Annotated in this window: 54 protein-coding genes; 30 read left to right on the forward strand and 24 right to left on the reverse strand. The window is 57.8% G+C overall.

Annotation, left to right across the window (positions count from 1 at the left end; all coding sequences use genetic code 11):
- A partial coding sequence (locus tag GHO42_RS07800) for an ATP-binding cassette domain-containing protein (protein WP_153384144.1) occupies positions 1–356 on the reverse strand: 356 nt, incomplete at its 3' end.
- A 10-nt stretch (positions 357–366) separates the two neighbouring features.
- On the opposite strand from GHO42_RS07800, the gene GHO42_RS07805 reads away from it, so the two are divergent.
- The 3 genes from GHO42_RS07805 (at position 367) to GHO42_RS07815 (ending at position 2,450) form a co-directional block, all read left to right on the forward strand.
- Entirely contained in the window at positions 367–972 is a 606-nt protein-coding gene (locus tag GHO42_RS07805; protein ID WP_153327492.1) for an arylesterase, read from the forward strand.
- Between the two features lie 58 nt (positions 973–1,030).
- Positions 1,031–1,324 carry a hypothetical protein gene (locus GHO42_RS07810; RefSeq protein ID WP_003446817.1) on the forward strand — a complete coding sequence of 98 codons (294 nt, stop codon included), beginning with the start codon at positions 1,031–1,033 and terminating at the stop codon, positions 1,322–1,324.
- 97 nt (positions 1,325–1,421) lie between these two features.
- The gene (locus tag GHO42_RS07815; protein ID WP_095002149.1) at positions 1,422–2,450 is read left to right on the forward strand and encodes a L,D-transpeptidase family protein; all 1,029 of its coding nucleotides are present in this window, start codon (positions 1,422–1,424) and stop codon (positions 2,448–2,450) included.
- A gap of 138 nt (positions 2,451–2,588) precedes the next feature.
- Here GHO42_RS07815 and oprI read toward each other — a convergent pair whose 3' ends face one another.
- Complete coding sequence (gene oprI, locus GHO42_RS07820) at positions 2,589–2,840, reverse strand: outer membrane lipoprotei OprI (RefSeq protein WP_003172710.1); 252 nt, start codon at positions 2,838–2,840, stop codon at positions 2,589–2,591.
- Positions 2,841–3,336: 496 nt separating this feature from the next.
- Between oprI and GHO42_RS07825 the strand changes: the two genes are divergently transcribed.
- The gene (locus GHO42_RS07825) at positions 3,337–3,618 is read left to right on the forward strand and encodes a GNAT family N-acetyltransferase (RefSeq protein ID WP_153327494.1); all 282 of its coding nucleotides are present in this window, start codon (positions 3,337–3,339) and stop codon (positions 3,616–3,618) included.
- Between the two features lie 115 nt (positions 3,619–3,733).
- Here the strand turns inward: GHO42_RS07825 and GHO42_RS07830 are convergent, their stop codons facing one another.
- Both GHO42_RS07830 and GHO42_RS07835 read right to left on the reverse strand, forming a co-directional pair.
- Positions 3,734–4,810 (reverse strand): 3-deoxy-7-phosphoheptulonate synthase, encoded by a 1,077-nt coding sequence (locus tag GHO42_RS07830; protein WP_095002271.1) that lies wholly within the window; start codon positions 4,808–4,810, stop codon positions 3,734–3,736.
- 131 nt (positions 4,811–4,941) lie between these two features.
- Entirely contained in the window at positions 4,942–5,388 is a 447-nt protein-coding gene (locus GHO42_RS07835) for a PilZ domain-containing protein (protein WP_153327496.1), read from the reverse strand.
- A 57-nt stretch (positions 5,389–5,445) separates the two neighbouring features.
- Here GHO42_RS07835 and GHO42_RS07840 point away from each other — a divergent pair, with 57 nt between their 5' ends.
- From GHO42_RS07840 to cysB, 4 genes are all read left to right on the forward strand, one after another.
- Positions 5,446–5,772: a thioredoxin gene (locus GHO42_RS07840; protein ID WP_095002146.1), complete on the forward strand. Its 327-nt coding sequence runs from the start codon at positions 5,446–5,448 to the stop codon at positions 5,770–5,772.
- A gap of 38 nt (positions 5,773–5,810) precedes the next feature.
- Positions 5,811–6,728: a 5'-nucleotidase gene (locus tag GHO42_RS07845; RefSeq protein ID WP_095002145.1), complete on the forward strand. Its 918-nt coding sequence runs from the start codon at positions 5,811–5,813 to the stop codon at positions 6,726–6,728.
- A 94-nt stretch (positions 6,729–6,822) separates the two neighbouring features.
- Positions 6,823–7,323: a universal stress protein gene (locus tag GHO42_RS07850; protein ID WP_095002144.1), complete on the forward strand. Its 501-nt coding sequence runs from the start codon at positions 6,823–6,825 to the stop codon at positions 7,321–7,323.
- 113 nt (positions 7,324–7,436) lie between these two features.
- Complete coding sequence (gene cysB, locus GHO42_RS07855; protein WP_016780131.1) at positions 7,437–8,411, forward strand: HTH-type transcriptional regulator CysB; 975 nt, start codon at positions 7,437–7,439, stop codon at positions 8,409–8,411.
- Between the two features lie 140 nt (positions 8,412–8,551).
- Here the strand turns inward: cysB and GHO42_RS07860 are convergent, their stop codons facing one another.
- Together GHO42_RS07860 and GHO42_RS07865 are read right to left on the reverse strand one after the other, a co-directional pair.
- Positions 8,552–9,691 carry a catalase family protein gene (locus tag GHO42_RS07860; protein ID WP_095002143.1) on the reverse strand — a complete coding sequence of 380 codons (1,140 nt, stop codon included), beginning with the start codon at positions 9,689–9,691 and terminating at the stop codon, positions 8,552–8,554.
- Between the two features lie 43 nt (positions 9,692–9,734).
- Complete coding sequence (locus GHO42_RS07865; RefSeq protein ID WP_095002142.1) at positions 9,735–11,549, reverse strand: di-heme-cytochrome C peroxidase; 1,815 nt, start codon at positions 11,547–11,549, stop codon at positions 9,735–9,737.
- Between the two features lie 247 nt (positions 11,550–11,796).
- On the opposite strand from GHO42_RS07865, the gene GHO42_RS07870 reads away from it, so the two are divergent.
- From GHO42_RS07870 to GHO42_RS07885, 4 genes are all read left to right on the forward strand, one after another.
- A complete protein-coding gene (locus GHO42_RS07870) occupies positions 11,797–12,516 on the forward strand; it encodes an FKBP-type peptidyl-prolyl cis-trans isomerase (protein WP_095002141.1) in 720 nt (239 codons plus the stop codon).
- Between the two features lie 415 nt (positions 12,517–12,931).
- A complete protein-coding gene (locus GHO42_RS07875) occupies positions 12,932–13,273 on the forward strand; it encodes a helix-turn-helix transcriptional regulator (RefSeq protein WP_095002140.1) in 342 nt (113 codons plus the stop codon).
- A complete protein-coding gene (locus GHO42_RS07880) occupies positions 13,270–13,638 on the forward strand; it encodes a hypothetical protein (protein WP_095002139.1) in 369 nt (122 codons plus the stop codon). Before GHO42_RS07875 ends, GHO42_RS07880 begins: the two co-directional genes overlap by 4 nt.
- Entirely contained in the window at positions 13,639–14,082 is a 444-nt protein-coding gene (locus GHO42_RS07885; protein WP_178126967.1) for an SEL1-like repeat protein, read from the forward strand. It abuts the gene before it with no gap.
- A 55-nt stretch (positions 14,083–14,137) separates the two neighbouring features.
- On the opposite strand, the gene GHO42_RS07890 is transcribed toward GHO42_RS07885, so the two are convergent.
- On the reverse strand, positions 14,138–16,219 hold the full coding sequence (locus GHO42_RS07890; protein ID WP_169916690.1) for a carboxy terminal-processing peptidase: 2,082 nt from the start codon (positions 16,217–16,219) through the stop codon (positions 14,138–14,140).
- 139 nt (positions 16,220–16,358) lie between these two features.
- On the opposite strand from GHO42_RS07890, the gene GHO42_RS07895 reads away from it, so the two are divergent.
- Entirely contained in the window at positions 16,359–17,321 is a 963-nt protein-coding gene (locus GHO42_RS07895; protein ID WP_095002136.1) for an NAD(P)H-quinone oxidoreductase, read from the forward strand.
- 399 nt (positions 17,322–17,720) lie between these two features.
- On the opposite strand, the gene GHO42_RS07900 is transcribed toward GHO42_RS07895, so the two are convergent.
- The 6 genes from GHO42_RS07900 to GHO42_RS07925 form a co-directional block, all read right to left on the reverse strand.
- On the reverse strand, positions 17,721–18,374 hold the full coding sequence (locus GHO42_RS07900; RefSeq protein ID WP_095002135.1) for an HAD family phosphatase: 654 nt from the start codon (positions 18,372–18,374) through the stop codon (positions 17,721–17,723).
- A gap of 34 nt (positions 18,375–18,408) precedes the next feature.
- Positions 18,409–19,398, reverse strand: a complete 990-nt coding sequence (locus GHO42_RS07905; RefSeq protein ID WP_095002134.1) for an ABC transporter ATP-binding protein — start codon at positions 19,396–19,398, stop codon at positions 18,409–18,411.
- Positions 19,395–20,195: an ABC transporter permease gene (locus GHO42_RS07910; protein ID WP_095002133.1), complete on the reverse strand. Its 801-nt coding sequence runs from the start codon at positions 20,193–20,195 to the stop codon at positions 19,395–19,397. The genes GHO42_RS07905 and GHO42_RS07910 overlap by 4 nt, the downstream gene beginning before the upstream one ends.
- The gene (locus GHO42_RS07915) at positions 20,182–21,018 is read right to left on the reverse strand and encodes an ABC transporter permease subunit (RefSeq protein ID WP_095019107.1); all 837 of its coding nucleotides are present in this window, start codon (positions 21,016–21,018) and stop codon (positions 20,182–20,184) included. The genes GHO42_RS07910 and GHO42_RS07915 overlap by 14 nt, the downstream gene beginning before the upstream one ends.
- The gene (locus tag GHO42_RS07920; protein WP_095019108.1) at positions 21,015–21,830 is read right to left on the reverse strand and encodes an alkaline phosphatase family protein; all 816 of its coding nucleotides are present in this window, start codon (positions 21,828–21,830) and stop codon (positions 21,015–21,017) included. The genes GHO42_RS07915 and GHO42_RS07920 overlap by 4 nt, the downstream gene beginning before the upstream one ends.
- 136 nt (positions 21,831–21,966) lie before the next feature.
- The gene (locus GHO42_RS07925) at positions 21,967–23,034 is read right to left on the reverse strand and encodes an ABC transporter substrate-binding protein (RefSeq protein ID WP_153327499.1); all 1,068 of its coding nucleotides are present in this window, start codon (positions 23,032–23,034) and stop codon (positions 21,967–21,969) included.
- 346 nt (positions 23,035–23,380) lie between these two features.
- Between GHO42_RS07925 and GHO42_RS07930 the strand changes: the two genes are divergently transcribed.
- Entirely contained in the window at positions 23,381–24,100 is a 720-nt protein-coding gene (locus tag GHO42_RS07930; RefSeq protein ID WP_095002129.1) for a UTRA domain-containing protein, read from the forward strand.
- Positions 24,101–24,210: 110 nt separating this feature from the next.
- Here the strand turns inward: GHO42_RS07930 and GHO42_RS07935 are convergent, their stop codons facing one another.
- The 7 genes from GHO42_RS07935 to minC form a co-directional block, all read right to left on the reverse strand.
- The gene (locus GHO42_RS07935; protein WP_095002270.1) at positions 24,211–26,370 is read right to left on the reverse strand and encodes a mechanosensitive ion channel domain-containing protein; all 2,160 of its coding nucleotides are present in this window, start codon (positions 26,368–26,370) and stop codon (positions 24,211–24,213) included.
- 116 nt (positions 26,371–26,486) lie between these two features.
- The gene (locus tag GHO42_RS07940; RefSeq protein WP_095002128.1) at positions 26,487–26,669 is read right to left on the reverse strand and encodes a hypothetical protein; all 183 of its coding nucleotides are present in this window, start codon (positions 26,667–26,669) and stop codon (positions 26,487–26,489) included.
- A 206-nt stretch (positions 26,670–26,875) separates the two neighbouring features.
- Positions 26,876–28,165, reverse strand: coding sequence for a M18 family aminopeptidase (locus tag GHO42_RS07945; protein WP_095002127.1), 1,290 nt, complete (start codon positions 28,163–28,165; stop codon positions 26,876–26,878).
- A 173-nt stretch (positions 28,166–28,338) separates the two neighbouring features.
- Positions 28,339–28,974: an RluA family pseudouridine synthase gene (locus tag GHO42_RS07950; RefSeq protein ID WP_095002126.1), complete on the reverse strand. Its 636-nt coding sequence runs from the start codon at positions 28,972–28,974 to the stop codon at positions 28,339–28,341.
- Between the two features lie 90 nt (positions 28,975–29,064).
- Positions 29,065–29,319, reverse strand: a complete 255-nt coding sequence (gene minE, locus GHO42_RS07955; RefSeq protein WP_016780154.1) for a cell division topological specificity factor MinE — start codon at positions 29,317–29,319, stop codon at positions 29,065–29,067.
- Between the two features lie 3 nt (positions 29,320–29,322).
- Positions 29,323–30,135 (reverse strand): septum site-determining protein MinD, encoded by an 813-nt coding sequence (gene minD, locus GHO42_RS07960; RefSeq protein WP_029611321.1) that lies wholly within the window; start codon positions 30,133–30,135, stop codon positions 29,323–29,325.
- 199 nt (positions 30,136–30,334) lie between these two features.
- A complete protein-coding gene (gene minC, locus GHO42_RS07965) occupies positions 30,335–31,075 on the reverse strand; it encodes a septum site-determining protein MinC (RefSeq protein WP_095002125.1) in 741 nt (246 codons plus the stop codon).
- A gap of 119 nt (positions 31,076–31,194) precedes the next feature.
- On the opposite strand from minC, the gene GHO42_RS07970 reads away from it, so the two are divergent.
- Positions 31,195–32,127, forward strand: a complete 933-nt coding sequence (locus tag GHO42_RS07970) for a lipid A biosynthesis lauroyl acyltransferase (protein WP_153327503.1) — start codon at positions 31,195–31,197, stop codon at positions 32,125–32,127.
- Between the two features lie 15 nt (positions 32,128–32,142).
- Entirely contained in the window at positions 32,143–33,288 is a 1,146-nt protein-coding gene (locus GHO42_RS07975; RefSeq protein WP_178126968.1) for a patatin-like phospholipase family protein, read from the forward strand.
- A gap of 104 nt (positions 33,289–33,392) precedes the next feature.
- Here the strand turns inward: GHO42_RS07975 and GHO42_RS07980 are convergent, their stop codons facing one another.
- On the reverse strand, positions 33,393–34,181 hold the full coding sequence (locus GHO42_RS07980; protein WP_095002122.1) for a VacJ family lipoprotein: 789 nt from the start codon (positions 34,179–34,181) through the stop codon (positions 33,393–33,395).
- Positions 34,174–35,472: a serine/threonine protein kinase gene (locus tag GHO42_RS07985; protein ID WP_095002121.1), complete on the reverse strand. Its 1,299-nt coding sequence runs from the start codon at positions 35,470–35,472 to the stop codon at positions 34,174–34,176. Before GHO42_RS07985 ends, GHO42_RS07980 begins: the two co-directional genes overlap by 8 nt.
- A 231-nt stretch (positions 35,473–35,703) precedes the next feature.
- Here GHO42_RS07985 and GHO42_RS07990 point away from each other — a divergent pair, with 231 nt between their 5' ends.
- A complete protein-coding gene (locus GHO42_RS07990) occupies positions 35,704–36,066 on the forward strand; it encodes a hypothetical protein (RefSeq protein WP_095002120.1) in 363 nt (120 codons plus the stop codon).
- Positions 36,067–36,164: 98 nt separating this feature from the next.
- Here the strand turns inward: GHO42_RS07990 and GHO42_RS07995 are convergent, their stop codons facing one another.
- Entirely contained in the window at positions 36,165–37,715 is a 1,551-nt protein-coding gene (locus GHO42_RS07995; RefSeq protein ID WP_153327505.1) for a glycosyl hydrolase family 17 protein, read from the reverse strand.
- A gap of 291 nt (positions 37,716–38,006) precedes the next feature.
- Between GHO42_RS07995 and GHO42_RS08000 the strand changes: the two genes are divergently transcribed.
- The 3 genes from GHO42_RS08000 to GHO42_RS08010 all read left to right on the forward strand — a co-directional run bounded on the left by GHO42_RS08000 (position 38,007) and on the right by GHO42_RS08010 (position 41,053).
- Positions 38,007–38,864, forward strand: coding sequence for a glycine betaine ABC transporter substrate-binding protein (locus GHO42_RS08000; protein ID WP_095019110.1), 858 nt, complete (start codon positions 38,007–38,009; stop codon positions 38,862–38,864).
- Between the two features lie 222 nt (positions 38,865–39,086).
- Entirely contained in the window at positions 39,087–39,398 is a 312-nt protein-coding gene (locus GHO42_RS08005) for a DUF485 domain-containing protein (protein ID WP_095002117.1), read from the forward strand.
- Positions 39,395–41,053 carry a cation acetate symporter gene (locus tag GHO42_RS08010; RefSeq protein ID WP_095002116.1) on the forward strand — a complete coding sequence of 553 codons (1,659 nt, stop codon included), beginning with the start codon at positions 39,395–39,397 and terminating at the stop codon, positions 41,051–41,053. Before GHO42_RS08005 ends, GHO42_RS08010 begins: the two co-directional genes overlap by 4 nt.
- 187 nt (positions 41,054–41,240) lie before the next feature.
- Here the strand turns inward: GHO42_RS08010 and gltA are convergent, their stop codons facing one another.
- On the reverse strand, positions 41,241–42,530 hold the full coding sequence (gltA, locus tag GHO42_RS08015) for a citrate synthase (RefSeq protein ID WP_095002115.1): 1,290 nt from the start codon (positions 42,528–42,530) through the stop codon (positions 41,241–41,243).
- A 351-nt stretch (positions 42,531–42,881) separates the two neighbouring features.
- On the opposite strand from gltA, the gene sdhC reads away from it, so the two are divergent.
- From sdhC to brnQ, 10 genes are all read left to right on the forward strand, one after another.
- Complete coding sequence (sdhC, locus tag GHO42_RS08020) at positions 42,882–43,268, forward strand: succinate dehydrogenase, cytochrome b556 subunit (RefSeq protein ID WP_178126969.1); 387 nt, start codon at positions 42,882–42,884, stop codon at positions 43,266–43,268.
- Complete coding sequence (gene sdhD, locus GHO42_RS08025; protein WP_003446906.1) at positions 43,262–43,630, forward strand: succinate dehydrogenase, hydrophobic membrane anchor protein; 369 nt, start codon at positions 43,262–43,264, stop codon at positions 43,628–43,630. Before sdhC ends, sdhD begins: the two co-directional genes overlap by 7 nt.
- Positions 43,631–43,633: 3 nt before the next feature.
- Positions 43,634–45,409: a succinate dehydrogenase flavoprotein subunit gene (sdhA, locus tag GHO42_RS08030; protein ID WP_016780168.1), complete on the forward strand. Its 1,776-nt coding sequence runs from the start codon at positions 43,634–43,636 to the stop codon at positions 45,407–45,409.
- Between the two features lie 11 nt (positions 45,410–45,420).
- Positions 45,421–46,125 (forward strand): succinate dehydrogenase iron-sulfur subunit, encoded by a 705-nt coding sequence (locus GHO42_RS08035; RefSeq protein ID WP_016780169.1) that lies wholly within the window; start codon positions 45,421–45,423, stop codon positions 46,123–46,125.
- 260 nt (positions 46,126–46,385) lie between these two features.
- A complete protein-coding gene (locus GHO42_RS08040; RefSeq protein WP_153327508.1) occupies positions 46,386–49,217 on the forward strand; it encodes a 2-oxoglutarate dehydrogenase E1 component in 2,832 nt (943 codons plus the stop codon).
- A gap of 41 nt (positions 49,218–49,258) precedes the next feature.
- Positions 49,259–50,479 (forward strand): 2-oxoglutarate dehydrogenase complex dihydrolipoyllysine-residue succinyltransferase, encoded by a 1,221-nt coding sequence (gene odhB / locus GHO42_RS08045; RefSeq protein ID WP_083369842.1) that lies wholly within the window; start codon positions 49,259–49,261, stop codon positions 50,477–50,479.
- A gap of 105 nt (positions 50,480–50,584) precedes the next feature.
- A complete protein-coding gene (gene lpdA / locus GHO42_RS08050; RefSeq protein ID WP_016780172.1) occupies positions 50,585–52,021 on the forward strand; it encodes a dihydrolipoyl dehydrogenase in 1,437 nt (478 codons plus the stop codon).
- Between the two features lie 226 nt (positions 52,022–52,247).
- Positions 52,248–53,414 carry an ADP-forming succinate--CoA ligase subunit beta gene (sucC, locus tag GHO42_RS08055; RefSeq protein WP_016780173.1) on the forward strand — a complete coding sequence of 389 codons (1,167 nt, stop codon included), beginning with the start codon at positions 52,248–52,250 and terminating at the stop codon, positions 53,412–53,414.
- On the forward strand, positions 53,414–54,295 hold the full coding sequence (gene sucD / locus GHO42_RS08060) for a succinate--CoA ligase subunit alpha (RefSeq protein ID WP_095002114.1): 882 nt from the start codon (positions 53,414–53,416) through the stop codon (positions 54,293–54,295). The genes sucC and sucD overlap by 1 nt, the downstream gene beginning before the upstream one ends.
- 449 nt (positions 54,296–54,744) lie before the next feature.
- Positions 54,745–56,058, forward strand: a complete 1,314-nt coding sequence (gene brnQ, locus GHO42_RS08065; protein WP_095002113.1) for a branched-chain amino acid transport system II carrier protein — start codon at positions 54,745–54,747, stop codon at positions 56,056–56,058.
- The last annotated feature ends 33 nt before the right edge of the window (positions 56,059–56,091 follow it).

The raw sequence follows: 56,091 nt of genomic DNA on the forward strand, positions 1-56,091 counted from the left end.
TCCTTGCGACCCTCCAGTTCCAGCGGCAGCATGACGTTTTCCAGGGCATTGAGGCTGTCGAGCAGCTGGAATGACTGGAACACAAAGCCCACGTGTTCGGCCCGCACCCGGGCGCGCTGGTCTTCGTCCAGGGTGCTCAGGGCTCGCCCGGCCAGGATTACTTCGCCCTGGCTGGGCAGGTCGAGGCCGGCGAGCAGGCCCAGCAGCGTCGATTTGCCTGAACCTGAGGCGCCGACAATCGCCAGGCTGTCGCCCTTGCTCAGTTCGAGGCTCAAGGAGTGCAGGATGGTTAACTCGCCTTCCGCGCTGGGAACCACTTTGCTAAGGTTCTGCGCGGTGAGAATACTTTCGCCCATGGAGAATCCAATGCGTGTGTGGTTTTTAAGTGTTGCTCTGGCCCTGATGTGCGTGGCACAGACGGCAACGGCGGGAACTATCTTGATCGTCGGCGATAGTATCAGCGCGGCTTTCGGCCTGGATACCCGTAAGGGATGGGTGTCTTTGCTCGAACAGCGGCTCAGGGAGCAAGGCTACGACGACAAGGTGGTCAATGCTTCGATCAGTGGCGACACCAGCGCCGGAGGGCTGGCGCGGCTTCCTGCGCTGCTTGCAGAGCATAAACCGGATGTAGTGATTGTCGAGCTGGGTGGCAACGATGGCCTGCGCGGGCAGCTCCCTGCGCAATTGAAACAAAATCTTGCAGGAATGATCGATGCCTCGCAGCAGGCGGGTGCCAAGGTGTTGCTGTTGGGGATGCAATTGCCGCCCAATTATGGCGCGCGTTACACCCGGGCTTTTGCTGCGGTGTACAGCGAGCTGGGCAAGGAAAAAAACGTTGCCCTGGTGCCGTTTTTGCTTGAGGGCGTGGGCGGCAAGCCCGAACTGATGCAGGCCGATCGCATCCACCCGGCAGTCGGTGCGCAGGGGCTTTTGCTGGATAATGTGTGGCCGGCGTTAAAACCCCTGCTTTGATGCTTTTCTAGTGGCAGTGTTTCGGCTAAGGTGGCGCCCCCCCGATTTGGAGCCCTCGATGTCGCGTCCTGCCTGGTCTTTATATGCCTATCAACTGATCGAGCCCGATGAGCAGCTCGATCTGTTCGCCTGCCAGGAGGTACGGGTGCATCTGGTGACACGTCAACTGGAGCTGGGAGGCACCATTGACCGCACCTTGTGTGGCTCATTGCTGCCGGCGCAACCGCGTTGGTCGGATGTCACCCGCAAGGTGTTTCAGGACCACCGGTTATGCCCGCTGTGCCGGGCAATCATCGAGTCGCAGCGCCGGGGCACGGAGCCCATCTGGCCAGAGTTGCGCTTTGAACTATGATCTTACCTGTTTGATGCCCTGACCGGCTCACGCTCCCCGTGGGCGCGGTGTACACTCCCTTTTTTGTCCCCCGTTGATTATGCGAAGGATGTTCCGGATGTTGTCGCGCCTACCTGCAGTTACCCGCTACCTGTCCGTTGCCGCACTTTGTGTTGCGGGTCCCGCGGTCGCGCTTGAATTCCCGCTGCCACCGCCTGGCGAAGATGTCGTTGGCGAAGTGCAGGTGATCAAAGGCAAGTACGAAGACTCCTTTGCCGACCTGGGTAACCAGTACGAGCTGGGCTATTCGGAAATGATCGCTGCCAACCCCGGGGTAGACGCCTGGCTGCCGGTCAAAAAGAACCCGGACGGCACCCTCGTCGATACCGATATCGTGTTGCCGACCCAGTTCATCCTGCCGCCGGGCAAGCGTGAGGGGATCGTGATCAACCTCGCCGAATACCGCCTGTATTATTATCCCAAGGACCAGAACAAGGTTTACACCTTCCCGCTGGGGATTGGCCGCGAAGGTTGGGGATCGCCCCTGGGGCAAACCAAAATCACCGCCAAGACGCCCAATCCGACCTGGACACCGCCGGCTTCGATCAAGGCCGAGCACGCCAAAAATGGTGACCCGCTGCCTAACGTGGTGCCCGCAGGCCCCGATAACCCGCTGGGTCCGTTCAAGTTCACCCTCGGCATGCCGGGCTACCTGATCCACGGCTCCAACGCCAAGTTCGGCATTGGCACGGGCACCAGCCACGGCTGCTTCCGCATGCTTAACCAAAACGTGCTGCAAATGGCGCAGATGGTGCCGGTGGGTACGCCGGTGCGGATCATCAACGAGCCGTACAAAATTGGCGTCAGTGGCGGCAAGGTGTTCCTTGAAGTTCACGAGCCGTTGAACGTGAAGGATGGTTCGTTGCTGGCCGTGAGCGACAAGTCGCACTTGACCCCTGAAGACTTGCAGAACAAGTACGCAGGCTTCATGAACTTCCTGCTCAAGCATCAGGACCTTGAAAACAGCATCCAGATAGACAAGGATCTGGCATTCCCGGTAGTGGGAGCAGAAACCGGCATACCTGCAGTAATCGGCACAACCAATACCGGTATGGCTACTGGCCAGTCGCTGGATTATGTGCAGTAAGCCGTACTGAACAAGCGCAATAAAAAGCCGCCCCGGTTAATACCCCTGGCGGCTTTTTTATTGCCTGTTTAGTGACCGGCAGGCAATAAAAAAGCCGACCTATAAATAGGTCGGCTTGATAACAGTCCCGAAGGACTATTACTTGCGGCTTGCTTTTTCAAGCATGCGCAGAGCGCGCTCGTTAGCTTCGTCAGCAGTCTGTTGTGCTTTTTGAGCAGCAGCCAGAGCTTCATCAGCTTTACGGTAGGCTTCGTCAGCACGAGCCTGGGAGCGAGCTGCTGCATCTTCAGTTGCAGTCAGACGGGCTTCAGTTTCTTTAGATACGCTGCTGCAACCGGTAGCCAGAACTGCGGCCAATGCCAGAGCAGAGAATTTCAGAACGTTGTTCATCGTGTTCCCCTTCAAGGACTTTCTAATTGAAGCTGTTCCTTCAAAGTGAGGAAACAGCCGGCGTACATAGTACCCATTACTTGTAGTAAGTAAAATGACCTAGCGCAAGAACCAAAAAAAATAATTGGCTGGCAATCTCGGTAGGCTAGCTTTAACAGATTGTGTTTGTAAAACAGTCAGTTTGGAGTGCACGAAGTGGCATCAGAGTGATGGCGCAGCGTGACTTTAAGTGCGGTTGTACGTCATAGCCTCAACCTTCCGGAAAATGTTCAGGGCCGGGTCAAGGATGTCGGGCCGGCGAAACGTTTGGGCGGGCCTGATCTGCTGACAACTGGCTGCCCCGGGAAGTGAACATTTGCACTAGAGTGGCTACTCTCTAATCAGGCCTGCCGGCACATCCCGGGCTGGCAGCGCGTGCGTGATGGCGTAGTAGTTCCCTCGGCGGAAAAACATCAGTAAGGTAGGGGTCACACTACAAGACCCGCGAGGAGCAATGATGAGCGAGGCGTTGTTTATCCACCATGACCAGGCAGGTCACCAGTTTGAGACCACTGTCGACGGTCATCGTGCTTACCTGACCTACATGGATCTGGGCAAGCAGACTCTGGATATCTATCGCACGTTTGTGCCTAACGCCCTGCGTGGTCGGGGTATTGCGGCAGCCTTGACGGAGCAGGCGCTCGATTACGCAGACAAGATGGGCTATGAGGTGATTCCCTCGTGTTCATACGTTGAGCGCTATATGGAACGCCACAAGCGCCCTCAGGCCAATACCTGAAGAACACGCACACAAAAACGCCGGGCATGCCCGGCGTTTTTGTGTGCGTCTGCAACCGTGCGGAACTGGCGCCAAACTATTGTGGGAGCGAGCAAGCCCGCTCCCACATGGGCTGTTAGCCGCGGGTGCGCTTTGGCAACACATCCTTGAGCTTGGCATGCATGCTGCGCAAGGTGGTCTCGGTAGCCGACCAGTCGATGCAGGCATCAGTGATCGACACGCCGTACTGCAAGTCTTCAAGGTTTTTAGGAATTGCCTGGCAGCCCCAGTTCAAGTGACTCTCAACCATCAGACCGATAATCGACTGGTTGCCCTCGACGATCTGGTTGGCCACGTTTTCCATGACCAGCGGCTGCAGGGCCGGGTCCTTGTTGGAATTGGCGTGGCTGCAATCGACCATGATGTTCGGGGTGATCCTGGCCTTGGTCAGTGCCTGCTCGCAGAGCGCAACGCTGACGGAGTCATAGTTCGGTTTGCCGTTGCCGCCGCGCAATACCACATGACCGTAGGCATTGCCCTTGGTGGTGACGATCGACACGCCGCCTTCCTGGTTGATACCCAGGAAACGATGCGGGCTTGAAACCGACTGCAAGGCATTGATCGCAACCGTCAGGCCGCCATCGGTGCCGTTCTTGAAGCCTACGGCCGAAGACAGGCCGGACGCCATTTCACGGTGAGTCTGGGACTCAGTGGTGCGTGCGCCGATGGCCGACCAGCTGATGAGGTCCTGCAAGTACTGCGGGGAAATCGGGTCGAGAGCTTCAGTTGCGGTTGGCAGGCCCATTTCGGCCAGGTCCAGCAGCAGCTTGCGACCAATATGCAGACCGTCCTGGATCTTGAACGAGTCGTCCAGATACGGGTCGTTGATAAGGCCTTTCCAGCCCACGGTGGTACGGGGCTTTTCGAAATAAACCCGCATGACCAGATACAGCGTGTCGCTGACTTCAGCCGCAAGCACCTTCAGGCGCTCGGCGTATTCATGGGCAGCCTTGAGATCGTGAATCGAGCAAGGCCCGATGACAACGAACAGTCGATGGTCAGTGCCATCCAGGATGTTGCGAATCACCTCGCGCCCTTTGGTCACGGTCCGCAGCGCTGTTTCGCTGAGAGGAATCTCGCGTTTGAGCTGTTCAGGGGTGATCAGGGTTTCGTTGGAGGCAACGTTTAGGTCGTCGATCGGTAAATCAGCCATCGTGTTACTCGTCAGGTCACGGGTGCCGGCCGCCAGCGATCCCCGTGCGGCGGAGCACAGCTTGATTGAGCGCATCGGGGAGCCGAACCTTAACGCGTTATCCGGTAGGTCGACAATGGGCAGGTACAGCTTTAATCCAGCACGGCCTGCGCCATTGCGTGGTCCATGGTGGCTTGCGAGAACTCCACGGCGTGATGAGTGACCCATTCCAGAGCCAGGGCTTGCAGGTCCTGGGGGCAGGGGCTTAGTTGCTGCTGCAGGCGTGAGAAGTGTTCGATCTGACAGACCTGTTCGCCCATTCGCGCGCCAAACAGGGTTTGTTCATCAATCAAGGCAACGCCGATGCGGTAACCCTCCTTGCGCTTTTCGCACCAGGCTATATAGCCCGGATAACGTGCGTTTTCCCCCAGGGTAGGCATGGACATATCAACGGCGGTGCCGCATCGCCAGCTTCTGTCGCTGTTGCATGCCACGCCGCCGAGGCTGATAGAGTGCAGCTTCTGGCGCGGCAGTGAAGGTTGGTTGCGTAGCGTTATCTCAACGGGAATATCATCTGGGTGAGGTAAAAAACGACCCATGAATTCGGACTCCAGGTGCCATTAAATTAGTATTGTCTTATGAGTATAGTGACTGCGATGGAACTGACTGACTTTGATGCCGACCAGCTACTGCTGGCACTTCCCGGCACCTCGCTGGTCATCTTTACAGGAGCGGGCTGTTCGGCGTGCCGGGTGGCCCGGCGCATGCTGCCCGGCATGCAATTGCCCGTTGAACGGTTGTGCTGGATTGATGCCGGCAACAACGGCGGGTTGGTCGAGCGCTACGAAATTTTCCATCTGCCTAGCCTGTTTGTGGTGCACAACGGGGCCTTTTACGGTGAGTTGAAATCGCGCCTGAGCGAAGGTGAGCTGGCACATCATGTTCGGCTGGCCTTGATGCTTGAACCTGACGAGCTACCGTGAAGCAACGTTTGAACCCGCTTTAGTGCTGTGGAGGCGATATGAGCAAAGGCTTAAAGGGCAAGCTGGTGCTGGCCATTTCTTCTCGGGCCCTGTTCGACTTGAGCGATAGCCATCAGGTGTACCTGGCCCAGGGGATCGAGGCGTACCGGCAATACCAGATCGAACATGAAGATGAAGTACTGGCCCCGGGGGATGCCTTTGCGCTGGTCAAGAAGCTCCTGAGCTTTAATGCCAGCCTTGGCCGGGAGCGGGTCGAGGTGGTGCTGGTCTCGCGTAACAGCGCCGATACCGGGCTGCGGGTGTTCAATTCGATCCAGCATTACGGCCTGAATATTTCCCGGGCTGCGTTCTCGGGCGGGCGCAACCCCCATCCCTATCTCAATGCTTTTGGTTGTGATCTGTTTTTGTCGACCCATGCCGAGGATGTGCGCAGTGCCCTGGATGCGGGTTTTGCAGCCGCAACCATTCTCTCGGGTGGCTCACTGCGTGCCGAAAGCAATGAACTGCGGATTGCCTTTGACGGTGATGCGGTGCTGTTTTCCGACGAGTCGGAGCGGGTTTTCCAGTCCGGAGGCCTGGAGGCATTTCAGTCCCTTGAGCGCGAATCTGCGCGCAATCCGCTGCGGGGCGGGCCCTTCAAGGGCTTTCTGGAGGCTTTAAACCTGTTGCAACGTGAGTTCCCCGATGACAACTGCCCGATTCGCACTGCGCTGGTCACTGCCCGTTCGGCGCCTGCCCATGAACGGGTGATCCGCACGTTGCGTGACTGGGACATTCGTCTGGATGAATCGCTTTTTCTGGGCGGGCTGGATAAATCGGCCTTTCTCGAAGCCTTTGCTGCGGATGTATTTTTTGATGACCAGGCCGGTCATTGCGAGAGGGCGCGACAGGTGGTGGCGACCGGCCATGTGCCTCACGGCATCAGCAATGAATCCAGGGATTTCGCCCCCGAATAAGCATTGCCGGCGAGTTGCCGAGCGGAGCATCGCACTTGTCCCGACGCTGCTAAGCTCAACTTACTTCGTATATTGACGCTGTCGGGAAGGTCGCATGATTCGCTCAATCCTGTACGCCACTGACCTCGGCATTTACGCGCCCGTTGTGATGCAGCATGCGCTTGGAATGGCCCGCAGTTTCAGCGCCGATCTGTTTGTGTTGCATGTGGTTGAGCCCATGGGCCTGTTTGCCGAGTCGGTACTGCAGAGCTATCTCGATGAGCAGGCGTTGAGCGAGCTGCACCAGCAGGGCATGAGCACAATGCTTTCCAATATCGAGTTGCGGGTATTGGAGAGTCTTCGCGAAGAGTTGGCGGGGTGGGAACAGGAACTGGCCTTGATTCGATCGGTCAAGGTTATTCAAGGGGAGCCTTCACACGTCATTCTGGAGCAGTCGCAAAAGCTTTCAGTAGACCTGCTCATACTGGGCAGTCATGCCCAGCCCTCGGGGGGCGAATCGCATTTGGGGCGTACGGCCGCCCGAGTTATCGAGCTGGCCAAGATACCGGTGTATCTGGTGCCCCTGATGCAGCGCCGGCGCAGTGCTGATGTGTAAGGCTGATGAATCAATAAAAATGATAAAAAAGTTCTAGATTTCTTATTCCAACCTTCCATATAGTTATATATCGCCGCCGATGCCTTGGCGCCTATCAGCTTTGAGGGATGCATATGAAGCTTCAACAATTGCGCTACATCTGGGAAGTGGCGCACCACGACCTCAACGTTTCGGCCACCGCGCAGAGTCTTTACACCTCACAGCCGGGTATCAGCAAACAGATCCGCCTGCTTGAAGACGAACTGGGCGTCGAGGTATTTGCCCGCAGCGGCAAACATCTGACTCGCGTCACTCCGGCTGGCGAGCGCATCATCACGACCGCTGGCGAGATCCTGCGCAAGGTCGAAAGCATCAAGCAGATCGCCCAGGAATTCTCCAACGAGAAAAAGGGTACGCTGTCGATTGCCACCACCCACACCCAGGCGCGTTATGCATTGCCGCCGGTGATCAGCAACTTTATCAAGCAGTATCCGGACGTAGCCCTGCATATGCACCAGGGTTCGCCCATGCAGATCGCCGAGATGGCCGCCGATGGCACTGTCGATTTTGCCATTGCCACTGAAGCCCTTGAGCTGTTCGGCGACCTGGTGATGATGCCGTGCTACCGCTGGAATCGCTGCGTCGTGGTGCCTCAGGGTCACCCGCTGACCAAACTGCCAAAGCTGACCCTCGAAGCGCTGGCCGAATACCCGATCGTGACCTATGTGTTCGGCTTTACCGGTCGCTCCAAACTCGACGAGGCGTTCAGCCATCGTGGCCTGACCCCTAAAGTGGTATTTACCGCTGCCGACGCCGACGTGATCAAAACCTATGTGCGTTTGGGCCTGGGTGTTGGCATCGTGGCCAAAATGGCCGTCGACACCAATCTGGATAAAGATCTGGTGGTCCTTGATGCCAGCGAGCTGTTCGAGTCCAGCATCACCAAAATCGGTTTCCGTCGTGGCACTTTCCTGCGCGGGTTCATGTGCGACTTTATCGAAAAATTTGCCCCGCACCTCACCCGTGAAGTGATGGCCAAAGCGATTGCCTGCCACAACAAGCAAGAGCTGGAAGAGCTGTTTGAAGGCGTGGAATTGCCGGTTCACTGATTCGCCGGCCCCGTACTATCCCTGTGGGAGCGGGCTTGCCCGCGATGGCATCGACGCGATCTGATTCAAGGATCGCGCCGTCTGCATCGCGAGCAAGCCCGCTCCCACATTTGGTTTGCACCCGTTGTCGAATAAGCGGGTTATTGCTGCTCGGCGTTGCGTGCGTGGCGATAGTCGCTGACCGCGTCATACACCGCCTTGCGCAGGCGGTTGATCCCGCCAATCGGCCGGTGTTCCTCAATGCCATGCCATGGGCTGAACGACAGGTTGTCACAAGCCAGATTCTGGCCTGGTGTGTCAAAGTCCTGAGCTGGCACCTTGACCCGTGCGACGGTTTCAAAGGGCGCGTCCGATTCTTTCCACTCGATGCTGGTGTCTTCGATCGGCATAAAACGATTGGCGTCCTGACGCTGGATCTGCAGCACAAAGCAGGCGGGCACCCGATCCGTTGACAGTTGCTGATTCAAGGCGTTACGCAAAAAATTGGGCAGCGCCTCATTCTGCTTGGGCAGGCTGTAAGCCGGGCAACTGTCGGGGTCAGGGGCTACGCGGTACTTGGCATTGGCTGTGCCGAACTTGTAGGGCGACACAGAAAAATATGTCGTTTGTGTTGGGCTGGCAGGGGCGGGTGCCAGGGTAGCCAGGGCGATAAACAGATGACGGACTTGCCAGCTGCGCGGGTCCCAGGACGGGAAAAACGCCAGGACCTTTTTGCCATCAGCCTGCGCGCCGATGTTCTGGCGGTATTCAGCGACATCGCTGACAAAGAAATTGGGATGGTTGAACATCACAAAGTCCTGCTCGGTGCGCCCTTGCTGGCCTGGCATCAGTTGAGTGCCGGGCACGTCCTGCAACTTGATGGCCATGCCGCGGGCATCGCGAATGCTGTCGAACTGTGGGTAGGCGTTGCCATTGGACAGGCGCATCACCGCTTGCCAGGTTTTGCCCGGCGTGGCAAACACACCCTGGCGCAGCGCCGGGTCGAGGTCGGCTAGTACCTCGACTTCGGCCTTGACGCAGCCGTGGGCCTTGGCATGGGCATCGCGCAAGTAGCGGGTGTTTTCGCGGTGCTGGTCTACGATGCGGATTGCGGTCTGGATGGTGTCCCGGGTCATGGCGGCTTCACCGTCCGGGATCTGCTCGCGCGCCGAAACCGGCCCGCGATGTTGCCAGGCGTACCAGCCGGAGGCCAGCGCCCAACCGAGTAAGCCCAGGGCAACGAGCAGTAAAAGCAGCTTGCCCAGCCATTTGCCGAGTCGAAGCCAGAAAGTGGTCAGCATGCAAACATCCTTTTAGCGATTTTTTTCAGATGACGGAGATCTTTCATGGCTGTGGCAATTCCTGCTCGAGAGGGCCGCCGAGCACTTTCAGGTACTCCAGCAATGCCCAGCGTTCTTCGGGTTGCAGCAGGCGCCCGATGACCCCGTTGCCGCGAGGGCCGGCGCGGAACTCGTGACCGCTGTTGTGGTTGCCGCTGATGCGGGTGTCGAGTACAAAACCGCCGTCAAAGGCCTCGGTGCGATAGCCCAGGTGGCGCGGGTCATATTCAAAACTGCCGCGATAAAAGGTCTGATCACGCTCGGCCTGAGGCGAGAGCAATTGGTACACCGTAGGCACCGAACCATTGTGCAGGAAGGGTGCTGTGGCCCAGATCCCGTCCAGCGGCCGCGCCTTGTAGGCACGCACCTCCAATACGCCGATCGGCAAGCCAAAGCCGTTGAGGCGATCCTGTTCTTCGGGGCCGATATTGGCATCGTGATAAGCACGCTTTTCAACAAAGGCGGTGACATAGGCCAGGCCCTTGGCCACAGACAGCTTGCTCATGTCCAGAGGTGCGTCGGTCCTGGGGTACAGGTCGACGTTCATCCTGGCCAGCTCCTCTGCGTCCCATTGCAGCGCACTGAGGTCGTAGCGGTTGTCGGCGATATTATTGGCGGTATTGGGGTCGGTACCGATCACTTCCACAGGCAGCAACTTGAGTTGCTTGACCATCCGCCCGTTTTCTTCGACTTCAGGCGGTACATGGCAACCGGCGCAGTTTTCGCTGAACAGGGTTCGACCCTTGGCCGCCAGTGGGCGGTCAATTTTACCGAACAGCGCTTCAGGCCAGACCGGTGGTTTGAGCTTTTGCAGGGTTTCTTCGATCAGGTGCAGATCGTTGACGCGAACACTGGACGGATAACGGGCATCGCCCTGCAGGGGTTGGCCATGTTTGTCGAAAAAGTTCAGGGTCGCGCCCACGCCAAGCGCCTCACCGATGTTGCGTGCCATCGGCTGCTTGGCTGACCCGTTCCACTGCACCCAGTCGAAGGTCCACATGTCCCACAGATGCGGATAGTCTACCGGGGCATTGGCCACGCGATAGTTGTCGGGGGAAATCGCGTCGCCGAAACTGGCGTTGGCGATCCGGCCGAAGGCATCGGTACGGCCCGGGCCTTCGAGTGTCGGATAAAGGCCGCGATGGGTATCGTTCCAGGCCACGCCAAGGAAGGTGTCCAGCGATGCCTTGAAGTCCTTGCGCAGTTGCTGGTGCTGCGCATCATATTGATCGCCCAGTACGGTGCGGGCGAATCGTTCGAATTTCCACGGGTTGTAGTAGGTCGCTGCGAGGCTGGCGACCAGCGCCTGGCCGAAGCTGCCGCCGCGCAGGGTTGGCACGCTCGATGGCAGCACATGCTGTGCCGGAGCCCCGTCAATGCGCACCGCCTGGCCTTTGAAACGCAATTCGCCGGTGTGGCAGGCCGCGCAGGTGATATCCAGATACTCCACGTTGCTGCCGGGGTTCTGGTGGCGGGTAAAGCCTACTGGCAGGTTACCCGGGTTGGCAGCACTGGCCTGCTGCTTGGGGTCCACCAGAAAGCCGAAGCGCGCCAGGTACTCGGGGGCCGCGAAGGGTTGTTTGGAAAACGGCAGCTCCAGGGCGCTGAACCAGTCGTAATGCAGGCCTTTAACCTGAGTGCCCTGGGGGGTGTAGTAGTAGGTCTGGCGCTCAGCAGGACTCCACTGATCCAGGTAGTGCAGTTGCTGCACAGGCTGGTAGGCCGGCAGTTTTGGATTGGCGACAAAATAGATCACCAGGCCAAGGCCCATGGCTACAGCCACCAGCAGCCCCAGCAGAACACGGTAAAACAGACGCACAGTAACGCTCCTTGTAAAAATAATTACAGCCTTATGCCTCAGCTGCGGTCAGGCATCAAGAGAGCAGGGGGGTGCATTGCCGGGTTTACCGATGTGTTAACAAAAGTTGCGGCTAAAATGAATTGTTATTAATGCATGAACTTATCCACCAATTGCCTCTCTTATGCCGGTAGCCATTGGTCGCGGCCGCCTGATAAGCTCGCGGCTTTATTCGATTGCCCATTTGGCGCATGAACAAGGAAATAGCATGAAACAGCATCGGTTGGCGGCAGCTGTGGCCCTGGTAAGCCTGGTACTGGCGGGTTGTGATTCGCAGACCAGCGTAGAGCTGAAAACTCCGGCGCAAAAAGCCTCGTACGGCATTGGCCTGAACATGGGCAAGAGCCTGGCTCAAGAAGGCATGGATGATCTGGATTCCAAGGCCGTAGCCCAGGGCATCGAAGATGCCGTCGGCAAAAAAGAGCAAAAGCTCAAGGATGACGAACTGATCGAAGCGTTCGCAGCCCTGCAAAAACGTGCCGAAGAACGTCTGACCAAAATGAGTGAAGAAGCCTCTGCGGCAGGCAAAAAATTCCTCGAAGAAAATGGCAAGAAGGCCGGTGTTGTCACTACCGCTTCCGGCTTGCAGTACGAAGTTATCAAGAAAGCCGATGGCCCTCAGCCAAAAGCTACCGACGTAGTCACTGTTCACTACGAAGGCAAACTGATCGACGGCAAGGTGTTCGACAGCTCGGTTGAGCGCGGCAGCCCGATTGATCTGCCGGTTAGCGGCGTGATCCCGGGTTGGGTTGAAGGCCTGCAACTGATGCACGTTGGCGAGAAGTACAAGCTGTATATCCCTAGCGAACTGGCTTACGGCGCGCAAAGCCCGAGCCCGGCTATCCCGGCCAATTCGGTGCTGGTATTCGACCTGGAGCTGCTGGGCATCAAAGACCCTGCAAAACCGGCACAAGACGCTGCCCAGTAAGCAGCTTCTGGTACAGACAACGCCCCGTCTCGACGGGGCGTTGTCGTTTATGTAGTCCACCTTTTGTTTCTGTAGGCTTTGTCCTGCAGTATTTTCAATACCCATAAGTTCTCTTGGCTAGTAGTTGCTGACTGCCAAGTCAATGAATTTATGGGTTTTTTTATGTGTGTAAAAAATGCCCGATCTGAGTACAGCCCTTATGGGACGGGCCTTTCAGGGTTGAAAAACAGCTCTGTTCACAAGGTTATCCACAATTTGTGTGGATAACATTTTCAGCAAATGACGGCTTTTTCGGTTCTTTTCACAAATTATTCACTTTTGAGTGAAAACCCCAGAGACCTTCGCGGCTGATAGGATTAAGCTCAAAGGGAAAGTTCTGACTCGATTTACGAAAAAAGTCTGACGGGGTTTAGTAATGGATCTTCAAATCATCAAGCGTAATGGTGAGCCTGAATACGCCGTTCTTTCATGGGAGAGTTATCAGGCACTGCTCAAGGCTGCTGGAGTCCAGGAGCCAGCTGCCGAGCCTGACAAGGATCTGCAGCCACCGGCACCCGAGCAGGTGCACCCCGGACTCGATCAGTTGCGTCACTTGCGCGAGAACAAGGGCCTGGCCCTTGAGGTGCTGGCACGCACGGTAGGCATTAGTCCGTCATATCTGGGAATGATCGAAACCGGCGAGCGTCTGCCAGACCTCGCTATCCGTCGCAGCTTGGCCTGGGAGCTTGGTATCGCAGGCTGGAGGGAAGCATCATGAACGTGCGCATCAGTCGTCAACACTGGGATGGGTTGTTGGCTGAACTCGATCAGGCGCGTCGACAGCGCCACTTGCTGACTTACCGTGCATTACTGGAACGGTTGCAATTGCCGAGCCCCGCCATGTTGACCCTCACCGCCGCACTTGAACATCTGGCGGCGATGGATGCCAAGGCCGATCAGCCATTGCGCAGTTCGCTGGTGATCAGCCAGGGTGCAAGCCGTCTGCCACGTACCGGTTTTTTCGAATGCGTGGAGCGCCTCGGGCGTTTCCCCGGCCCGCCGGACGGGATTGCAGCTGCGTCCTGGCATGCCTCTGAGGTGGTGCGGGTGTTCGAGTATGTTTACGAGCACGAGGAGGCTTGAGTGCTCTGGCGGATCAAGGCGCGCCTGAGTTACTGGCTGGCGCGCAAGTTGTTTCACTGGCCATGGTGTGTCCGTCAGCCGCATATCTGGCGCTGGATGGAGGGCCAGTTCGCACGCATGGCCAACCTCGGCAGCACCAGTGCCCAAAGTTTCTACGGGCATATCCTGGCCTTTCGCGGTCAAGGGATGGGCGCCAGGGAGGAGGGGGTGCGTTTGTTGCGTCTGGCGGCACTCAGTGGTGACGCCAAGGCAGCCTACCAGGTAGGCGTTTTCAGCCTGGCAGGGACGCTGAGCAAGACGCCTGACGCTGCCGAGGCTGCACGCTGGTGGACGATGGCGGCAAAAGCCGGGCACCCGCTGGCAGGGCACAAGCTAGCGGTGCTGTATCAACAGGGTGGCCCGGGGTTGATGGCTGACCCGCAGATGGCCAGGCTTTACCGTTAGCCAATAAAAAGGGCGGCCCGCATCATGCGGGCCGCCCTTTTTTTACCTGCCTGACTTACTTCTTGGCCACCTGTGAGGTGAGCTTGAGGTAGTCCAGCAGAATCCGCCCGGTTTCACTCAGATAGGCGTCATCTTCCGGCTTGGTCTTTTCAGGCTCGACCGGCAGTGCATCTTCGTCTTCTTTCTTCATTTCCTTGAGCGGCGCTTCGCCCTTGGCCTGGCGGCGGGCGTTTTCCATCACCAACTGCTTGGCATCGATATCGGCGTGCTGGGCGCGACGCTCGGCTTCGTTGAGGCTGACGGTCTTTTCGGCCATCAGCTTCTCGGCCAGGGCCAGTTTGTCACGGATAAAGATGAACTCGGCATCCTTGGCCACCCGGGCTTCGTGCTCGGCCTTGAGCTTGTCGATATAAGGCTTGAACGGGTCGACGGCTGGCTTGATCGCAGGACGGATGGTGTCCCACGGCATGGCTTCGGGCAGTGCGCTTTCGCCGATTTCCTTGGTGTCGATAATCGACGGGAAGGCGACGTCAGGCAGAACGCCCTGATGCTGGGTGCTCTGGCCGGAAACCCGGTAGAACTTGGCCAGGGTCAGTTTCAGCTCACCGTGATTCAGCGGCTGGATGGTTTGCACCGTGCCCTTGCCGAACGTCTGGCCGCCGATAATCAGCGCGCGGTGGTAGTCCTGCATGGCACCGGCGAAGATCTCCGAAGCCGAAGCCGACAGGCGGTTGACCAGCAATGCCATAGGGCCTTTGTAGAACGCCCCCGGGTTTTCGTCTTCAAGCACGTCGACCTTGCCGTCTGCATTACGCACCAGCACGGTCGGGCCCTTGTCGATAAACAGGCTGGTCAGTTCGGTGGCTTCCTGCAACGAGCCGCCACCGTTGTTGCGCAGGTCGATAATCACGCCATCGACTTTTTCTTTCTGCAACTCGGTCAGCAGTTTTTTAACGTCACGTGTGGTGCTCTTGTAGTTCGGGTCGCCAGCACGGAACGCCTTGAAGTCCAGGTAGAACGCCGGAATTTCAATCACGCCCAGCTTGTAGTTCTTGCCATCCTGCTTGAGGTTGAGGATCGACTTTTTCGCCGCCTGCTCTTCAAGCTTCACCGCTTCACGGGTGATGGACACGATCTTGCTGGTCTGGTCATTGGGCGCGTTGCTCGCCGGAATCACTTCCAGGCGCACCACGGAGCCTTTAGGGCCACGAATCAGCTTGACCACTTCATCCAGACGCCAGCCGATCACGTCGACCATCTCTTTGTCGCCCTGGGCAACGCCGATGATCTTGTCGGCCGGTGCGACCTGCTTGGTTTTATCGGCCGGGCCTGCCGGCACCAGACGGACAATTTTTACCTGGTCGTTATCGCTCTGCAACACGGCGCCTATGCCTTCCAGCGACAAGCTCATATTGATATCGAAGTTTTCCGCGTTATCTGGCGACAGATAGTTGGTGTGCGGATCGTAAGACATGGCGAAGGTGTTGATATACGCCTGGAAGATGTCTTCGCTGCGGGTCTGGTCAAGGCGCGACAATTGATTCTTGTAGCGCTTGGTCAACAGTTCCTGGATTTTCGCAGGCTCTTTGCCGGCGATTTTCAGACGCAGGACTTCATCCTTGATGCGTTTGCGCCACAGGTTGTTGAGTTCGGCTTCGGTCTTGAGCCATGGAGCGTCCTTGCGGTCGATCTCCAGGGTTTCCTTGGCGTTGAAGTCCAGCGAGTCAACGCCCTTGTTCAACTCGGCAAGCGCAAAGTCCAGGCGCGATTTGACGCGATCCAGATAGCGTTTGTAGATAATGAAACCGGGGTTCAGATCGCCGCTTTTGAGGAAGTCGTCAAACTGGAATTTCCATTTGTCGAATTCGGCAATATCGCTGGCCAGAAAGTAACTGCGCGAAGGGTCGAGCAGCTTCAGATAGCTGTCATAGATGATTGCCGAGCGGGCATCATCCAGTGGCGGCTTGCTGTAATGATGGCGCTTGAGCAGCTCAACAACGTTAAGACTGGCAATTACCTCATCACGATCGGGCTGAAGGTTATCCCAACTGTTAGCGGCGAACGTATTGGCCGAAAACGGCAAAACGCCTAGGCCAATGAATAGGGCAAGTGCGGTGCTAGGGAATAAATGCTTCATGCTGATTCGACGCGGGGGCAATTGATAACGCATATTAGGCCGTCTTTGAAGTCGCCGGTTCCATCAAGGACCGGTCGCATAATGCAAAAAGCCCGGTGCAACAGCTCCGGGCTCAGTCCAGACTCACTATGGAGGCACTGTGAAAGCATTGCAAGGCGTTGAAGGTCAAGTGAAGTGGGTTGAAGAGCCAAGCCCCACCTGTGATGTAGGGCAAATCCGTATTCGTGTGGCGGCAGCCGGACTCAATCGGGCCGATCTGTTACAAAGCGCCGGACTCTATCCGCCGCCGCCGGGGGCCAGTGAGGTATTGGGCCTGGAGTGTTCAGGTGTGGTCAGCGAAGTAGGGCCAGGGTCGTCCTGGCAAGTGGGTGATCGCGTCTGTGCCTTGCTGGCCGGGGGTGGCATGGCCGAGGAAGTGGTGGTTGATGCCCGTCATGCACTGCCGGTGCCTGAAGGTTTGTCGCTGCTGGAGGCTGCGGCATTGCCCGAGGTGTACAGCACGGCATGGCTGAACCTGTTTCAACTGGCCGCGCTCAAGCCGGGCGAAAAAGTATTGCTGCACGCGGGGGCAAGTGGTGTTGGTTCAGCGGCCATTCAGCTGTGCAAAGCCTTTGGTAGCCCGTGCTGGGTGAGCGTGGGCTCGGCCGAGCGCCTGGCTTACTGCCAGGCGCTGGGTGCCCAGGGTGGCGTGGTGCGTACCGAGGGGCTGGACAGTCTCAAGGCGCTGGGGCCTTTCGACGTGGTGCTGGACCCTGTGGGGGCCAACTATGCCGAATCCAACCTCAAACTGCTGGCCCAGGACGGGCGCTGGGTGTTGATTGGCCTGATGGGCGGGCGCAAGGCCGAGCTGGATCTGGCGCTGGTCCTGGGCAAGCGTATTCAGTTGCTGGGCTCGACCCTGCGCAGCCGCAGCGATCAGTTCAAGGCGGATTTGCTCAGTGATCTGGGGCAGCAGGTATGGCCATTGTTTACCGAAGGTCGCCTGAGTCCGCAACTGGCCAAGACCTTCCCGATTGAGGACGCGCAGGCAGCGTTTGCCGAACTGGCCAGCAACCAGGTGTCGGGCAAGCTGGTGCTGGTGATCGACAGCAGCTTAACCTGATCCTCTGTGGGAGCTGGCTTGCCTGCGATACAGGCGATAGGGTCTGGCAGGTCAATCGCGGTGATGCCATCGCGAGCAAGCCCGCTCCCACAGTTTCAGGGCAGCGTTTGCCGAGAGCTGGCCAGCATCAGGCCTTGAGGGCGCCACAAAACCTGTGGGAGCTGGCTTGCCTGCGATGCAGGCGATAGGGTCTGGCAGGCAAATCGCGGTGATGCCATCGCAAGCAAGCCCGCACCCACAGTTTCAGGGCGGCGTTTGCCGAGAACTGGCCAGCATCAGGCCTTGAGGGCGCCACAAAACCTGTGGGAGCTGGCTTGCCTGCGATACAGGCGATAGGGTCTGACAGGCAAATCGTGGTGATGCCATCGCGAGCAAGCCCGCTCCCACAGTTTCAGGGGGTCATTTCCAGTGATGAATCGGCCACCCGGCCTTTTCAGCCTGTTCGCGCAGCACCGGGTCCGGGTTTACCACATGGGGGTGATCGACCTTGAGCAGCAGCGGCAAGTCGTTGCGCGAATCGGAGTAAAAGCTCGCGCCTTCCAGGTTTTCTTCCTGCTCATCCAGCCACTCCAGCAGGCGCGTAATCTTGCCTTCGCGGTAAGTCAAAGTGCCCACCGTGTGCCCGGTATAAAAGCCGTGAGCCACTTCCAGCTCAATGCCCAGCACTTCATCGATACCCAGGCGCTCGGCAATGGGTTTGACCAGGTGGGTGCCCGAGGCCGAAATGACCAGGATCCGGTCGCCCGCCTTGCGGTGCGCGGCAATGGTTCTGGTTGCGTCACTGAAGATGATCGGTTCGATATAGTCCTCAACCCAGGGCTCGACCAGGTGCGCGACTTCTTCGGGGCTGCGGCCGATCAGCGGCTCCAGGCTGAAAGCCATATAGTCTTCCATGGCCAGCTCGCCCCGGCTGTAGGCGGCCATCAGTTCGTTGTTGCGCTGCATGAACGACACCGGGTCGACCCAGCCCAGGCGGCCCATCTGCTCGCTCCAGAGGGTGGCGCAGTCGCCATGAATCAGGGTTTCGTCCAGATCAAAAATTGCCAGGGCCATCAGCGCAACTCTCTCTTCAGTGAATTCAGGAACATCAGGCTACCTCACAAAGGGTGCTCGAATCGATGGATAGCGCAACGGCTTGGCCGTCCGGGTACAAATCGCCGGGCGCACGGTTGAGTACGTCGACGATCAATTGCACGCCACGCACCTCGACGCGATAGCGGATCACGTTTCCCAGCAGGCTATGACTCAGAATCACCCCGTCCGGCTCACCCTGCACACTCAACCCCAGGGTTTCCGGGCGAATGGCGATGCGGCTGCTGACCGGGCGCTGCAACAGGCGGCTGGCAGTTTGCGCGTCCAGCAGGTTGTAGTTGCCGATAAAACCTGCGGCGAAGGCATCTGCCGGGGCTGCATAGAGGGTCTGAGCATTGCCGCTCTGCACGATATGACCCTTGTTCATCAGGAAAATGCGGTCGCTCATCACCAGTGCTTCTTCCTGATCGTGGGTCACGAAGATAGTGGTCAGGCCCAGCTCGCGCTGGATGGTGCGGATCTGCTCGCGCAAGTGCTTGCGAATTCGCGCATCCAGCGCCGACAGCGGCTCATCCAGCAGCAGCAGGCGCGGACGCGTCACCAGTGAGCGGGCCAGGGCCACACGTTGGCACTGACCACCGGACAACTGGTGCGGATAGCGCTTGGCGAAGTCATTCAGCTCCACCAGTTGCAAGGCTTCGGCCACGCGTTTGTGGCTGTCATCGGCCTTGACCTTCTGCATGCGCAGGCCGAAGGCCACGTTTTGTTCGACAGTCATGTTGGGGAACAGCGCATAACTCTGAAACACCATACCGATGCCACGCTTTTGCGGGCTCACTGGCACGATGTCCTGGCCATCGAGCAGGATCTTGCCGCCATCTACCGGCGTCAACCCGGCGATACAGCGCAGCAGCGTGGACTTGCCGCAACCGGACGGGCCGAGCAGGGTGACGAATTCGCCCTTGGCGATGCTGCAGTTGATATCACTGAATACCGGGGTGCCGGAATAGGATTTTTGCAGGTGTTCAACGCTGACGAAGCTCATTGGCTTTTGTCCTTGTTCAGGAAGGTGGCAACCCAGGTCAGCACCAGTACAAAGAGGAAATAGGATATGACCAGCGCGCTGGTGAAGTGGCCGCTGCTGTTGCGCATATTGTTCAGGAATACCTGCAAGGTCTCGTAGCGGGTGCCGACCAGGATATTGGCGAACACAAACTCGCCAAACAGGAACGAGAATGACAGCAGCAGGGCTACCATCAGGCCTTTACGCAAATTGGGCAGCACCACCAAAAATGCCGCCTGCCAGGTGCTGGCACCCAGCAGTTGGGCCGCGTCCATCAAGTCGCGCAGGTTGATCGCCTGCAAGTTGTTGGTGATCGCGCGGTACATGAACGGCAGTGCGACGGTGAAATAACAGCCGATCAGGATCCACGGGGTACCGACCATTTGCAGCGGGCCGGAACCATAAAGTTGCAGCAAACCTACCGATGACACCACCGGCGGTACGGCGAATGGCAGCAGGATCAGAATGTTCATCAGCGCATCCAGCTTGGGGAAGTGGTAATGCACCACAAAGAGCAGCGGCAGGATCAGCACCACGGACAGCACCAGTGCGGCGACGCAGACCAGCAGCGACTGGCCGAAGGCCTTGAGGAAGCGCGGGTCGCTCCACAGCTGGTCATACCACTTGAAGGTAAAACCGCTGGGTAACACCGTGGCTGACCAGCTGCTGGCGATGGAGTAGATAAACGTGCCCAGCAGCGGTAGCAACAAAATCAGAAACAGCAGCCAGACCACACTGCGGTGGTACAGGCTGGCGGAAGTGGTTTCAGCGCGCGACATGGTAGCTCCTCTTTAACAGCCACTGATGCACCAGGGTTACCAGGGTCATCAGCCCCACCAGGATCACGGCCAGGGCGCTGGCCATGTTCGGGTCCAGGCTGATATCGCCTGACACCATCGCGGCAATGCGGATGGGCAGCACGTTGAAGTTGCCGGTGGTCAAGGCATACACCGTTGCATAGGCGCCCAGGGCGTTGGCCAGCAGGATAACGAAGGTGCCGAGCAGTGCCGGGGTCAGTACCGGCAGGCCGATAAACCGCCAGAACTGCCAGCTGTTGGCGCCCAGCAGGGAGGCTGATTCGCGCCAGTCCTCGCGCAGGGCATCGAAGGCGGGGTAAAGCAGCAGCACGCCGAGGGGGATCTGGAAGTAGGTGTACAGGATGATCAGGCCGGTTTTCGAGTAGAGGTTGAAGTCCTCGATGATCCCTGCCTGTTTGAGCATGATCGTGATACTGCCGTTAAACCCCAGCAAAATGATGAAGGCGAAGGCCAGCGGTACGCCGGAGAAGTTACTGGTCATGTTGGCGAATGCGTTGACGAAATTGCGCAGCCGCGAATCCACCTTGCGCAGCGAATAGCTGCCCAGTATGGCAATGATGATGCCGAACAGGCTGGACCAGAAACTGATCTCCAGGCTGTGTTGGATGGCCTGCAGATAGAATTTGGAATTGAAGATCTTGATGAAGTTGGCCAGGCCCCAGCCACTTTCTTCCGATTGCACACTGTGGATCAGCACCCACACCAGCGGGGCGATCTGAAACACGATAAAAAATACCGCGAAGGGCACCAGGCACAGGACTGCAAGCCATTTGCCCCGGGTCATGGCGCGGGCCTCAGCAGCTCGCGGCACAGCGGTTTGTCGTGAGCTACGCCAAGCAACTCGCAGATCGTGCCGCACAACTCGAGCTGTTTTGGCATGACATCCGGGTTCAGGCTGAACGCATCGCCCAGCACAAACAGTGGCACTTCACGCTCTTCGGGCAGCAAGCCGTTATGGGAGCGATCGTTGTTCATGCCGTGGTCAGCAGTGACCAGAACTTGGTAGCCGGCCTGCAGCCAGCCTTGCAGATAGTCGGCCAGGATAATGTCGGCCGAACGCGCACTGTTGCGGTATTGCGCGGTATCGAGGCCGTGTTTGTGTCCGGCATCGTCGATATTCATGGGGTGGACCAGTAAAAAATTCGGCTTGTGTGCCACCCGCAGGCTTTCTGCGTCGGCGAACAGGTGGGAGTCAGGGTAATGATCACTCCAGTAGAAATGCCCGTATTGGATTGGTAAGTCCCCAGCCAGGGTATGGCGATCCCGGGCAATCACGAATGGCGAGCGGTTATAGAGCTCACTGATCCAGTGATAGGCCGCTGCCGCTGTGCTCAACCCGGCATCGCGAGCGTAATGGAACACGCTGCGCTGGTTGGACAGGCGCGAGACATTATTGTGGACAATGCCGCTTTCAATCGGCGGCACGCCGGTGAGGATGCACTCGTAGAGCGGGCGCGACAGGGCTGGCAACTCGCAGGTGAGCTTGTACAGTGCGGCCCGTTCTGCACTGACATAGGCCTGCAGATGGCCCATGGCAAGGCGGGCGACCTCAAAGTTCAAGCCGTCGAGCACTACCAGAATGACGTTGTGTTTCATGTAAGACTCCGCTGGCGCAGCGCAAAAGCTGTTGTTGGAGCGGGCTTGCTCGCGATGGGTACAACCCGGCACATCAGATGGATCGAGTCGATGGCATCGCGAGCAAGCCCGCTCCCACGCAGATCAAGGCGCAGGGTTACTGCATATTGATGATGACTTCTTCCTGCCACAGCTGCGGCAAGGCCTTGGAGGTCTTTTCCCAGGCGTCGGCGTCTTTGATCGGGGTGACATTTTTGTACTGGTCGTTGGACAGCAGCTTGGCCTGCACGTCAGCCGGCAGCTTCAGGTGCTCGGCACGAATCGGCCGTGCATTGCCCCGCGCCAGGTTGGTTTGCCCGGCATCGCTGAAGATGAATTCGCGAGTCAGCTTGGCGGCGTTCGGGTGTTTGGCGTATTTGTTGATGATGGTGGTGTAGCCCGAGATCACCGAACCGTCGGACGGGATCAGCACCACATAGTCATCCGGGTTGGCCATTTTGGCTTTGTAGCTCAAGCCGTTGAAATCCCAGACCACGCCGACTTCCACTTCACCTTTCTCCATCGTGGCGATGGTCGGGTTGGCCAGTGACAGGCGGCCTTGCTTGGCGATGTCGGCAAACATCAACAGGGCCGGTTGCACGTTCTTTTCATCGCCGCCATTGGCAATGGCTGCAGCCAGCACGCCATTGGTGGCCTGGGCCGCGGTGCTGACATCACCGATCGAGACCTTGTATTTACCCGACTTCAGGTCAGCCCATTTGGTCGGCACTTCAGAGCCGTGCAGCAGCTTCTTGTTGACGATAAACGCAATGGTGCCGGTGTAGGCCAGAGCCCAGTTGCCGTCTTTATCCTTGGCCCAGTCCGGGATCTGTCCCCAGGTGGTTGGCTTGTACGGCTGGGTTACGCCTTTGGCCACGGCAATCGGGCCAAAGGCGGCGCCCACGTCACCGATGTCGGCACTGGCGTTGTCTTTTTCCGCGGCAAACTTGGCCACTTCCTGGGCCGAACTCATATCAGTGTCGATGTGCTTGAGGCCGTAGAGCTTGTTCAGATCGGCCCAAGTGCCTTTCCAGTTGGCCCAGTCATCGGGCATGCCGACGCTGTTGACCGTGCCTTCAGCCTTTGCTGCGGCTTCCAGGGCTTTTAAATCGACATCGGCGGCCATGGCCGATGTGCACAGGGCAATGCTTGAACCTAACAGTGATGCGAGGAAAAACTGTTTCATCCGAAGCTCCTTGGGCGTTTTCAACGCTGGGTTTTATTGCTCTTTTGCGGTGGGTTGGTCTAGGTCAGCAATACCTGAGCCAATTTAAGCCCGGCAGATGACACTTTAATGTCGGCATTGGTTGTGCAAGGCATATCGCCAGCCAGCGTGTGTGTTCCGGCTAAGCGTAGACCATCGGGAAGGCCCCGGCTGGCAAGGGGTTTGGCGCATTTTGACGGGTATATGAGCGCCCTCTTGTCATCGAACAGTCATATGTTCTGCCTAGGCTGACAGGTTCAGGGAGTGACCGTTTGACGGCCATGTTTGCCCACTTTTGGTGCTGGACTAGTCCAGCCAGGTAACGTTGATGCGAGAAGGTGCACCCAAGGCGGTAACAGCGATAAGTCGCACGCTGCAAGAGCAGATTGAGCACGGTCTACTGGCGGGAGGCAGTCAGCTGCCGGCCGAGCGCAAACTCAGCGAGTTATTCGCCACCACCCGCGTCACCGTGCGCGAAGCGTTGTTACAGCTTGAATCCCTGGGGCTGGTGTATCGGGAGGAGCGGCGCGGCTGGTTTATTTCGCCGCCGCGTCTGGCGTACAACCTGATGCAGCGCAGCCACTTTCATGCCATGGTCACGGCCCAGGGGCGAGTGCCAACCACCGAGGTGATCTCGGCGCGCCTGCTGCCGGCCACGGCTGCGGTGTGTGAGCGCTTGCAGTTACCAGCGTTATCCAGCGTGATCCAGATCTGCCGGGGCCGGCGGATTGACGGGCGGCTGGTGCTGTATGTGGAGCACTACCTGAATCCGCAGTACTTCCCGCAGATCCTTGACCTTGATCTGACGCAGTCGATTACTGAGCTGTATGCCCGGCATTACGATTTGCATTACGGCCGGGTGCGTTTTGAGATTGTGCCTACGGCGCTGCCGGTAGAGGCTGCAGCGACGCTCAAGGTATCAACCGGCAGCCCGGGTTTGCGCATTGCGCGGGTCAATTACGACCAGCACGAACGGCTGATCGACTGTGATCTGGAGTATTGGCGACATGATGCGATTCATGTCGGGGTGGATGTGCAGGAGCGTTGAACAAACCTGCTTTTGTGGGAGCGAGCCTGCTCGCGATGCATACTGCGCGGTCTGTCAGGAGAACCTGGCCGATATCATCGCGAGCAGGCTCGCTCCCACAAGTTATTGGCTCAATCCTTTTGCAGGATACCGCTGCCCGCCGTCACCACCTGCACACTCAAGCGCGGGGTGGCCAGGTCCAGCCCGGCCTCATCCAGGTGACGCTTGAGCGACAGGTTGAACGCCCGCGACACTTCCCATTGCTTGATCGGTGCCGTCTTGAAACGGGCACGCAAAATGGCGCTGCCGGACTCGAAACTCTCGACCCCCTGAATCTCCAGTGGAGACCAGATATTGCGCCGCTGCAGCGGGTCGGTGCGCATCTTTTGCCCGACTTCGCGCATCAGCTTGATGGCGTCGTCGATTTCCATGTTGTAGGGGATGGCGACGCGGAAGATGGCGTAGCCAAATTCCCGGGAGTAGTTCTTGATGCTTTTGATTTCACTGAACGGGATGGTATGCACGATGCCGTCGATATCGCGCAGGCGCACGGTACGAATGGTCAGCCCTTCAACCGTGCCCAGATGCCCGCCGACATCGACGTAGTCGTCGATGGCCAGGGAATCTTCGATAATGATAAACAGGCCCGTGATCAGGTCGGCAACCAGTGACTGAGCACCAAAACCGATGGCCAGACCGATTACGCCGGCACCCGCAAGCAGGGGGGTGACGTTCATGCCCATATTGGCCAGGGCGACGATCAGCGCAATGATGAAGATCGCGGCAAACAGGATGTTGCGAATCAGCGGCATCATGGTTTGCGCGCGGGCATTGGCCAGGCCCTTGCGCGATCGGGTCAGGGCATGGTGGATGGCGGTGTCGGCGAGAATCCAGATCAGCCAGGCAAACAGCAGCGTACCGCCAAGGCCGAACAGCTTGACGCTGATCTCGTGACCCTCACCCTCGGTAAAGCCGATCAGCGACATACCCCACACCCGCAGCCCCAGCTCGATAAACACCAGCCACACAATCAGGTGGGCCAGGGTGTAGACGAAACTTTTCAGACGCTCGGAATACAGCGCATGGCGCTTGTGGCCACGTTGCGGCTTTTGCGCATGACGGCGCACCAGCCCGTTGATCACCATGCACAACACCACCAGCACGGTACAGATCAGCGACTGGCGCAGCGCGGTGCTGGTGTCGCCTGCCGAGATAAACGTGGCCGCCAGCGAGATGCCCACCAGAATCAGCGCCGCGACATACCAGTAAGTGCCGAGGATCTCGATGCTGTCGCTCAGGGCGCGACGGGTCAGGCGGCGCGACAGGGGTTGATTGCGGATCAAGTGGGCGATAGGGCGGCGGAAACGGATGATAAACAGGCCGGTGGACAGCGCCGCCATCACATTGGCAAAGGTCGCCGCGGTATGCGCCAAGTGCACGCCCAGGGTGGCCACCAGTCGCGGATCGCTCAGTGCTTCGCCAAAGGCTGCGAAGCTGCCGATCCACCACAGCGGGCGAAATGCCTGGTGCCGCAGGATATGCAAGGCGCGGTGCCGGTGGGGGCCATCGAGCAGCGAGAAAAGGATCACGCAGATGGCCGAGAAACAGGTGCCAATAACCAGCGCGTACGCCAGCACCATTGCCAGGTCCTTGCCCAGCGAAGACGGCAGGGAGTAACTCATGTACACCGTGATCATCAGCGCGACCATCCACGGCCCCAGCTTGCGCAAGGCAAAGCGCAGCATGTCGACGGCCTTGGGGTGTTGCGGCAATTCCTCGCTCAGGCCAAATCGCAATCGCACCCGGTGGCTGACCCAGATCAGCAGGGCGGCCAGCAGGCTCCAGATCATGATGACCAGGGCAAAGCCAAAAATGATCGGCAGCCATTCATTGGCTGGCAGCATCAATGCAGAAAGTTCTTCCTTGGCCTGGGAGATTTCCTTGGTCCAGCGATAGGTTGGACTGTCATCGCCGGAAAACTGCTTTTCGAGATCAGCCAGGGTGCTGCCGATCAACCCCAGAACGCCTATCTCGGCTTCGGGCTGGGCTTTTTTGGTGGCATCGCGAAGTTTTTTCAGGTCGGCCAACAGCTTGCTGCGCTGCTGATCGTTTTCGAGGTTCTTGATCACCTCGTCCAGCGATTGGCCCAGTGGCTCGGTAGGTTGTGCCTGGGTTTTGTCCGAACTGCCCAGCATGCCCGGCAAACCGACGGCCTGCGCAGAGGTCATGGGCAAGAGCGTCAGCAGGCAAACCAGCAGGAAACAGGGCAGGGCGACAAGACGGGAAAACACTGGGCGATCAACCTCGAGGGGGAGCGAATTGGCCGAGTGTACGCTAGGCCCCGTGATCATTCATTTCTTGTCACATAAATAAATGATCGCGGGCCCGGGGCGGGAAAATGTCGGAGCTACTCATTCAGTTTGGCGAGGATTTTGAAGATGATGGTGCCGAATATCAGCAGCATGCCAGCCCAGATCATCAGCACGCCGATGCCACTACTGCGTTCGCGAAAGTTGAAGCCAATGGTCAGCAGCAGCATGCCGCAGATAATTGGAATCATCATGGAGTGGAAGGCAGTGGTTTCAAACATGGTGAGAGGGACCTGTGCAAGTGAGTGCCCCAAGTCTAGGTCGGTTTGCGCAGATGTGTGGTGATGTGTATCAAAAATGAATCAGCCAGACGCAGAACCTTGAAGCCGCTGCCGCAGTCTGCGACGGGTTGCGCAGCGACCCTGCTTTATCGAAGGTCCTGCGGCCCCTTATCGCAGCCTGCGGCAGCGGCTTCAAGGAATATGCCTTACGGCAACTGGTTGCTGGCGTAGAACGCGCTCAGCACTTTGACCAGGTGAGCCAGGTCATGGCTGCCGGCCAGTTCGCGGATCGAGTGCATGGCGAAGGTCGGCAGGCCGATATCCACGGTGCGCACGCCCAGGTGGCTGGCAGTAATCGGGCCAATGGTCGAACCGCAACCCATGTCGCTGCGCACCACAAAACTTTGCACGGGTACTTCCACGGCCATGCACAGGTGGCGGAAGAATCCGGCGGTTTCGCTGTTGGTGGCGTAGCGCTGGTTGCTGTTGACCTTGATCACCGGCCCGGCATTGAGCTTGGGCCCGTGATTGGCATCGTGCTTGTCAGCATAGTTGGGGTGAACGCCGTGGGCGTTGTCTGCCGAGACCAGCAGAGATTTCTGGATCGTGCGTACGTACTCGTCGCCCTCAGGCAACAGGCGTTGCAGGATTTGCTCCAGCATCGGGCCATCGGCGCCGCAGGCCGAGCACGAGCCGACTTCTTCGTGGTCGTTGGCCACGAACAGACAGGTTTCTTCGGTCTCGGTGGTGAGCAGGGCTTGCAGGCCTGCGTAGCAGGACAGCAGGTTATCCAGGCGCGCACCGGCGATAAAGTCGCCGTTGAGGCCGATCACCGCAGCGCTTTGGGTGTCGTAGAAACTCAGCTCGTAGTCCAGCACCACGTCGGCATTGAGGCCGTGCTCGCGGGCCAACTGGTCGGTGAGCAACGCGCGGAAGTCAACGCGCTCATCACCGGCCACCTGGGCCAGGATCGGCGGCAGTTCGGTCTGCGGGTTGATCGCCCAACCTTCGTTGGCAGTACGGTTGAGGTGGATCGCCAGGTTGGGGATAGTCGCAATCGGCGCCTTGAAATCGATCAGCTGGCTTTCGACCTGGCCATCGCGGCGGAAAGTGACGCGCCCGGCCAGGGACAGGTCACGGTCGAACCAGGGCGCGAGCAATGCACCGCCGTAGACCTCGACGCCCAATTGCCAGAAGCCCTGGCGTTGCAGTTCGGGTTGTGGCTTGACCCGCAGGCAGGGGCTGTCTGTGTGGGCGCCAACCATGCGGATACCGCCGTGCAGGGGCGAATGGCGACCCAGCTTGAAGGCGACGATGGAAGAGTCATTACGGGTGACGTAATAGCGGCCATTGGCTTCGGTGAACCAGGTTTCGCGCTCGTCGAGGCGCTGGTAGCCGGCGGCCTCAAGGCGCTGAACAAGACTGGCAGTGGCATGAAAGGGGGTAGGGGAGGCCTTGAGGAAGTCGATCAGGCCTTGGTTCAACTCTTCGCGCATAAGTTACTCCAGACAGCAAGGCCGCGAGTTTAGCGCATTGATCGCAAGATTTGGCTCTCTAATGCAGCTCTTGTGGGAGCGGGCTTGCTCGCGATGGCATCAGTGCGATGTTCCTGCAAAACCGCGTCGCCTGTATCGCGAGCAAGCCCGCTCCCACAAGGGGTGGTAGGTATTTAGAACGGTGCCGGGCACTCAAAGCGCAGGCGTTCACCGGTTTGCGGGTGGGTGAAGCTCAGCATGCTCGCGTGCAGGCACAAACGCGGCCATGCGGCCAGGGCTTGCGGGTGCGCATACAGGCCATCACCGAGCAGCGGGTGGCCGATTGACAGCATGTGCACGCGCAACTGGTGCGAACGGCCGGTAATCGGTGTCAGCTCAACGCGGCAGTAATCGCCACACCGCTCCAGGATCTTCCAGAAGGTCAGTGCGTTTTTACCGAATTCATGGTCAACCACGTGCCGGGGTTTGGTCGGCGGGTCGTAGCGCAGGGGCAGATCGATGCTGCCGCTGTCCAGCTCGGGCTGGCCCCAGGCTAGTGCGGTGTAGGCCTTTTCGGTTTCGCGGTCGTGAAACTGGCGGGAAAGCTCACGGTGAGTGTCAGCGTCCCGCGCCAGCAAAATAATACCGGACGTTTCCCAATCCAGACGGTGGACAATGCGCGCCTCGGGGTAGCCGTTTTCTTGCAGGCGGGTAATCAAACAGTCCTTGTTGTCATCGGCCCGGCCCGGCACCGAAAGCAGCAAGGTCGGCTTGTTGACCACCAGAACGCCAGCGTCCTCATGGATAATGTGAATATTGGACAACGGCATTAAAACAGCCTCTTGAAAAACGCCAACGGCGACAAAGGAGCCTCCCCTGCAGGGAAGGCACCGAGGTCGCCGTGGTGCCCGCCGGATCGATTAACGATCTGGCAGTGTGATGTTGAGTTCCAGAATCGAGCAGCTACCTTCGTTTTCAAGGGCGATCTGTACAGAATCGTCGCCGATGTTGACGTATTTGCGGATCACCTCGACCAGCTCTTTTTGCAGGGCAGGCAGGTAGTCCGGGGTGCTGCGTTGGCCACGCTCGTGCGCCACGATGATCTGTAGACGCTCTTTCGCCACCGACGCGGTTGTTGGCGTTTTGCGGGTACGAAAGAAGTCAAAAATGTTCATTGTTTAGTTGCCTCCAAACAGGCGCTCGAAGAATCCCTTCTTCTGTACATCAAGGAACCGGTGCTCCACGGTTTTGCCCAGCAGGCGATCAACGGCATCGCTGTAGGCCTGACCGGCGTCGCTTTGATCGTCAAGGATCACTGGCACGCCCTGGTTGGATGCCTTGAGAACAGCCTGGGACTCCGGGATCACGCCCAGCAGGGCCACGGCCAGAATCTCTTTGACGTCTTCAACGCCGAGCATTTCGCCTTTGGAAACGCGATCAGGGTTGTAGCGGGTCAGCAGCAGGTGCTCCTTGATCGGATCCTGGCCCAGTTCGGCGCGGCGCGACTTGCTGGCCAGCAGGCCCAGCATGCGGTCCGAGTCACGTACCGAGGACACTTCCGGGTTGGTCACGACTACCGCTTCGTCAGCGAAGTACATGGCCAGGTGGGCACCGGTTTCGATACCGGCCGGGGAGTCGCAGACCACGTATTCGAAGGTTTCCTTAAGCTCCATAAGAACTTTTTCGACGCCTTCCTTGGTCAGCGCGTCCTTGTCACGGGTCTGGCTGGCGGCCAGCACGTAGAGGTTTTCCAGGCGCTTGTCTTTGATCAGCGCCTGCTGCAGGTTGGCTTCACCGTTGACCACGTTGACGAAGTCATACACCACGCGGCGCTCGCAACCCATGATCAGGTCGAGGTTACGCAAGCCGACGTCAAAGTCGACGATCACTGTTTTGTGGCCGCGCAGAGCGAGGCCGGTACCGATAGCGGCGCTGGTGGTGGTCTTACCCACACCACCCTTGCCGGATGTAACCACTAGAATCTTGGCCAAGGTGTTTCACCCCTAAGGAAAAAGGACTTTTTAGCCCCTGAATAACATCTCTATGAACGACTGCAGGTGAACAGCCTTGGCGGGTCATTGTTCAAGTCGCGTTTACGCTGTGTAAACGCTGCCTGATTGCTTGTCCCTACAAGGAAAAGTCTGTTTTCACTACGATTTTGAGATGCTTGGAAAATGGCGAGAGTATCCGTTAAAGCCGGGTGATGTTCAACATGTCACTTGACAGACTGATCTGAACACCTGTTCCCCACAGAGGATCCCGACGCAGGTCTTCGGATACCTTGTACTTGCCCGCAATTGACACTAGCTCGGCGCTCAGCTGCTGGCAAAAAATCCGTGCCTTGGTGTTGCCCTTGTGCCCGGCCAGTGCGCGGCCCCGCATAGGCCCGTACACATGGATGTTGCCATCCGCCATAAGTTCCGCACCGGGGCTGACTGAAGCGATCACCACCAGATCACAGCCTTCGGCATACACCGTCTGGCCGCCGCGTACCGGGCTGGTGATGATCCTGGTCGGCTTGATCGCCGGCTCTGGCGGTTTTTCCGGTTTTTTTGCCTCGACCACCACTTCAACCGGATCAATCGGCCGCTCACGGGCGCCGGAGGGTGGCAGTACAGGCAGGTCGATGGCAATGGCGGCAGCGATGTCCTCGATGCGGTTGGCGCGAATGGCCAGGGTGCGCAGGCCATGTTGGCGGCAGACGCGCATCAGCCCCGGCAAATCGATGGCACCTTCACTGGCGGGCAGCTTGTCCAGCGCCAGTACCAGCGGGGTATTGCTGAAAAAATTCGGGGCCTGGGCCACTTTGGCGGCCAGTTGGCGGTCCAGGGCTTCAAGGTTGTTGTGCGCAAGTTCCAGCACCGTGATGGCGAGCATACTGCCCTTAAGCTGGAACACGGGGGCTTGGTCTAGCGATTCGGTTTGGCTCATGGTTGCTTAACGCGACTTGTCACTTAAAGTGCTGAGACTTATAACGAGAACGCCGGCAGGCCGCAAGCCGGGTCTAACGATGTAGAATGGCCGACCCTTGTGTCTGTCCGGAATCATTAATGGATCGCCCGCGTTTTCGTGCCGCTTTTTTTCATCCGCGTTTCTGGCTGCTATGGCTGGGTCTCGGCGTGCTGTGGCTGGTCGTGCAACTGCCTTATAAAGTACAACTGTGTATCGGCCGTGGTCTCGGCGCCCTGATGTATCGGGTGGCCGGTGATCGCCGACGTATTGCCACGCGCAACCTTGAATTGTGTTTCCCTGAAAAGACCCGCGCCGAGCGCAAGCAGTTGCTCAAGGACAACTTCGCCTCGACCGGTATCGCCTTCTTTGAAATGGCCATGAGCTGGTGGTGGTCAAAACCGCGTCTGGCCAGGCTGGCCCATGTCGAGGGGCTGGAGCACCTGAAGCAGGCTCAGCTTGAAGGCAAGGGGGTAATCCTGATGGCATTTCACTTTACCACCCTGGAAATCGGCGCTGCCTTGCTGGGTCAGCAACACACCATCGACGGCATGTACCGCGAACATAAAAACCCGCTGTTCGACTTTATCCAGCGTCGTGGCCGTGAGCGGCACAATGTAGATTCGCTGGCTGTCGAACGTGATGACGTGCGCGGCATGCTCAAGCTACTGCGCTCAGGGCGGGCGATCTGGTATGCGCCCGACCAGGACTACGGCGCCAAGCAGAGCATCTTTGTGCCTTTGTTCGGCATCCAGGCGGCCACCGTTACCGCCACCAGCAAGTTCGCCAAACTGGGCAAAGCGCAGGTTGTGCCCTTTACTCAACAAAGACTGGCCGACGGCAGTGGTTACAAGCTGGTCATTCATCCGCCACTGAGGGATTTCCCCGGAGAAAGCGATGAGGCTGATTGCCTGCGAATCAATCAATGGGTTGAGCGGGCGGTGCGTGAATGCCCCGAGCAGTATCTGTGGGCCCATCGCCGCTTCAAGACCCGCCCGCCCGGCGAGCCGAAACTGTACGACAAACGCGGCTGAGGCGGCCGCACTGGCGTGACTGCGGTTGCGCCGGTGACGGGCCTGATACTGTCTGGTGGTGGTGCGCGGGCGGCCTATCAGGTCGGCGTGCTGGCGGCGATTGCCGAGTTGCTGCCTGCCGGTGCCATCAACCCGTTCCCGGTGATTGTCGGGACGTCAGCGGGCGCGATCAATGCGGTCAGCCTGGCTAGCGGGGCGATGGATTTCACCCGCGCGGTCGAGCACCTGACCCTGTTCTGGCAGGGCTTTGAAAGCTGGCGCGTGCTGCGCAGCGACTGGTCGGGGGTTTTGCATCAGGCCACGCGTTTTTTTGCTCACAGTCTGCTCGGGCTAGGCTCGCATGTGCCGGTGGCGCTGCTCGACAGTTCGCCCTTGCGCGATCTGCTCCAGGACAGGATCAACTTCCCCGGTGTTGAACAGGCGATTGCCGGGCATCACCTGCGGGCTGTCGCGGTTACTGCATTTGGCTATTCTTCCAGTCAGGCGGTGACCTTTTATCAAGGCAAGGGCACCATCAATGGCTGGTTGCGCCATCGGCGCATCGGCATGCCCACCGCTTTGACGGTTGAACATCTGCTGGCCAGTTCGGCCATCCCTCTTCTGTTTGCCCCGGTCAAAATCGGCGAAGAGTATTTTGGCGATGGCGCAGTGCGGCAGTCGGCGCCAATCAGTCCGGCGCTGCATCTGGGAGCCAACCGGGTGCTGGTGGTGGGGGTGAGCGGCAACCCGCGCGGGCCGGACCTTCAGGCCGGCCAGTCGCACTACTACAACGCTCAACAACCGACGCTGGCGCAAATTGGCGGGCATATGCTCAACAGTACGTTTATCGACAGCCTGGAAAGCGATATCGAGCTGCTTGAGCGGCTCAATCACTTCAGTCGCCTGCTGCCCAGGCAATCCGACAACCTCGGTTTGTCCCCCGTGGAGGTGCTGGTGATTGCGCCGAGCCAGCCTATAGACGAAATCGCGGCCCGCCATCGGCATGAGCTGCCGGCCGCGCTGCGCATGTTCCTGCGTGGCCCCGGTGCGACCAAAACCAGTGGTGCAGGGGTGCTCAGCTACCTGCTGTTCGAGGCGGGTTATTGTCGGGAGTTGATCGAGTTGGGGCGACGCGATGCGATGGCCAAGCGCGATGCGCTGTGCCAGTTTTTGCGGGTTTGAACTGCTCGCTTTTGTAGCCGCTGCCGCAGGCTGCGATAAGGGCCGCCGGCCCTTCCTCGGGGTCGCTGCGCAACCCATCGCAATCTGTTGCAACGGCTACAGGTTTACTCGGCAATCTGCAATTTGCGCGCTTCGGTGTAGATGTAACGCAGCTTGTCGTATTCGAATGGCGAGTCGAACTGACCATAACGGAAGCTGGTGGTATAGCGTTTGTCGACAGCGCCCAGCACCCAGATCTCGGGATGGCGAGTGCTCTCGTGCGGCACGTTCAGGAAGTTGATTTCCTGGTTGACGCCATAGTCGACCACCAGGCCCGTGGTGTCGCGCAGGTTCGACGGGCCAAGGATCGGCAGCATCAGGTATGCACCGCCGGGTACGCCATAAAAGCCCAGGGTCTGGCCGAAGTCTTCACTTTGACGGGGCAGGCCCATGGCTGTGGCCGGATCCCACAGCCCGCCGATGCCGATGGTCGTATTCAGCAACAAGCGCCCTGTGGTTTCCATCGAGCGATGGCCCTTGAGCTGCAGCAGGCTGTTGAACAGGTTGGGGACATCCCCCAGGTTGTTGAAGAAGTTGCTCACACCCGTGCGCAAAAAACTGGGCGTGACATAGCGATAGCCATTGACCACCGGGAGGAACACCCACTGGTCGAAGCGGTAGTTGAAATGGTAGATCCTGCGATTGATCGGCTCCAGCGGGTCATAGATGCTCAGAGCGTTCATGGTGGCGCGCTCGAACTCACGCTGATCCAGGCCCGGATTGAACTTCAACAGTTTCAACGGCTGGGTAAACCCGTCGACATCGGGGGTCAGTTCCGTGTGAGCTTTGCTGTTGTCGGCTTGGGCGAAGCCGGCGCCGAGCAGGGCGGCGAGAAGCAATAATTGTTTAGCCACGGAAGAACTCCAGCATATCGTCAGCGTTGACTCGGTAATTGATGTTGCCGCAATGGCCGCCATAGGGGTAAACCGTCAGGCGATTACCGAAGGTTTTACGCAGGAATCCGAGGTCGCCAGGGCCCAGGATGATGTCGTCGGCGTTATGCATGACGGCAATCTTCGGGCTGTTTTTCAGGTAATCCTGCAGGGCGTACAGGCTGACCTGATCGATCAACTGCAGCAGGCTGCCGCCATCGGTCTTGGCGCGCCACATGGGGATCACTTGCTCGGTCAGGTAGCAGTCAAAGTCACACTGCAGCGAACGCTTGAGGAAAGGTGTCAGGCTGGTGCCTTCGGTGATCGGGTAGTTCGGCGGGGTGATCAGGCCACGGCGGTTGATCAGGTCCGAGGTGAACACGATATCGGCTGACGAGAAACGAAACACCGTGCCGATCAGCATGGCCATTTGCTCGTTGGTCAGGCGCTCCTTGGAGTTTTGCAGGTCATACACCAGTGCCGCATTGAGGTCGACCCGGCCTTTATCCTGGAAGTAGCGGGTCAGCTTGCCCAGCACCAGTTCGTAGAACGTGGTGGAGTTGTTGATGCCTTTGACCTCGGTCTGCACCAGCTTGTCGAGGTTGCTGATGGAGGTAAAGAGATTGACCGGCGGGTTGAGCATCAACACTTTTTTGAAGTTGAAGCTTTTGCGTGTTTCATCCAGGTGGCTGACAAAGGCAGCATCCAGCGCACCCAGGCTATAACCCGCGAGGTAGTAGTCGGTAACGGGCAATTTGGCCTGTTGGGCGCGTACAGCCTGCATCACATGATACAAATCCTCGGCGTCGTACTGGCTGATGCCGGGTGTGGCCAGGCGCGAGGCCGAACTCATGAAGTCATAGCTGGTGGGCGATGACAGCTGAACGACGTGATAGCCTTCCTGATAGAAGAGCTTTTTAAGGTATTCGTTGAGGCTGCTGTCGTAGGCAGCACCGGTGCCGGCAATCAGGAACATCAATGGCGCCGGGTGATCCTGTTTGGCCATGCGGTAAGTGAGCTTTTTCACCGCCCAGAAATTGGCCGGCAGTATGTGCTCACGTTCAGGGCGCAGGTTGAGGGTGTAGTCCGACTGGTTGATATCATCTTCGTCGGGCAGCAGCGGGCGCATTTGCGGCGGAGTGGTGGCAATCGTAGCTTCAAACGGATTGGTTATCGGGTAGCCATACGTTGCGGGGTCGACATCGACCGCCTGCGCGGACGCACTCAAGATAAGGCCGCCCAGTAAGGCAGCGAAGGGCAGAGAACGGAGCATGGAGGCTATCCCTAAATAAGATGCGCAAAAGTTTCGCAGGCTATGACCACAAGGCTCGTACTGAAGTGCCCGTCAATGGCACTAAATAATTCCCCAAACAGTCCCGAACAGGCAAAAAGTCACTCAAGATACACGCTGAATGACTTTAGTTAACAGATATCTGATTGCAAGGCTTGTATAGCTGTAGATGGGGATTAAGCTGGGCGCCGTTTTTGCCTATCGGAGTTTGTTATGCGACCTCGTTTGCCGTGGATCTTGCTGCTTATCGCTCTGCCTGTATGGTTGCTCGCCAGTTATGGGCTGCGATACGGCTTGATGGAGGACTCGCAGTGGGTGGGGACCTGTGTGGCAGAGGCTGCGCGCTGGGAATGCCAGTTGCGGGCAAACCTGGGCTTGTTGATTCATTTCCGGGTATTGGGCTGGGTCGCGCTGGTGCTGTCGATTATTGCTTTTTGCGTGCGTGGTCGTGTCGGCTGCGCACTGGCGGTGCTGGCCCTGCTGTTCGGCCTGCCCGCACTGGCGTTGTATAACGCCAGCCTCGCAGTGTTTGCCGTGGTGATCGCCGGGTTGCGCCTGGTGCGGGCCGCGAAGTAAGAGTTTGAAACATTTGTGGGAGCGAGCCTGCTCGCGAAAGGTCTTTGAGGCCTTCGCGAGCAGGCTCGCTCCCACAGGGGGATTGCACTAGAAAGGTGTCATGCGCGCTTGCGCACACTGCGCCACAGCGCCATCACCATCAGTACGCTGACCAATGCCCACATCCAGGCCTGTTCATTGTGCAGGCCTTCGCGGTACAGCTGCACCGGTATGCCTGCCCCGATGATCAAGGCCAGCAGGCCGAACTCACGGCGCGGGCCGCCCACCGGGCGTAGCAGATAAACCAGTGCAGGCAGGAGCAGGGCGGCACTCGGGAAACTTCGATAGCGCGGTTCAAACACCAGCCCAAGCATCATCACCGCTGCGGCAAACCCGGCGGCTGCCAGCCACCAGCCCGCACGGCGCTCCAGCATATTGAAAAGGCGTTCTCGCCAGCCGTCTTTCTGGCCCAGGGCCAATGCACCATGGGTCAGTACGATCAGGTTCAGGCCTACCAGCAAGCCAGCCCATAGCCACTCGCCAGCAAAGCGGCTGGTGACTGACGCCAGCTCGGCCCATGCCACGATGCTGCATCCCGCCATCGCACCCAGTGCTGGCAGTGTCAGAGCGGCGCGTTTTGTACGGACCCGGCCGCCAATCAGCAGTGTGCCCACAAACAGGACGGCGCCAAAGCCCAGCCAGACCGGCCAGTGCGGCAGGTTGGATACCGGGCCGGCGAGGATACCCTTGTCCTGGCGATCGGCATCAAACAAACCCCAGTAACCGCCTACCGCCCCCTCGCTGCCACGCTTCCAGGGTTGGTCGAAGGCTTCGATCAGGTTGTACTTCCAGCCGTTTTGTTCGGCCAGGGTGACAAATCCACGAATGAATTTTGCTTCGTTTACCCGGCTTGGCTGGGCAGTTTCCCGCTGGCGACCTTCGCTGGGCCAGCCGGTCTCGCCGATCAGGATATCTTTGGGGGCGAACTTGTTGCCGAATACCTGGCGAACCTGCGCTACATGTTGTACCGCCTGGTCAATGCCGGCAGGGTCATCTTCCCAGTAAGGCAGCAGGTGGATGGTCAGAAAGTCCACGGCCGGGGCAATTTCCGGGTGTTGCAGCCAGAACTCCCAAACGTCTGCATACGTCACCGGTTGCTTGACCTGGCTTTTCACCTTGTCGATCAGCCGGACCAGCTGCGGGGCAGTGACCTCCTTGCGCAGCAAGGCTTCGTTACCGACTATCACTGCGCTGACCACGTCCGGGTTGGCATTGGCTGAAGCGATCAGGGCTTGCACTTCCTGCTCCGTGGCCACGGGGTCGCGGCTGACCCAGGCGCCTGCCATCAGCTTGAGCCCGTGTTTGCGTGCCAGCTCGGGCAGAGCTTCAAGGCCCGCCTGGGAATAGGTGCGGATGCATTGAAAGCGCGTGGCCAGCAACGCCAGATCGGCATCCAGACGCTCTGCCCGTGGCACAAAAGGCTGGTCGAACGGCGACTGGTCCTTATCGAACGGCGTATAGGATGCACATTGCAGTTTATGGGTCGGTGTTGCTGTATCGGGCAATATCACCGGTTGGCCCAGGCCGTACCAGAAGCCGGCAATGGCAAATGCGCCCAGCAGGCAGGCAAGGAGATAAGGCAGCACGGGGAAGCGGACAGTCGCAGACATGGTCGGGCCGTATGGGAGCAAAGCCGCGCATCTTACCTGCAATTGAGCAGGCGCAGCGCCTGTGTATGATTTTGACATCTAATGTTTGTCAGTCAGGCCGTCCAGCGTCCGCACGCATCAATTTGGCTGTGATCGCCATGTCGCTGCTGGTTGTATGGGGGTCGTCGTCAGAGCAGGACGCTAAACAGGCGCGGTTGATTATCCGGAGCAAGTGATACGAGGCTGTAAAGCCTTGCAGGAATCTTGAAGTGGCCCGGCACTCGTCGGGCCCGGCACTGTGGGGAATCAAAGATGAAGATGCGACGAATTTTGAGCGCAGGAGCAGTCTTGGTGCTGGCGATGAGTGCGGGTTTGGCGAGCGCGCAGAACAAACCGACCCTGAATATAGGTTATGTGGATGGCTGGTCCGACAGCGTGGCCACCACCCATGTCGCAGCAGAGGTGATTAAACAGAAGCTGGGTTATGACGTGAAATTGATGCCGGTAGCCACCGGCATCATGTGGCAGGGGGTGGCCACGGGCAAACTCGATGCCATGTTGTCCGCCTGGTTGCCGGTGACCCACGGCGAATATTGGACCAAGAACAAGGACAAGGTGGTCGATTACGGGCCCAACTTCAAAGATGCAAAAATTGGCCTGATCGTGCCTGAATATGTAAAGGCACAGTCGATTGCTGACTTGAAGGGCAGCGATGAGTTTAAAAACAAAATTGTCGGTATCGATGCCGGGTCGGGTGTGATGCTTAAAACCGATGAGGCCATCAAGGATTACGACCTCAAGGGTTACAAGTTGCAGGCAAGTTCCGGGGCGGCCATGACCTCGGAGCTTGGGCGTGCCTATGCCAAGAACGAACCGATTGCCGTCACCGGCTGGGTGCCGCACTGGATGTTTGCCAAGTGGAAACTGCGTTTTCTTGAAGATCCCAAAGGCGTTTATGGTGCCGCAGAAACCGTTAACAGCATCGGCAGCAAGGAGCTGAATAAAAAAGCGCCGGAAGTTGCGGCATTTCTGGAGAAGTTTTCCTGGAATTCAAAAGACGAAATTGGTGAGGTGATGCTGGCCATCCAAGAAGGTGCCAAGCCTGAAGTGGCGGCCAAAGAGTGGGTTGCCAAACACCCGGAGCGTGTTGCCCAGTGGACCGATAAATAATCGCGAAGCGTCTAGCTCGCAGTACACAAGACCGCCTGGTGTTTTCGCCAGGCGGTTTTTGCATTTTCGGGCGGGGCAATGGTTGTCATCGTCCTTGCAGACTAGGTAAACCGGGGGCTGCAGCAAATCAGAGGCTCTACTACTAAAGTCGTCTGGAATAGAATTTGCGCCGCCCTAATAGTGAAAACGTTCCATCTCATCTGTGCTGCGAGGACAAAAATAATGAACGACAGCATTTATATCTCGATTCAAAACAGCCCGCGCTTCAAGGAGCTGGTAAAAAAGAGAGAGCGTTTTGCCTGGCTTCTTTCGGCAATCATGCTCGGGTTATATGCCGCTTTTATCCTGTTAATTGCTTATGGGTCACACATCATGGGGACCAAGCTGAGTCCCGATTCGTCCATTACCTGGGGTATTCCGATTGGTGTGGGGCTGATTGTTTCGGCCTTTATCCTGACCGGTATCTATGTACGCAGGGCCAATGGCGAGTTTGATGAGCTGAACAATGCAATTCTCAAGGAGGCTGGGCAATGATCGGGCGCTTATTGGCAACGCTGGGCGCTACAGCCCTTGCACCGGCAGTTTGGGCGGGGGAGGCCCTGACTGGGGAAGTGCAAAAACAACCGCTCAATATTTCGGCGATCATCATGTTCGTCGTCTTTGTGGGTGCGACCCTGTGCATTACTTACTGGGCATCGAAACGTAACAAGTCGGCAGCCGACTACTATGCCGCTGGCGGCAAGATTACCGGTTTCCAGAACGGTCTGGCGATTGCCGGCGACTATATGTCGGCGGCCTCCTTTCTGGGTATTTCCGCGCTGGTATACACGTCCGGCTATGACGGCCTGATCTATTCGATCGGCTTTCTGGTGGGCTGGCCCATCATTCTGTTCCTGATTGCAGAGCGTCTGCGCAACCTGGGCAAATACACCTTTGCCGATGTGGCCTCGTACCGCTTGGGGCAAACCCAGATTCGCTCGTTGTCAGCCTGTGGTTCGCTGGTGGTGGTAGCGTTCTACCTGATTGCGCAAATGGTCGGTGCCGGCAAGCTGATCCAGTTGTTGTTTGGTCTGGACTACCACGTTGCGGTGATCCTGGTAGGTATCCTGATGTGCATGTATGTGTTGTTCGGCGGCATGCTGGCAACTACCTGGGTGCAGATCATCAAGGCGGTCATGTTGCTGTCGGGTGCCACGTTCATGGCCGTGATGGTCATGAAGCATGTGAACTTTGACTTCAACGCACTGTTCGCCGAAGCAGTGAAGATTCACCCTAAAGGTGAAGCAATCATGAGCCCGGGCGGGTTGGTCAAAGATCCTATCTCTGCATTCTCCCTCGGTTTGGCCCTGATGTTCGGTACTGCTGGCCTGCCACATATCCTGATGCGCTTCTTTACCGTGAGCGATGCCAAGGAAGCGCGCAAGAGCGTGTTCTACGCAACGGGCTTTATTGGCTACTTCTATATCCTGACCTTTATCATCGGTTTTGGCGCAATCATCCTGGTCAGTACCAACCCGGACTTCAAGGACGCGGCTGGCGCCTTGCTGGGTGGTAACAACATGGCGGCTGTGCACCTTGCGGACGCGGTTGGCGGCAGCATGTTCCTGGGCTTTATTTCGGCAGTGGCTTTCGCCACCATTCTGGCGGTTGTTGCGGGGCTGACCCTGGCGGGCGCTTCTGCGGTGTCCCATGACCTGTATGCCAGCGTGATCAAAAAGGGCAAGGCCAACGACAAGGAAGAGATTCGGGTCTCGAAGATCACCACTATTGCATTGGCGGTACTGGCAATTGGCTTGGGTATCTTGTTTGAAAGCCAGAACATCGCGTTTATGGTGGGCCTGGCGTTCTCCATTGCTGCGAGCTGCAACTTCCCGGTCTTGCTGCTATCCATGTACTGGAAAAACCTGACCACCCGTGGCGCCATGATAGGCGGCTGGATGGGGCTGGTAAGCGCGGTTGGCCTGATGATCCTGGGCCCGACCATCTGGGTGCAGATCCTGCATCATGAAAAGGCCATCTTCCCTTACGAGTACCCGGCGCTGTTCTCCATGATCATCGCGTTTGCGGGTATCTGGTTCTTCTCCATTACGGACAAGTCCAAATCGGCAGAGAAGGAGCGTGCGTTGTTCTTCCCGCAGTTTGTGCGTTCGCAGACGGGGTTGGGGGCGAGCGGTGCGGTGGATCATTAATCCGTAATAGACAGTATGTTTAATCGAATCCCCCTGTCGAACGGCAGGGGGATTTTTTTGTGCCTATTCTCGCTGTGCAAGTGCGAAGTTCCGTAGCAGCTGCTACAAGACGCACACACAAAAAAATACGGCCTCTATAAATAGAGGCCGTATTGTCTGCAATCAGGGCACTATCGTGGGATATGCCTTACTTGCGGTCTTCCAGCTTGGTGATGTCACGCTGCTCGTAGCCGGTGTACAGCTGGCGCGGACGGCCAATCTTGTACGGGCTGGAGAGCATTTCTTTCCAGTGCGAGATCCAGCCCACTGTACGGGACAGGGCGAAGATCACGGTGAACATGCTGGTCGGAATGCCGATCGCCTTGAGGATGATCCCCGAGTAGAAGTCGACGTTCGGGTACAGCGAACGTTCGATGAAGTACGGGTCGGTCAGGGCGATCTCTTCCAGGCGCATGGCCAGTTCGAGTTGCGGATCGTTGGTGATGCCCAGTTCCTTGAGAACTTCGTCGCAGGTCTTTTTCATGACAGTGGCGCGTGGGTCACGGTTTTTGTAAACCCGGTGACCGAAGCCCATCAGCTTGAACGGATCGTTTTTGTCCTTGGCCTTGGCGATGAACTTGTCGATGTTGGACACATCGCCAATTTCGTCGAGCATGGTCAGCACGGCTTCGTTGGCGCCGCCGTGGGCAGGGCCCCACAGTGCAGCGATACCGGCAGCAATACAGGCGAACGGGTTGGCACCCGAAGAACCCGCCAGGCGCACGGTAGAGGTCGACGCATTCTGTTCGTGGTCGGCATGCAGGATAAAGATCTTGTCCATTGCCTTGGCCAGTACCGGGCTGATCGGTTTGATCTCGCACGGCGTGTTGAACATCATGTGCAGGAAGTTTTCGGCGTAGGTCAGGTCGTTACGCGGGTACATCATGGGTTGACCCATGGAGTACTTGTAAACCATCGCTGCAAGCGTCGGCATCTTGGCAACCAGGCGGATCGCGGAAATTTCGCGATGCTGCGGGTTATTGATGTCCAGGGAGTCGTGGTAGAAGGCCGAGAGGGCGCCGACTACACCGCACATGACCGCCATCGGGTGGGCGTCACGACGGAAGCCGTTGAAGAAAGTCTTCAACTGCTCGTGAACCATGGTGTGGTTCTTCACGGTGCTGACAAATTGAGCCTTCTGCTCTGCGGTCGGCAGTTCGCCGTTCAGCAGCAGGTAAGCGGTCTCAAGGTAGTCAGAGTGTTCAGCCAGCTGTTCGATCGGGTAGCCGCGGTGCAGCAGGATACCGTTGTCACCATCAATATAGGTGATCTTCGACTCGCAAGATGCGGTCGACATGAAGCCAGGGTCAAATGTGAATCGGCCCGTGGCCGTCAGGCCTCGCACATCGATTACATCGGGACCCACGGTGCCAGTTAAAATGGGCAGCTCGACGGGGGCTGCGCCCTCGATGATCAACTGCGCTTTTTTGTCAGCCATGTGGCCTCCTATTTATGCTTGAAATCATCAGACAGACCCCCCACGCAGGGCCCGCACCACTATAGTGAGATAAATTCGAATGTCAATTTGCCTAAAGTCTTGCTGTACAAGGCTTTGAGAAGCGTTTTTTCGCGAATATCCCAGCCGTTTACGCCTTTTATGCCAAGAGCGCAATGCGCTATTAGGGGGTGGGTGTTTGCGTTGTCATTAGTAACCTAACTGTCTATACTCGGCAGCCGACCGCCAGAGGCTTTTGGGCCTGTTTAGATGGGGGTCGTCACTCCCGGGTGGTGGGTACCTGACCAGTGCGCATCCCAACAAACTTGCCCTGATTGTTAGGGGCTCTTCAGTGTGAAAAAAGCCGTGAATAGCCAACGACCTGTAAACCTAGACCTAAGGACCATCAAACTCCCCATCACCGGCGTTACGTCATTTCTGCACCGTGTATCGGGCATCATTCTTTTTCTCGGCCTGGGCATCATGCTTTATGCATTGAGCAAATCCCTGAGTTCCGAAGAAGGTTATGCCGAGGTGAAGGCATGCTTGACCAGTCCGCTGGCCAAATTCGTTGCGTGGGGCCTGCTCTCTGCCTTGCTGTATCACCTGGTTGCCGGTGTGCGCCACTTGATCATGGACATGGGCATCGGTGAGACGCTTGAAGGCGGCCGACTGGGCTCGAAAATCGTAATCGTCATTTCCGTGGTGATGATTGTTCTGGCGGGAGTTTGGATATGGTAACCAGCGTTACGAACCTGTCGCGTTCGGGCCTCTATGACTGGATGGCACAACGTGTGTCTGCGGTTGTTCTAGCGGCTTATTTCATCTTCCTGATCGGGTACCTCGTTGCGAACCCTGGCATTGGCTACGCCCAATGGCATGAGCTGTTCGCAAGCAACTGGATGCGTATTTTCAGCCTGCTGGCCCTTGTTGCTCTGGGCGCACACGCCTGGGTCGGCATGTGGACCATCGCGACCGACTACCTGACGCCAATGGCGCTGGGCAAGTCCGCAACAGCAGTACGTTTCCTCTTCCAGGCAGTCTGCGGCGTTGCAATGTTCGCTTACTTCGTCTGGGGTGTGCAGATTCTTTGGGGTATCTGATTCATGGCTAACACAGTTAATACACTTTCGTTCGACGCCATCATCATTGGCGGCGGCGGTGCCGGCATGCGCGCTGCTCTGCAGCTGGCTCAAGGCGGTCACAAGACTGCTGTAATCACCAAGGTTTTCCCGACTCGTTCGCACACCGTATCGGCCCAGGGTGGCATCACCTGCGCGATCGCGTCTGCAGATCCAAACGATGACTGGCGCTGGCACATGTACGATACCGTCAAGGGTTCCGACTATATCGGTGACCAGGACGCTATCGAATACATGTGTTCCGTAGGTCCGGAAGCCGTGTTCGAGCTCGAGCACATGGGTCTGCCGTTCTCCCGTACCGAACAGGGTCGTATCTACCAGCGTCCTTTCGGCGGTCAGTCCAAGGACTTCGGCAAAGGCGGCCAGGCTGCCCGTACTTGCGCTGCAGCCGACCGTACCGGTCACGCGCTGTTGCACACCCTGTACCAGGCCAACCTCAAGGCCGGCACTGTATTCCTGAACGAATACTACGGTGTCGATCTGGTTAAGAACGAGGCTGGCGATTTCGTCGGCATGATCGTTATCTGCATCGAAACCGGTGAAACCTCTTACGTTCGCGCTAACGCGACCGTACTGGCGACTGGCGGTGCAGGCCGTATCTACTCGTCCACCACCAACGCCCTGATCAACACCGGCGACGGTATTGGCATGGCGCTGCGTGCTGGCGTGCCGGTACAGGACATCGAAATGTGGCAGTTCCACCCGACCGGTATTGCCGGCGCCGGTGTACTGGTTACCGAAGGTTGCCGTGGTGAAGGTGGCTACCTGATCAACAAGCATGGCGAGCGTTTCATGGAGCGTTATGCTCCGAACGCCAAAGACCTTGCTGGTCGTGACGTTGTTGCTCGCTCGATGGTTAAGGAAATCATCGCGGGCAACGGTTGCGGTCCTGATGGCGACCACGTAATGCTGAAGCTCGATCACCTCGGTGAAGAAGTGCTGCACAGCCGTCTGCCAGGTATCTGCGAACTGTCGAAAACGTTCGCACACGTTGACCCGGTATTGGCTCCGGTTCCAGTGGTTCCGACTTGCCACTATATGATGGGCGGCGTTGCCACCAACATTCATGGTCAGGCGATCACTCAGGACGCCGACGGCAACGACCAGATCATCCCTGGCCTGTTTGCAGTAGGTGAAGTGGCTTGCGTATCCGTACACGGTGCTAACCGTCTGGGCGGCAACTCGCTGCTCGACCTGGTGGTATTCGGTCGTGCTGCCGGCCTGTTCCTTGAACAGACCCTTAAAGAAGGCGTTGATTACGCTCGTCCACGCCAGTCCGACATCGACGCTGCCCTGGCACGTCTGGACGGCCTGAACTCGCGTACCGACGGCGAAGACGTGGCAACCCTGCGTAAAGAGCTGCAAAGCTGCATGCAGAACTACTTCGGTGTATTCCGTACCGGCGAATACATGCAGAAGGGTATTGCCCAGCTGGCTGATCTGCGCAAGCGCATCGCCAACGTGAAAATCAACGATAAGAGCCAGGCGTTCAACACGGCCCGTATCGAAGCCCTTGAGCTGCAAAACCTGCTCGAAGTGGCTGAAGCGACTGCAATCGCTGCTGAAGTTCGTAAGGAATCGCGCGGTGCTCACGCCCGTGAAGACTTCGAAGATCGTGACGACGTTAACTGGCTGTGCCACACCCTGTACTTCCCGGGTGACAAGCGCGTAGCCAAGCGTGCGGTGAACTTCTCGCCGAAAACCGTTCCGACCTTCGAGCCAATGGTTCGTACTTACTAAGGGTGGCCGATATGTTGAAAGTCAGTGTTTATCGTTACAACCCTGATCAGGACGCCGCTCCGTTCATGCAGGAATTCGAGGTCAATACCAACGGTAAAGACCTGATGGTGCTGGACGTACTGGCCCTGATCAAAGAGCAGGACGAGGGTTTCTCCTATCGTCGCTCTTGCCGTGAGGGCGTTTGCGGCTCCGACGGCATGAACATCAACGGCAAGAACGGCCTGGCGTGTGTAACGCCGCTGTCCGCTGTCGTTAAAGGCAACAAGCTGATCGTTCGTCCACTGCCAGGTTTGCCGGTTATCCGTGACCTGGTCGTCGATATGAGCATCTTCTACAAGCAATACGAGAAAGTTAAGCCGTTCCTGCAGAACGACACGCCGGCTCCGGCCATCGAACGTCTGCAATCACCAGAAGAGCGTGAAAAGCTCGACGGTCTGTACGAGTGCATCCTGTGCGCTTGCTGCTCGACCTCGTGCCCGTCCTTCTGGTGGAACCCGGACAAGTTCCTGGGCCCTGCTGCACTGCTGCAAGCCTATCGTTTCCTGGCTGACAGCCGTGACACCAAGACCAGTGAGCGCCTGGCTTCGCTGGATGACCCGTTCAGCGTATTCCGCTGCCGCGGGATCATGAACTGCGTAAACGTGTGTCCGAAGGGCCTGAACCCGACTAAGGCCATCGGTCACGTGCGTAGCATGCTGCTGCAAAGCGGCGTGTGATCCAAAGCAGTACCGCAGCACCGCTATAACCGTAGATGCTACGGCGCAGGCTTCAACCGGCGCCGTAGTTTTAACCTGAGCAACAGCTCATAAAGCTGCGGCTCTTATTTTGAAGAAATGAGACCAGCAGGGGCATCCGGGCTGGTACCCGGACTATCAGCGTGATCCTAAGTGGCTTGTTTTAGTCGCTGTATTCGGACTTTCTCAAGCATGCTCTGGTGTTCTCGTCGATGGTGTCCCCTAACCGAGGGTGACCAAGCATGCAAGAAAGCGTGATGCAGCGCATGTGGAACAGCGGCTATCTTTCAGGTGGTAACGCTGCCTATGTGGAAGAGCTCTATGAGCTCTACCTGCACGACCCTAACGCTGTGCCAGAAGAATGGCGCACCAAATTTCAGACGTTGCCTGTTGAAGGCAACTCTGCCAACGATGTTTCGCACTCCACAATCCGCGACCATTTCGTGCTGCTGGCAAAGAACCAGCGCCGCGCTCAACCGGTTTCTGCCGGGAGCGTGAGCAGTGAGCACGAGAAGAAGCAGGTTGAAGTGCTGCGATTGATCCAGGCCTATCGGATGCGCGGCCACCAGGCAGCCCAGCTTGATCCGCTGGGGCTGTGGCAGCGTTCTGCACCTGCAGACCTGTCGATCAATCATTACGGCTTGACCAATGCCGATCTTGATACGACCTTCCGTGCCGGCGACCTGTATATCGGCAAAGAGGAAGCGAGCCTACGCGAAATTCTCGAAGCGTTGCAGCAGACATATTGCCGCACCATTGGCGCAGAGTTCACGCACATCGTCGATTCCGAGCAGCGCCACTGGTTTGAACAGCGCCTCGAAAGCGTACGCGGCCGCCCGACTTACTCGGCTGAAGTCAAAAGCCATCTGCTTGAGCGCGTGACTGCTGCTGAAGGTCTGGAAAAGTACCTGGGGACCAAATACCCGGGCACCAAGCGTTTCGGCCTGGAAGGCGGCGAAAGCCTGATTCCTTTGCTGGACGAGCTGATCCAGCGTTCGGGCAACTACGGCACCAAGGAAATCGTTATCGGCATGGCCCACCGTGGTCGCCTGAACGTATTGGTGAACACCTTCGGCAAGAACCCGCGCGAGCTGTTCGACGAGTTCGAAGGCAAGAAAAAGATCGAGTTGGGTTCCGGTGACGTTAAATACCACCAGGGCTTCTCCTCCAACGTCATGACTGCCGGTGGTGAAGTTCACCTGGCAATGGCGTTTAACCCCTCCCACCTGGAAATCGTTTCTCCAGTGGTTGAAGGGTCTGTACGCGCTCGCCAGGACCGTCGTAACGACAGCACCGGCGAAAAGGTACTGCCAATTTCCATCCACGGTGATGCTGCCTTCGCAGGTCAGGGCGTGGTCATGGAAACCTTCCAGATGTCGCAGACTCGCGGCTTCAAGACTGGCGGTACGGTTCACCTGGTGATCAACAACCAGGTCGGCTTCACCATCAGCAATCCGGAAGACTCCCGTTCTACCGAGTACTGCACTGACGTCGCGAAAATGATTCAGGCGCCGATCCTCCATGTCAATGGTGATGATCCGGAAGCCGTATTGTTCGTGACTCAGCTGGCTATCGACTACCGCATGCAGTTCAAGCGTGACGTCGTGATCGACCTGTTCTGCTACCGCCGTCGCGGTCACAACGAGGCCGATGAACCAAACGGTACCCAACCGCTGATGTATCAGCAGATCGCCAAGCAGCGCACCACCCGTGAGCTGTATGCCGAGCGCCTGACACAAGAGAAAGTGGTGGACGCAGAACGCGTTCAGGCCAAGATCGACGAATACCGCAACGCGCTGGACAACGGCCTGCATGTTGTGAAAAGTCTGGTCAAGGAACCGAACAAAGAGCTGTTCGTGGACTGGCGTCCGTATCTGGGCCACGCCTGGACTGCGCGTCACGACACCCGTTTCGATCTGAAAACCCTGCAAGAACTGTCTGCCAAGCTGCTGGAAATTCCAGAAGGCTTTGTGGTTCAGCGCCAGGTTGCGAAGATCTACGAAGATCGTCAAAAAATGCAAGCCGGCGGCCTGCCGATCAACTGGGGTTATGCCGAAACCATGGCATATGCAACCCTGCAGTTCGAAGGTCACCCGATTCGCATGACCGGTCAGGACATTGGTCGCGGTACGTTCTCGCACCGTCACGCCGTGTTGCACAACCAGAAAGATGCTGGCACCTATATTCCCCTGAAGCACCTGTTCGAAGGTCAGCCTCGCTTTGACCTGTACGACTCGCTGCTGTCCGAGGAAGCGGTCCTGGCGTTCGAATACGGCTATTCCACCACCACGCCTAACGCGCTGGTGATCTGGGAAGCCCAGTTCGGCGACTTCGCCAACGGCGCCCAGGTTGTAATCGACCAGTTCATCACCAGCGGTGAGCACAAGTGGGGCCGTCTGTGCGGTCTGACCATGCTGCTGCCACACGGTTATGAAGGTCAGGGCCCGGAGCACTCCTCTGCACGTCTTGAGCGTTACCTGCAATTGTGTGCCGAGCACAACATTCAGGTGTGCGTACCGACCACTCCGGCACAGATCTACCATCTGTTGCGCCGTCAGGTTATCCGTCCGCTGCGCAAGCCGCTGATCGTCCTGACACCGAAGTCGTTGCTGCGTCACAAACTGGCAATCTCGACCCTGGAAGATCTGGCCGAAGGTTCGTTCCAGACCGTTATTCCGGAAATCGATGCGCAGGATCCGGCGAACGTCGGTCGCATCGTGCTGTGTAGCGGCAAGGTCTACTACGACCTGTTGGAAAAACGCCGTGCCGAAGGTCGTGATGACATCGCTATCGTGCGTCTTGAGCAGCTGTACCCGTTCCCTGAGGACGACTTGATTGAAGTCCTGGCTCCGTACAAAAACGCCAAGCATATTGTCTGGTGTCAGGAAGAGCCGATGAACCAGGGTGCCTGGTACTGCAGCCAGCATCACATGCGCCGCATCATCAGCGGTCACGACAAGTCGCTCGTACTCGAGTACGCGGGCCGTGACGCTTCTGCTGCACCTGCTTGTGGTTACGCATCGATGCACGCTGAGCAACAGGCAAAACTGTTGCAAGACGCGTTCACTGTTTAACGCCTTCGCGCACTGAAACCGAATTTAAGGAACCAAAGAACATGGCTATCGAGATCAAAGCCCCAACATTTCCGGAATCGGTTGCCGATGGCACCGTTGCCACCTGGCACAAGCAACCGGGCGACGCTGTAAAGCGCGACGACCTGATTGTCGACATCGAAACCGACAAGGTAGTGCTGGAAGTACTGGCCACTGCTGACGGCGTGCTGGGCGCTATCGTCAAGAACGAAGGCGACACCGTTCTGTCCGACGAAGTGCTGGGCTCCATCGTTGAAGGCGGCGCTGCTGCTGCCGCTCCTGCTGCTGCCGCTGCACCGGCCGCCCAGGCTGCTGCTCCTGCTGCCGATGGCGAAGACGATCCTGTTGCTGCTCCGGCTGCACGCAAGATCGCTGAAGAAAACGGTATCAACATCGCTTCCGTTGCCGGTACTGGCAAAGGCGGTCGTGTGACCAAGGAAGACGTAGTTGCTGCGGTAGCTGCCAAAAAAGCCGCTCCTGCTGCTGCGCCGGCCAAGGCCGCTGCACCTGCCGCTGCCGCTCCGGTATTCGCTGCTGGCGACCGCGTAGAAAAACGCGTTCCGATGACCCGCGTTCGTGCCACCGTGGCCAAGCGTCTGGTTGAAGCTCAGTCGAACATGGCGATGCTGACCACTTTCAACGAAGTGGACATGACTGAAATCATGGCACTGCGTTCGAAGTACAAGGATCTGTTCGAGAAGTCCCACAACGGCGTACGCCTGGGCTTCATGTCGTTCTTCGTGAAAGCAGCTACCGAAGCACTGAAACGCTTCCCGGCCGTTAACGCCTCGATCGACGGTTCCGACATCGTTTACCACGGCTTCGCCGACATCGGTGTAGCTGTTTCCAGCGACCGTGGTCTGGTGGTTCCGGTTCTGCGTAACGCCGAACTGATGAGCCTGGCTGAAATCGAAGGCGGCATCGCTGCCTACGGTAAAAAAGCCCGTGACGGCAAACTGTCGATCGACGAAATGACCGGTGGTACTTTCACTATCACCAACGGTGGTACTTTCGGTTCGATGATGTCGACCCCGATCGTTAACCCGCCGCAAGCCGCGATCCTGGGCATGCACAACATCCTTCAGCGTCCAATGGCAGTCAACGGTCAGGTAGTTATCCGTCCGATGATGTATTTGGCTCTGTCTTACGATCACCGCTTGATCGATGGCAAAGAAGCTGTAAGTTTCCTGGTAGCAATCAAAAACCTGCTGGAAGACCCGGCTCGTCTGCTGCTGGATATCTAATAGAAGCTGCTGCAAGTTTCAGGTGCCAGGCTGCGGGAAAAAGCAGTCTGGCTTTGGCTTGCAGCTTGCTGCTGACAGCTTGTAGCTAATAGAGGATCTATTTTCATGTCTCAGAAATTTGACGTTGTAGTGATTGGTGCGGGCCCTGGCGGCTATGTTGCAGCCATCAAGGCCGCGCAACTGGGCCTTTCGACTGCTTGCATCGAAAAATACACCGACAAGGAAGGCAAACTGGCGCTGGGCGGTACTTGCCTGAACGTTGGCTGCATTCCATCCAAGGCGCTGCTGGACAGCTCCTGGAAGTACCACGAGGCCAAGGATGCATTCGCCATCCACGGCATCACCACCGGTGAAGTGAAGATGGACGTTGCTGCGATGGTTGGCCGTAAAGCCAACATCGTTAAAGGTCTGACTTCCGGCGTTGCGACCCTGTTCAAGGCCAACGGCGTTACTTCCCTGCAAGGCCACGGCAAACTGCTGGCCGGCAAGCGTGTTGAACTGACCAAGCCAGACGGTAGCGTTGAAATAATCGAAGCCGAGAACGTGATTCTGGCTTCGGGCTCGCGTCCGATCGACATTCCACCTGCTCCAGTCGACAACAACGTGATCGTTGATTCGACCGGCGCCCTGGAATTCCAGTCCGTGCCAAAACGTCTGGGCGTTATCGGCGCTGGCGTGATCGGTCTGGAACTGGGTTCGGTATGGTCCCGTCTGGGCGCTGAAGTGACTGTTCTGGAAGCCCTGGACACCTTCTTGATGGCTGCTGACGCTGCCGTTTCGAAAGAAGCCTACAAAACCCTGACCAAACAAGGTCTGGACATCAAGCTGGGCGCTCGCGTCACCGGTTCCAAGGTCAACGGCGAAGAAGTCGTTGTGACCTACACCGACGCCAACGGCGAACAGACCATCACCTTCGACAAGCTGATCGTAGCCGTGGGTCGCCGTCCGGTGACTACCGAGTTGCTGGCAGCTGACAGCGGCGTGACCATCGACGAGCGCGGTTTCGTGTTTGTTGACGATCATTGCGCAACCAGCGTACCGGGCGTATTCGCCATTGGTGACGTGGTTCGCGGCATGATGCTGGCACACAAGGCTTCTGAAGAAGGCATCATGGTTGTCGAGCGCATCAAAGGTCACAAGACCGAGATGAACTACGACCTGATTCCATCGGTTATTTACACTCACCCGGAGATCGCGTGGGTTGGTAAAACCGAGCAGGCCTTGAAAGCTGAAGGCGTTGAGGTTAACGTCGGCACCTTCCCGTTCGCCGCCAGTGGCCGTGCCATGGCAGCAAACGACACCGGTGGCTTTGTCAAAGTCATTGCTGATGCCAAAACTGACCGCGTACTGGGCGTCCACGTGATTGGCCCGAGCGCTGCAGAGCTGGTACAGCAGGGCGCGATCGGTATGGAATTCGGCACCAGCGCTGAAGATCTGGGCATGATGGTTTTCTCCCATCCGACCCTGTCCGAAGCATTGCACGAAGCAGCACTGGCTGTGAATGGCGGCGCCATCCACATTGCCAACCGTAAGAAACGTTAAGACCAGACAATAAGAAACCACGGCGGTTTGCCCGTCGTGAGCCTTGCTAGCAAGCCTCACCGCGGAACTTCCGCCGGACGCAGTCTTGTCTTGTTTTAACCGGGCCCGGCTCCGCTCAAGCGGATGTCGGGTTTGTTGAAACAGCACAAGCAGCAGTCACAGGTGGTGCGGCACTAATAGTAGTGCAGCGCCGAATGCGCAGTACCTAACGAAGACGGTAAAAAGCATGAATCTTCACGAGTATCAGGGTAAGCAGCTGTTCGCTGAATACGGCCTGCCAGTATCCAAGGGTTATGCAGTAGACACCCCGGAAGCAGCCGCAGAAGCTTGCGACAAAATCGGTGGGACCGAATGGGTTGTAAAAGCCCAGGTTCACGCAGGTGGTCGCGGTAAAGCGGGCGGCGTTAAGCTGGTTCGCAGCAAAGAAGACGCTAAAGCATTCGCACAACAGTGGTTGGGCAAGCGTCTGGTGACTTACCAGACTGACGCCAATGGTCAGCCGGTCACCAAGATCCTGGTTGAGTCGTGCACTGATATCGCTAAAGAGCTGTACCTGGGCGCTGTCGTTGACCGTTCGAGCCGTCGTATCGTGTTCATGGCTTCCACCGAAGGTGGCGTGGACATCGAGAAAATCGCTCACGACACTCCAGAAAAAATTCTGAAAGCAACGATCGATCCACTGGTTGGCGCACAGCCATTCCAGGGTCGCGAGTTGGCTTTCCAGCTGGGTCTGGAAGGCAAGCAAGTTGCTCAGTTCGCCAAGATCTTCGTAGGTCTGGCCAAACTGTTCAAGGATCACGATCTGGCCCTGCTGGAAGTGAACCCGCTGGTTATCAAGACTGACGGCGATCTGCACTGCCTCGATGCCAAAATCAACATCGACGCAAACGCCATGTACCGTCAGCCTAAGCTGAAAACTTTCCACGATCCGTCGCAAGACGATCCGCGCGAAGCGCACGCTGCCAAGTTCGAACTGAACTACGTAGCGCTGGAAGGCAACATCGGCTGCATGGTTAACGGCGCTGGTCTGGCCATGGGCACCATGGACATCGTTAACCTGCATGGCGGCAAGCCAGCCAACTTCCTCGACGTTGGCGGTGGTGCTACCAAAGAACGCGTTACCGAAGCGTTCAAAATCATCCTGTCCGACAGCAATGTCGCAGCAGTGCTGGTTAACATCTTCGGCGGCATCGTTCGTTGCGACATGATTGCCGAAGGCATCATCGGTGCAGTGAAAGAAGTCGGCGTGAAAATCCCGGTAGTTGTGCGCCTTGAAGGCAACAACGCTGATCTGGGCGCTAAAGTACTGGCAGAAAGCGGTTTGAACATCATCGCTGCTACCAGCTTGACCGACGCTGCTCAACAAGTTGTTAAAGCTGCGGAGGGCAAGTAATGAGCGTCCTGATCAATAAAGACACCAAAGTTATCTGCCAGGGCATCACCGGTTCGCAGGGCAGCTTCCACACCCAGCAAGCCATCGAATACGGCACCAAGATGGTTGGTGGCGTTACTCCGGGCAAAGGCGGCACCACTCACCTGGACCTGCCTGTTTTCAACACCGTGAAAGAAGCCGTAGAAGCAACTGGCGCAACCGCCAGCGTTATCTACGTACCGGCTCCTTTCTGCAAGGACTCGATCCTTGAAGCAGCGTTCGGCGGCATCAAGCTGATCGTGTGCATCACTGAAGGCATTCCTACCCTGGACATGCTGGACTGCAAAGTTAAGTGCGACGAACTGGGTGTTACCCTGATCGGCCCTAACTGCCCGGGCGTTATCACGCCAGGCGAATGCAAGATCGGCATCATGCCAGGTCACATTCACTTGCCAGGCAAAGTAGGCATCGTGTCGCGTTCCGGCACCCTGACTTACGAAGCTGTAAAGCAAACCACTGACGCCGGTTTCGGCCAGTCGACTTGCGTAGGCATCGGTGGTGACCCGATCCCTGGTTCCAACTTCATCGACATCCTGAAGCTGTTCCAGGAAGACCCGAAGACCGAAGCGATCGTCATGATCGGTGAGATCGGCGGTTCGGCTGAAGAAGAAGCGGCTGCCTACATCAAGGCAAACGTGACCAAGCCGGTTGTTTCCTACATCGCTGGTGTGACTGCCCCTCCAGGCAAGCGCATGGGCCACGCAGGCGCAATCATCTCTGGCGGCAAGGGTACTGCAGACGAGAAGTTTGCTGCCCTGGAAGACGCAGGCGTAAAAACCGTGCGTTCGCTGGCAGACATCGGCAAGGCTCTGTCCGAGCTGACTGGCTGGGCAATGAAGTAAGCCTCGCGCTTAACTGACTGCTCTACCAGGCAAAGGCCACCTTCGGGTGGCCTTTGTGCGTTTGGGGTCAAGCAAAACCCTTGTGGGAGCGGGCTTGCTCGCGATGCAGGCGCCGCGGTCATTCAGATAAATCGCGTCGTTACCATCGCGGGCAAGCCCGCTCCCACAACGTGCGGTTTTGAGCTATCCAGGGCAGGCAAAACCACACCAAAGCATTTTTCGATGTCGTCCAGGCGACAACTGCGTTCGTTCATCGGACAGTCCGCCCTCTAACAGTGCGCTGTAGGAAAAAACTCGGTAATCTTGCCAGCATTCCGCAGTTCTGCGTGTGCATCCCAAAAGGAAGCCACGCGCTAGAAGGGTTGGTCTTATACGGATCGACAGCATTTCCCACATCCGCACGGGAAATTCCCCTCTAAATCCCGATTCAGTAGTGTGGTATTTCCGTAATGAAAGTATTGAAAGGCCAGGACATCCTGGCACTTGGGTTTATGACTTTTGCCCTGTTCGTTGGGGCAGGCAACATCATTTTCCCGCCAATCGTTGGCCTGCAGGCCGGACCTAACGTCTGGATGGCTGCATTGGGCTTCCTGATCACCGCAGTCGGTCTGCCGGTAGTCACCGTTATTGCCCTGGCCAAGGTCGGTGGCGGCATGGACGCGCTGAGCAGCCCGATCGGCAAGATCGCCGGGGGCTTGTTGGCAGCCGTGGCCTATCTGGCTGTTGGCCCGTTGTTCGCGACCCCGCGTACCGCCACCGTATCCTTTGAAGTCGGCCTGGCACCTTTGACCGGTGAAAGCCCACTGGCGCTGTTTCTGTACAGCTCGGTGTACTTCCTGATCGTGTTTTTCGTGTCGTTGTACCCGGGTCGCCTGCTGGACACGGTAGGGCGCTTCCTTGCTCCGTTGAAGATCATCGCCCTGGCCATTCTCGGCATTGCTGCCGTTGCCTTGCCTGCAGGTGATGTTGGCGTCGCGACCCCCGAGTACGTGGCCGCACCGTTCTCCCAGGGTTTTATCAATGGCTACTTGACCATGGATACCCTGGGTGCGCTGGTGTTCGGTATCGTGATCGTGAATGCCATCCGTTCCCGTGGTGTTGAATCACCCAAGCTGATTACCCGCTACGCCATCATTGCCGGCCTGATCGCCGGTGTCGGCCTGGCGCTGGTCTACATCAGTCTGTTCCGCCTGGGTGCGGGCAGCCATGAAGTGGCGGCGGGTGCAACCAATGGTGCGGCGGTACTGCACGCCTATGTACAACACACCTTCGGTTCGCTGGGCAGCGGTTTCCTTGCCGTACTGATTGCACTGGCTTGCCTGGTAACGGCCGTTGGCCTGACCTGTGCCTGCGCTGAATACTTCAGTACTGTGCTGCCACTGTCTTACAAGACGCTGGTGATCATCCTTGCACTGTTTTCGCTGGCCGTGTCGAACCTTGGCTTGACCCAGTTGATTGCGTTTTCCATCCCGTTGCTGACGGCGATCTACCCGCCTTGCATCGTGTTGGTGGCGCTGAGTTTCTGCAAAGGCCTGTGGAATGCCCAGAGCCGGATCGTTGGTCCGGTCATGCTGGTGTCGTTCTTCTTTGGCTCGATCGACGCGCTTAAAGGTGCTGGCCTCGGTGAGTGGATTCCGGCCCAATTGGCCAATATGCCATTTAGCGAGCAGGGCCTGGCGTGGCTGGTGCCTAGTCTTGTGACCCTGCTGGGCGCAGTAATCTGCGACCGTCTGCTGGGCAAACGAGTTGAAGCAATGGCGTAATTATCCGGTTCGCCAAAAGCGTTGCCGAGTCAA

The organism is Pseudomonas sp. FSL R10-0056, assembly GCF_009600105.1.
In the GTDB taxonomy this organism is placed as follows: Bacteria; Pseudomonadota; Gammaproteobacteria; order Pseudomonadales; family Pseudomonadaceae; genus Aquipseudomonas; species Aquipseudomonas bubulae.

What these genes read in the sequence shown, in the direction of transcription:
- GHO42_RS07805 (WP_153327492.1), top strand. Translation starts at nt 367, where the DNA reads ATGCGTGTGTGGTTTTTAAGTGTTGCTCTGGCCCTGATGTGCGTGGCA.
- GHO42_RS07810 (WP_003446817.1), top strand. Translation starts at nt 1,031, where the DNA reads ATGTCGCGTCCTGCCTGGTCTTTATATGCCTATCAACTGATCGAGCCC.
- GHO42_RS07815 (WP_095002149.1), top strand. Translation starts at nt 1,422, where the DNA reads ATGTTGTCGCGCCTACCTGCAGTTACCCGCTACCTGTCCGTTGCCGCA.
- oprI (WP_003172710.1), bottom strand. Translation starts at nt 2,840, where the DNA reads ATGAACAACGTTCTGAAATTCTCTGCTCTGGCATTGGCCGCAGTTCTG.
- GHO42_RS07825 (WP_153327494.1), top strand. Translation starts at nt 3,337, where the DNA reads ATGAGCGAGGCGTTGTTTATCCACCATGACCAGGCAGGTCACCAGTTT.
- GHO42_RS07830 (WP_095002271.1), bottom strand. Translation starts at nt 4,810, where the DNA reads ATGGCTGATTTACCGATCGACGACCTAAACGTTGCCTCCAACGAAACC.
- GHO42_RS07835 (WP_153327496.1), bottom strand. Translation starts at nt 5,388, where the DNA reads ATGGGTCGTTTTTTACCTCACCCAGATGATATTCCCGTTGAGATAACG.
- GHO42_RS07840 (WP_095002146.1), top strand. Translation starts at nt 5,446, where the DNA reads ATGGAACTGACTGACTTTGATGCCGACCAGCTACTGCTGGCACTTCCC.
- GHO42_RS07845 (WP_095002145.1), top strand. Translation starts at nt 5,811, where the DNA reads ATGAGCAAAGGCTTAAAGGGCAAGCTGGTGCTGGCCATTTCTTCTCGG.
- GHO42_RS07850 (WP_095002144.1), top strand. Translation starts at nt 6,823, where the DNA reads ATGATTCGCTCAATCCTGTACGCCACTGACCTCGGCATTTACGCGCCC.
- cysB (WP_016780131.1), top strand. Translation starts at nt 7,437, where the DNA reads ATGAAGCTTCAACAATTGCGCTACATCTGGGAAGTGGCGCACCACGAC.
- GHO42_RS07860 (WP_095002143.1), bottom strand. Translation starts at nt 9,691, where the DNA reads ATGCTGACCACTTTCTGGCTTCGACTCGGCAAATGGCTGGGCAAGCTG.
- GHO42_RS07870 (WP_095002141.1), top strand. Translation starts at nt 11,797, where the DNA reads ATGAAACAGCATCGGTTGGCGGCAGCTGTGGCCCTGGTAAGCCTGGTA.
- GHO42_RS07875 (WP_095002140.1), top strand. Translation starts at nt 12,932, where the DNA reads ATGGATCTTCAAATCATCAAGCGTAATGGTGAGCCTGAATACGCCGTT.
- GHO42_RS07880 (WP_095002139.1), top strand. Translation starts at nt 13,270, where the DNA reads ATGAACGTGCGCATCAGTCGTCAACACTGGGATGGGTTGTTGGCTGAA.
- GHO42_RS07890 (WP_169916690.1), bottom strand. Translation starts at nt 16,219, where the DNA reads ATGAAGCATTTATTCCCTAGCACCGCACTTGCCCTATTCATTGGCCTA.
- GHO42_RS07900 (WP_095002135.1), bottom strand. Translation starts at nt 18,374, where the DNA reads ATGGCCCTGGCAATTTTTGATCTGGACGAAACCCTGATTCATGGCGAC.
- GHO42_RS07905 (WP_095002134.1), bottom strand. Translation starts at nt 19,398, where the DNA reads ATGAGCTTCGTCAGCGTTGAACACCTGCAAAAATCCTATTCCGGCACC.
- GHO42_RS07910 (WP_095002133.1), bottom strand. Translation starts at nt 20,195, where the DNA reads ATGTCGCGCGCTGAAACCACTTCCGCCAGCCTGTACCACCGCAGTGTG.
- GHO42_RS07915 (WP_095019107.1), bottom strand. Translation starts at nt 21,018, where the DNA reads ATGACCCGGGGCAAATGGCTTGCAGTCCTGTGCCTGGTGCCCTTCGCG.
- GHO42_RS07920 (WP_095019108.1), bottom strand. Translation starts at nt 21,830, where the DNA reads ATGAAACACAACGTCATTCTGGTAGTGCTCGACGGCTTGAACTTTGAG.
- GHO42_RS07925 (WP_153327499.1), bottom strand. Translation starts at nt 23,034, where the DNA reads ATGAAACAGTTTTTCCTCGCATCACTGTTAGGTTCAAGCATTGCCCTG.
- GHO42_RS07930 (WP_095002129.1), top strand. Translation starts at nt 23,381, where the DNA reads ATGCGAGAAGGTGCACCCAAGGCGGTAACAGCGATAAGTCGCACGCTG.
- GHO42_RS07940 (WP_095002128.1), bottom strand. Translation starts at nt 26,669, where the DNA reads ATGTTTGAAACCACTGCCTTCCACTCCATGATGATTCCAATTATCTGC.
- GHO42_RS07945 (WP_095002127.1), bottom strand. Translation starts at nt 28,165, where the DNA reads ATGCGCGAAGAGTTGAACCAAGGCCTGATCGACTTCCTCAAGGCCTCC.
- GHO42_RS07950 (WP_095002126.1), bottom strand. Translation starts at nt 28,974, where the DNA reads ATGCCGTTGTCCAATATTCACATTATCCATGAGGACGCTGGCGTTCTG.
- minE (WP_016780154.1), bottom strand. Translation starts at nt 29,319, where the DNA reads ATGAACATTTTTGACTTCTTTCGTACCCGCAAAACGCCAACAACCGCG.
- minC (WP_095002125.1), bottom strand. Translation starts at nt 31,075, where the DNA reads ATGAGCCAAACCGAATCGCTAGACCAAGCCCCCGTGTTCCAGCTTAAG.
- GHO42_RS07970 (WP_153327503.1), top strand. Translation starts at nt 31,195, where the DNA reads ATGGATCGCCCGCGTTTTCGTGCCGCTTTTTTTCATCCGCGTTTCTGG.
- GHO42_RS07985 (WP_095002121.1), bottom strand. Translation starts at nt 35,472, where the DNA reads ATGCTCCGTTCTCTGCCCTTCGCTGCCTTACTGGGCGGCCTTATCTTG.
- GHO42_RS07990 (WP_095002120.1), top strand. Translation starts at nt 35,704, where the DNA reads ATGCGACCTCGTTTGCCGTGGATCTTGCTGCTTATCGCTCTGCCTGTA.
- GHO42_RS07995 (WP_153327505.1), bottom strand. Translation starts at nt 37,715, where the DNA reads ATGTCTGCGACTGTCCGCTTCCCCGTGCTGCCTTATCTCCTTGCCTGC.
- GHO42_RS08000 (WP_095019110.1), top strand. Translation starts at nt 38,007, where the DNA reads ATGAAGATGCGACGAATTTTGAGCGCAGGAGCAGTCTTGGTGCTGGCG.
- GHO42_RS08005 (WP_095002117.1), top strand. Translation starts at nt 39,087, where the DNA reads ATGAACGACAGCATTTATATCTCGATTCAAAACAGCCCGCGCTTCAAG.
- GHO42_RS08010 (WP_095002116.1), top strand. Translation starts at nt 39,395, where the DNA reads ATGATCGGGCGCTTATTGGCAACGCTGGGCGCTACAGCCCTTGCACCG.
- gltA (WP_095002115.1), bottom strand. Translation starts at nt 42,530, where the DNA reads ATGGCTGACAAAAAAGCGCAGTTGATCATCGAGGGCGCAGCCCCCGTC.
- sdhD (WP_003446906.1), top strand. Translation starts at nt 43,262, where the DNA reads ATGGTAACCAGCGTTACGAACCTGTCGCGTTCGGGCCTCTATGACTGG.
- sdhA (WP_016780168.1), top strand. Translation starts at nt 43,634, where the DNA reads ATGGCTAACACAGTTAATACACTTTCGTTCGACGCCATCATCATTGGC.
- GHO42_RS08035 (WP_016780169.1), top strand. Translation starts at nt 45,421, where the DNA reads ATGTTGAAAGTCAGTGTTTATCGTTACAACCCTGATCAGGACGCCGCT.
- GHO42_RS08040 (WP_153327508.1), top strand. Translation starts at nt 46,386, where the DNA reads ATGCAAGAAAGCGTGATGCAGCGCATGTGGAACAGCGGCTATCTTTCA.
- odhB (WP_083369842.1), top strand. Translation starts at nt 49,259, where the DNA reads ATGGCTATCGAGATCAAAGCCCCAACATTTCCGGAATCGGTTGCCGAT.
- lpdA (WP_016780172.1), top strand. Translation starts at nt 50,585, where the DNA reads ATGTCTCAGAAATTTGACGTTGTAGTGATTGGTGCGGGCCCTGGCGGC.
- sucC (WP_016780173.1), top strand. Translation starts at nt 52,248, where the DNA reads ATGAATCTTCACGAGTATCAGGGTAAGCAGCTGTTCGCTGAATACGGC.
- sucD (WP_095002114.1), top strand. Translation starts at nt 53,414, where the DNA reads ATGAGCGTCCTGATCAATAAAGACACCAAAGTTATCTGCCAGGGCATC.
- brnQ (WP_095002113.1), top strand. Translation starts at nt 54,745, where the DNA reads ATGAAAGTATTGAAAGGCCAGGACATCCTGGCACTTGGGTTTATGACT.